Source organism: Sphingobium sp. (assembly GCF_032153725.1).
GTDB lineage: Bacteria > Pseudomonadota > Alphaproteobacteria > Sphingomonadales > Sphingomonadaceae > Sphingobium.
The window spans coordinates 1-42,377 of record NZ_JALDYQ010000044.1; the positions used below are offsets into that span (position 1 = coordinate 1).

The following is a 42,377-nucleotide window of genomic DNA, read 5'->3' on the forward strand; positions in this document are numbered from 1 at the left end:
CCCCCCCCCACCCCTCACAGACCCGGACGTGCAGATTTCCCGCATCCGGTTCTTCAAAGTAGAGATTAGCTTACAGTGGCAAAGGAATGAACAACTCTGGCTGACGGCAGCGGATGGTGTCGGATTATCTCGTTGAGGCGATCCCAGTGGAACCAACTCTGACGATCTCGCCGCGACAACCATTTCTGCCATATCTTCACGACCTGTTGGGCATACCACCGCAGCCGCCGACTATTTCCACCCACACCGTAATAGGCGAAGTGGCCCCGCATCATTGACGAGAGGTGGCGGTGCTGGTCGCGGATCGACCAATGCCGGTGTTTCCGGCACCAGTCGCTGACCGCAGCCAGCGCACGTGCAAAGCGACCTTTGGCGGTCACCTGCAACACCATGTCCTTCCCTCTGCGCGACCGTCCCCACACGTGGGTCAGGCCGAGAAAGTCGAAGTTGGTGCCATCCGTCTCCGGATGCCGTGTGCTCTCCGTCCTTCGCGGGCGAAAGTCGACGAGACGTGTCTTGTCCGGGTGGAGTGTGAGCCCGTACCGCCCAAGACGCTTGCCCAGCACCGTCAAGACCCGGTTGGCATCGACGATGTTGTCGAACGCCATGACCGCGTCGTCAGCGTAGCGGGCAAGGGTACATTCCCCGCGGAGACGTGGCCGCACCTCGGTCTCGAACCATTCATCCAGCACATGATGCAGGAAGATGTTTGAGAGGCAAGGCGAGATCACGCCCCCTTGTGGGGAGCCCAGTGCCGATCGGCGCAGGAGGCCATCTTCGACAGCTCCTGCGTTCAACCATTTGTCGATCATCCGTCGGATGACGCCATCCGTAACTCGCTGATCGAGAAATGTCCGAAGATGAGAGTGCGGTATCGAGTCGAAATACTTCTGTATGTCGAGATCGATCACCCAGTGGAGACGCTTTTCCCATAGGACGTTCTGCATATTGCGGAGCGCCTGATGAGCCGAGCGGCCCGGTCGGAAACCGTATGAGCAGGGATAGAAGTCCTCCTCATAGATGGCCTCCAGCACCATCGTAATGGCGCGTTGCGCCACCTTGTCCTCGAAGGTTGGAATGCCGAGCATCCGTTGCGACCCATCCGCCTTGGGTATGTACGCCCGTCGGACCGGCGGCGCACGATATCGGCCGGACTTGATGCGTTCCAAAAGGTCCAGAAGCCTGACCTCCAGATCCACTTCGTAGTCCGCCGCCGTGACGCCGTCGATGCCCGGGGCACCATCCTTGCGGGTCAGCCGGTAGGCCTCCTTCATCCAGTCCAGATCGATGACATGGTGGAGCGAGCACAGCACCACTCCCCGTTTGCTTCTCGCCAGATTGGCTATCCGTTGTCGGTTCGTAGACAGGTTTGTGGGGTTCAGAGTCCCCTCCCATGTTTCAGGTCAACGGTTCTCTACAATGACGCCTCCCTTCGCTCCGTCGGGTCCCGGTGAGCCCAGTTCCCCGACATCGTCGCTACTATGAAGGCGCTACGACTTCCCGTTCACGCATTCCTGCTCCCTTATGGTTTCGGTCGCAGGCTCCACACACGCCTCCCGTTTTCGTGCTCGCCAAGGCGCTCCCGGAGAGCGCGGAAGACGCTCATCGGGCCTGGAACCGTGGTCAGCCGGCGGTTCCGTTTCCGGCGTTCATCGCGTGTGGGCGTAAACGGGATCTCACAGGTTCCCTGGCGGTCCATCCCATGCCTTTGCCCTGCTCCAAGACCCCGGCCGAGCCGTCTGGACCTCGCCCAAGCGGTCCCGACGATGCTGCCCCCGGGCTACCCACGCCGAAGGCCTCCGCACGCACATAATATCGAGGCTAACACACGGCTTCAGCATCTGCTGTCTACGCTTCACGAACGACGTTGCCGGCGCCCATGCAAGACTCGCTTCCGGCTGGCGGGCTGCGCCTTTGCCGGGAGGGTGTCGAACCCTCTGGATCGCTTTGAAAGGTTTCAGGATCTACATTCCATTCTCCTTCCCAGAGCTTGCCCTGTCGCAAGGATCGTCTATGCCAAGCCGCCGTTCGGATCGCCCGAACATGTCCTTGCCTATCTCGGCCGCTACACACACCGGGTCGCCATCGCCAACAGTCGCTTGGTCAGCGCTGACGAGACCAGCGTGACCTTCCGTTGGCGTGATTACCGTCATGGCAACGCGCCCAGGCTGATGTCGCTTCATCCGCACGAGTTCATTCGCCGCTTCCTCATCCACAGCCTGCCGGACGGCTTTCATCGCATTCGCCACTATGGTTTCCTCGCCAACGGCTGCCGCCGGGCACGGCTCGCCACCATCCGGCAGTTCTTGATCCCGACGGAGCCGATTGCGACCGTCGCGGCCGAGGTCGGCGATGCCTCCAAGCGGCTCCCGCACTTTGATCCAACTCAGTGCCCATGCTGTGGCGGCATTCTGCGCGTCACCGCCACGCTGCCGCGATGGCGCACCGGGCAACCCCGACCTTGGTCCGATACGTCATGATCACAGAATCTCGATCGAACATAAGACGTGGCAGCGACGCGGCATCTGCGCCGACGATCCCTCATGTATGCCATCTTGCAAATCCACTCGCAGGACAGCAGTGCCACCCCGCAGCCGCCGCAAATATCCGTTTGGCGCGTCGATTACCTCGACCTATGCCGCCAATACGACATCGTCCTCACCAGCGTGGCGGCATGGATCATCCAAGACCGGTCGCCAGCAACCAGCGGCGCCGCACTAATCCCATAGGTCGCGAGCGCGTCAGCGGGCTCGTTCAATCCGGCTTCAATGAGGTCGCGCCGCACCACGACGCCAGCGTTGCGCCGCGCGACCTCACAGAACCCTCCAGATTCCGAGGGCTTCAAATGACGACACCAATGATACCGGACTTCCCCGTGATCAGCGACTTGCAAGCAGATTGGGAAGGTAGCCAAGCTTCCGCGCGGCCTCCAGAACTTTGGCGCGCGTAACCTCGGATATGCTGGCCCCTGGCGTATATGGACGTGAAACGGCCGCCTGCGACACGCGGCAAGGCGGGCCACATCGTGCGCCAACGGCGGTGCCTTAGTTCTGCCCATAGACCGGCGCGTTCAAGTTGTCATCCCCGGGCCATCAATGGCGCCTGGCGCCCAAATTGCAACCGTTCCCAAGGCCCTCCGCAAGCCGACATCCCACTCCGCGCGAGATGAGGCTCGGCGGATCGCTCCGCCGCGCTTCATCTCATGCATCATCAGCGAGAGCCAAACGCAAAGGGCAGGTTCATCCCGGATTCTTCCCTCCGACCCACGCAAATCGCCAGCATGCTGGCGCCCCGGATGAAGACTCTCTTACCTTCATAGAATTCTCACTCCCTTCCAACAGGGGCGCAGTCATTGGCGACACGCCTCCAATTTTGTGCTCACCGAATAAGTATGTTACGGAACGGCTGTGGCTCATCTCAGCCAAGCACCGCACCGCCATCCGCGACGAGGGTGTGGCCCAGCACGAAGGACGCCTTGGACGAAGATAGCCAGACAACGGCTTCAGCAACCTCTTCCGGTTCGGCGATCCGCTTCATCGGCGAAAGCGCGGAGAGCTTCTCGATGTGTTCGGGCATGATCTTTGCGGTTTCGCGAAACGCCAGAGTCCACATCGATCCCGGACCGACGGCATTGATGTGGATATTCTGCGCGCCATAATCGATTGCCGCGCACTTGGTCATGCCGTAGACCGCCTGCTTGGCACCCAGATACCAAGCGGGGCCGGGCTGCGAGCTGTGTTCGTTACCGGAATCGATGTTGACGATTGCCCCCCCACCGCGCCGCTGCATGGCCTGAATTTCGTACTTCATGCAAAGAAACACGCCGGTGTTGTTGACAGCGATGCCGCGATTCCAGGCGTCTTCGGGGATATCGGCAAGCGGCGCCCGGCCAACATTGTAAACCGCGTTGTTCACGGCGCAGTCGAGCCCGCCGAACTTGTCCTCGGCCGTTTCCACCATGCGCTGGATATCCGCCGATACACCCACATTGGCCTCGACGAACATCGCCTCGCCACCGGCATCCCTGATCAGCCGGACCTATTCCTCGCCGCCGTCACGGTCAAGATCGACAATGACCACCTTCGCACCTTCACGCGCGAAGCCCTGCGCACACGTCCTGCCGAGCCCCCGGCCCGAACCCGTGACCAGCGCCACCTTTCCTTCGATCAGACCCATACAGATGGACTCCTTCCCAATCGGACCAGAATATAGCCGCCGTCCGTCGCGAGCGTGTGGCCGGTAACGAACGCAACCTTTCCGTCGAGCGATCTCACGATCGAGAACCCTTCTCTCAAACCGACGGTTTGGTATTCGTATGCAAGCGAGCGATCAAGCGGCCCACATCCTCTATCGGACGGGCGATCCACGTGCGGTCGCCGCTTCGCACCCATGCCTGCGGGGCGCTTCATCCGCTATGTCACAGATACTGATCTGCGTTGCTTTCCTGGCTGCGCAGCGCAAGTTGGGACAGATCAGGATAACCGAGATACTGCAGCGGCGAGTCAGCTTGCCGAGGAAGCGGACGCGGCCAGGGCAGCGAGCCGGTCCCGCCGGTCGGCGGCCATGCGGAATGACACGGTGCTGTCTTCGCCGCCCGCCAGGGCCTCGGCTATCGCGGCATACTCCTCTGCGACGTTAAGGACGACGGCCGGTAATGTGCGTCCCGACCTGTAATAGGCATCGGGAATGCTCACCTCGGTGAGGACATCGTCGCCCTTGCGTGCAACGCGGACGCACAATTCCCCCATTACCATCGCAAAAGGTCCATCGCCTTCGACCGTCACGACACCGTCTTCACCCACCGCTTCAAGGCGAAAGGCGGTTCCCGGATGCGGCCCGCCGCGCAAATGGATGCTGGCGATTGCTCCTCCGTCCAGGCGCGCATTGATCAGGACATTGTCGGGCGTTTCGATAGCGAACCTGTCCCCCCTCCCTAGCGCCTCGCTGAAACGCCGCTGACGGCCTGTCATGACCGAAGCCTCGGTGAAATCGCCAAGGCAATGCCACAGCATGTCCAGCGTATGCCCGCCCCAGATGCGCAGCAGCGTTGCGCCGTTGCGATCGTCCAGCGTATAGGCATCGTCGGGATGAACGACCGGTCCCCAGCTCGCAGCGGTGGACAACAGATTGATCGACAGCAGCCTTCCGACCTCCCCCGCATTGATTAGATCCCGGAGATAGCGGAATGCCGGAATGAACCGGCTCTGCAGGCCCACAAAGGTGGGTATACCGCGCTTCTGCGCAGCATCGGCGAGTTGCCGCGTCACCGCGTCTTCATTGCCGACCGGCCATTCGCAAAGCACCGGCTTCCCCGTTTCGAAAACCTGCGAAAGAACCTGCTGGTGGCCCGGCGCCTTCACCGTGACGGTGATGAAATCGATGTCGGGATGGGCCGCCATCTCTGCCGGGTCGTCAAATGCCAGCGGGACACCGGCGAAGGCTGCTGCCTTGCTGGCGCTCTCCAGGCTGCGCGTGCACACGGCGGCGAGCCGGAAGTGTTCCGGCAGCGATTGAATGGCTGGAATATGCGCCATGGACGCCCAGCCGCGATCGGGGCTGACGCCAACGATCCCGACACGAAGTGGACGTCTCGTCATCGCGGTACCTCCCCGATCAGGGTCACATGATCTGTCATTTTCCCTCCCGGCCTCGCCGGTGCCCGGTTCCTGTAACGATTGCGGTTCCGATGGGGAAACCTCGCCAGCCGCGCGTCAGCTTGTTCAAATCCATGGCCGTTCGCTCTTGCCTCAATGCCGCGACCGGTACGATCCGGCGGACTTGCGTGTCACTGAACTTTCGCAGCATTCCCTATTTGTCGACCAGCATATGCCCGAGCTTGTGCCCCCACAACTCGTTCCGGCCGCGCCAGATCAGGGGCGTCCAGTTATCGTCGTCGATCACCAAGCTTTGCCAGCCATATTCGAAACCGAAGGAGGATGGCGATACGCAATAATAGGATATGACCGGATCGTTGATGTGCTGGCCGAGTGTCGCCAGCACCGGTGCCGCGCCATCCTGTATCTTGTCCCAGCACTGGCCGACCAAGGTGATGGAATCGACCTCGATATAGACGTGGTGGAGCACCGAACTCGCCGATTCCTGCGAGGAGCGGAACATCGAGGGCACAATCGCGACCAGATGGTGCCGTGCCGTTCCCCGTACGAAGGGCATCGTAAATCTCTCGGACACGAATGTGTCCGAGTGGCGCATGCCCATAATGTCCTGGAAGAATGTCTGCACGGCATCCACATCGTCGGCGTAATAGCCAATGTGACCCAGCCCATATTCGCCCGTGAGGAATCGCGCGCCAGTCGGAGACACGAAAGGTTGCGCGTTGACGGCAAGCTGGGTGCACAGTTCGAACCTCACCCCCCCGGGCGCGATGAAATGCGCGAGGCGCCCCACCTGCCGCTGGAAGGCGAGCCCGGGGTCTTCTGCAATGTCGTATCCCGCGTTGCGTACCCGTTCGATAGCCCGGCCGAGAGCTTCCGACGTTTCCCACTCGAAGCCGATATGGGTGCAGCCGGGAGGCCCATCGGGACTGATATCGAAGCGGTATGCCTTGTCATCTATCCGCAACCGGAGGTTGCCGCCTTCCATGAAGGCCTGCATGCCGTGCAGTTCCGAGCCGAAGCGACGCCACTCGTCGATGTCGCCGTTGGCGCCGATATATGCCAGCTTGATCTGTTCTTGCATTTCACCCAGCCTCTCGGTCTCCGAACCCCCACGCCACCATACCAGAAACCCGCTGGCGCTTTCACAAGTCTTGCAACTGGGATCAGAATATCAATCAGGATATCGAAAATTCGACTCCGCGCGCACGGGTACGCTTAAGAGTCCGCCACCGTCACATGAAGCCGAGTTCATAAGCAGGTTGGCACCGATCGCACCTGCCCTCTGTCCCCACAGGTGGGGACTTCGTCTCGCTTTCCCGCAAGCCATTTTGTTGGCTGAACAAACGTCGCAATCGCACCGGTGCCGGCGGAAGCGGCGTGCGCGCCAGCCGGCGGAATACCGGGAATAACCGTACCGAATATCGAAAGGTTTGCTGTAATGAAGTTGCTACACATCGATTCCAGCATCACGGGCGATCACTCCGTCAGCCGTGCGGTGAGCGGTGCCGTCGTCAATCAGATCAAGTCCGCCAATCCCGGAGTGGACGTCAGCTATCTGGATCTTGCCAGCAACCCGCTGCCGCATGTCACGTTGCCGGATATCGGTGATCCCACATCGAACACCGCATTAAACGCATTCCTTGCCGCCGACATCATCGTCATCGGCGCGGGCATGTACAACTTCACCGTTCCAAGCCAGCTCAAGGCGTGGATCGATCGCATTCTGATCGCCGGCCAGACATTCAAGTACACCGAAACTGGGCCGCAAAGCCTGGTTGCCGGCAAACGCGCGATCGCAGTGCTTTCGCGGGGCGGCCTTTACGGGCCCGGCGCTCCGGCCGAAGCCCACGAGCATGCCGAATCCTATCTTCGTTCGGTCTTCGCATTCCTCGCCATCCCCCTGGAGTTGATCGTGGCGGAAGGCGTCGCCATGGGAGACGATGTCCGAAAGGCGGCTATGGCCGCCGCGTTCGCACGGGCCCAAGCCATAGCAGCCTGACGCGTCTGGAAGGGAAACCGAACGTGAAATTCGTGAGATTTGATGACGGAAGGACCGGCGTAGTCGTCGGCGCCGACGAAGACAAGGTTCTGGATCTGACCGCAAGCTTTCCCGCTCTGCGGCAGAACGATCAGGCAGGCGCGGACCTTCTGGGGACGCTCCTGCCCGGCAACGGCTCCGGCACCTGGAAAGCCCTGATCGAGTCCTGGGATAGCGCGCGTCCCGTCATCGAAAAGATGATTCGGCTTTGCGAGGGCAGCGCGAGCGGCTTCCGCCTCGTGCCGCTTGACGGGCTCAAGCTCCTGCCTCCGGTCTCCAATCCGGATCGCCCGATGTTCGCCATAGGCGCCAATCACATCGAACATATCGTCAAAGGCGTGGGGGGGCTGAAAGGCATCGATGTCGATCCCGAAAAGATCCTCGGCGAAAAGCGGAACGGCCTGCCGCCATGGGGCTTTACCGTTCAGCCGTCATCGCTGGCGGCTCATGAGGACAACGTCGGGCCGCCCGTCCAGGCCCGTCTTTTCGACTATGAGTCGGAAGTGGGCGTCGCATTGCGTGCCAGCGGCCGGAACATCGAATACGACCGATCATCGATCTGGGGCTACACCGCGGTGAACGACCTTAGCCTGCGCGATCCGCACATCGGCATGGGCCCTCTGACGGAGCGGGGCGACCATAGCTGGGCGCTCGACAAGAACTTCGAACGGAGCAAGCCCTGCGGCCCGTTCATGGTGGTGGACGAGGGCATTGATATTGAAAATCTCCGGGTCACGACCAGGATCAACGGCGAACTGCGGCAGGATTGGTCGACATCGCAAATGGTCTGGAAATTCGCCGATGCTATCGAATGGCTGTCAAAATACATACCGATGACTTCGGGCGATATGATCGTCTCGGGCACCGGCTCCGGCTGCGCCTGTGATGATGGCATCGACGGCCCGAACTGGCCAAAGCCCGGCGATGTGATCGAGATCGAGGTCGAGGGCGTGGGAGTACTCAGAAATCATGTCGTTGCATCGTGGGCCTGAGCTGCCGGCCGGGCCGCGATCGTTCCCTGCCGATGGAAAGGACATTCAAATGAGCACCGAGTCCGAGCAAGATTCTCGATACGAACGCGGATTGCGGATAGCCCGGGAAATTCATGGCGATTCCGTTGAAAGGGTTCGAGAAACTTTCGAGAGCATTGCTCCGGATTTCGCTCGAACCGTAATCGAATTCCCTTTTGGGGACATCGGTTCCCGTCCCGGGCTGGACCAGCGTAGCCGGGAAATTGCGATTATCGGCGCGCTGGCCGCGATGGCTACTGCGGCGCCCGAATTGGCGGTGCATATCCGGGCGGGCTTGCGAGTTGGGCTCACTCGGGAGGAGATCGTCGAGATATTGATCCAGACGACGGTATATGCCGGTTTCCCTGCGGCGATCGGGGCACTCAAGGTCGCCAAGGCCGTGTTCGCGGAAGTCGATGGCTGAGGCGCATTAGAAAAGGACTGAAACGAGAGGGACAGGGATGGGACAGCGCCTGAAGGACAAAGTTGCGGTCATAACCGGCGGGGTGTCGGGCATGGCGCTGGGAACCGTCGAGATGTTCGTTGCCGAGGGCGCGAAAGTCGTGGTCGCAGACATACAGGCCGACAAGGGCCCCGCAATCGAGAAGCGCTTCCCCGGCAACGTCTTCTTCAGCCAGTGCGACATCCGCAGCGAAGACGACATCGCCAGGACCGTGGCCCTGGCGGAAGAAAAGTTCGGCGGACTCGACATCCTCTTTCATGCCGCCGCCCGAAACGAGCATCCCCAAGGTGTAACGGACATCACAACCGAGGCCTGGGATGACGGGCAGGCAAACCTCCTGCGCAGCCATGTCATGTGCGTCAAGCACGCGGTTCCGGCGATGAAGAAGCGCGGGAAGGGATCGATCATTCTCACCTCCTCGGTGTCTTGCAACAACCTTTCGCCCGCGTCCGCCGTCACATATGTCGTGTGCAAAGGCGCCGTGCTGTACCTTGGCCGCTGGGCCGCCTTCGAACTCGCGAAGGACAGGATCCGGGTAAACGTGATCGTCCCCGGCGCCTTTCCAACTTCGATATGGGGCAATTCGGTCGATGCCGCGCCCGAAGTGGCGGATCTGATGCCGAAATATCTCGACGAGATGATGGCCGCCTGGCAGCCTTTTCCGAAGAATGGCGAATGGTCGGACATCGCCTATGCGGCAACCTATCTGGCATCAGATGAGTCCGCGTTTGTCACCGGGACCAACCTGCCGGTGGATGGCGGTCTGTCGCTCTATCGCCCCCCGGCATCGAAGGATTATATCCTCGGCCATCTCCAGACAGCCAAGGAAAAGGCGGAGGCGGAACTGGAGGCGGCGCGGACCCGGCCCTGAACCATTCGCACAGCTTCAGGCGCGCGCCGAATTACCGCGGCGAACGCACGTAGCGGATCTGACGTTATTTTCCCGTAACCTGTGAGAACATGTCGTGGCCGTTCGCGCTCTCATCGGGAATCGGCTGCAGCACGTCCCAATGCTCGACGATCTTGCCTTCGTCATTGAAGAGCAGCACGTCCGCGTTGGCCATGTTCCAGGTGGCGTTGGATGAGTGAACGAAGACCCAGTTCCCTTCGCCGAAGATCCGGTGCACGGTCAGATCCATCGGCCCCACTTCCTTGAAGAACTTCTTGGCCACTTCGCGTCCGTCCGGCACTTGCGGATTGTGCTGCACGTAGTCGTCGACCACGTACTTGTCGAACACGCTCACATCGCCCGTCCTGAAGCCCTCGAACAGCTTCGCCGCGGTTTCCTTGTTTTCCTGTACGCCCATATCGAGTTCCTCTCTTCTTTCGAATTGGTTATGCGCCGATCAAGTCGCCGCGACGGTGCGCGGCATTTCCATCTGCCTTGTCGCCGCCATGCCGCCATCGACGACAATTTCCTGGCCTGTGATCGTCAGGCACTCATCCGTCGCAAGAAACAGGGCGGCATTGGCCATCTCTTCGACGGACGTGGCTCCCAGCGGAATCCGTTCCAGGCACGCCTTGAATTCCTCGGTTTCAACGAAGCTCCCGTAGCGTTCGACCGGGGTAACGCCGGGAATGACCGTGTTCGCCCTGATCTTGTGCGGTGCATATTCATAGGCCAGTGCACGAGTCAACGCGCTGACGCCGCCCTTTGCCGCGGTGTAGGTATCACGGCCATAGCTTCCGAAAATCGCCAGCACCGACGACACGTTGATGATCGAACCGCGGCCGTTGGCGATCATGTGCGGCAAGGCCATACGGCATGAGCTCCAGACCCCGTAGAGGTTGAGCTTGATGCCGTGCCAGAATTCCTCGTCGGAAGTTTCGGTGATGGTTGTGCCGCTGCCAGGAGAGCCGCCGGCCGCATTTACGAGCACGTCGAGCCTGCCATATTCGGCGACGGTGCGATCGATGGCGGCCTTGAGCTGGTCCGGCTCCGTGACATCGGCCTGAATGAACAACCCCTTCCCGCCAGCTTCCCGCATCATGGCCAGGGTTTCGGCGCCTTCGTTCTCTCGGCGCCCGATGAATACGACCGACGCCCCTTCCCTGGCGAAGGTTACGGCAATGCCGCGCCCGATGCCGGATGTAGCGCCTGTTATGAAGGCGACTTTGTCTTTGAGGCGGTCAGTCATCGCAATCTCCTCGGAACTGATCATTTCGTGGTGGTTCGGACAAGCGCGCCAATTGTCCCGTCTGTCACGAGACGCGCAATTTCGCGAGCGGTTCTGGCAGACCCTTTGCATCCAGTCCCTCGATCACATAGACGTAGCCGCTGTGTTCATCCGGAGCGAAGCCGATCCTTTCGGGATCGAAGGACGTGACGAAAAGCCGGTCAAGATCGGGGCCGCCGAACTGCAGGCTGCTGGGCCATCTGGCTTCGAGCGTCAGCACGTCATGCAATGTTCCGTCGGGATTGTAGCAGGCGATCCTGCCCTCGCCGCAAAAGGCCCACCAGATGCGCCCGGCGGCATCCACCGTGGCGCCATCCGCCAGGCCGCCGATGGCATCGCCGTCCGCGAACAGGCGCTTGCCCGAGATTTGCCCGGTGTCGGTGTCGTAATCATATGCGTAGATCTCGTTCGGGACGGTGTCGGCAAGATAGAAGGTCCGCCCGTCCGGGCTCCAGCAGGGACCGTTGCACAGCCTGTACCCGCCCTCGATCGTCCACACGCCAATGCCGTCGAAGCTGCAGACCGGTGCAACTGGCGGCAGAGACTTAAGGGGCTGGTCCGGCGAGATATGGGCCTTCAGGCCGGCCACCATGCGCCCCTGCCGGTCCACCTTGGCATCGTTGATCTCGGCCAGGGCAGCCGCCTCGCCTATGTCGGCCAGCTTGTCGAACCGCCCCTCCTGGGGATCGAAGGAATAGAAGCCGTCCGCCAGCACGGCGATGAAGCCTCCGTCCTCGGTCCGGGTCAGCGCGGAGGGCTGCTTTGGCGCCTTCCACCGCATCACGTAGTTGCCGCTTATGTCGGTGCGGAGGATCATTTGAGCGATCATGTCCACGAAGAACAGGGCCTGGCTGGCGATATCCCAATAGGGGCCTTCGCCAAGCGCCGTCCGGAAACTGCCCAGACGCCGAACGTTCATTTCCCACCTCCCTGGCCGAGATCCTGCCGCGGAAGATCAAACGGGGTCGGCTCCAGCAGATAAGTATCGGTGCGCCCCAACAGGGCCCGTCCGAACTTCGCCCTCTGCGCAGCAAGCGCCCGATAGAGGTCGTCATTCGCCTGAAGCTGCCGCCAACCGGCCTGCCTCGCCGCCGCGTCGGCCCAGTCTACCAGCAGCGCGACGCGCGGCAGGTTCGCGCCCGAGACGAAATCGGCGGCCAGCATGGCCGTGCCGCCGGCCTCACGGATAGCGGGCAAATAGGTCTCCGTGATGTAGCGGCAGGCGTCGCCCTGCCGGCCGAGAGCGACTTCCGCGAAGATCAGTTCCTGCAGGCCGCCCACAGTAGCGTCCGGCAATGCGGCGAACGTCCAGCCCGGCATGGTCCTGAGGAAGAAGAGGTCGAAGCGTTCGGTGGCTTCCTCTGTACCCTGCGTCGCGGCGCGAACTTCATGCCAATCGGCATCCCCGTAGAATGCCTGCCATTGGCGTTCACGTTCGCCGAGATCGCGATAGGCCATCATGTAGACATACATCGGGCCGTTCGGCCCCGCGCTCGCGGTCCAGCGGCCGACGTTGCGGACGCCATGGCGTTCGAACAGGGCTGGCAGGTGATGCTGGAAACGCCTGTAGGCGACGTCCAGGCGGCCCGGCACTACAGTGTAGAGTCTGATCTCGTAGATCATTGCGCCAAAGCTCCATCGTTAGAGAGCCCTTCAGCCATCGTCCGTCCGGCCACGTAGCCGAAGGTCAAGGCCGGTCCGATCATCGAGCCGCCCCCGGGATAATGCCCTCGCAGCACCGAATTCATGTCGAGCCCCGCAGCAAAAAGGGCCGGTATCGGCTGCCCGATTTCGTCCAGAACCCGCGCGTCCGGATCTACCCGCAGGCCCAGCGTCGTGCCCGCGTCGGTCACGTAAAGCGCCAGCGCATAGAAGGGCGCGCTGCGGATCGGACCCAGGCTGGGACTGGGCTTGTGCTCAGCATCACCCAGGAACCTGCTGTAAGCGTCCGCGCCCTTGCCGAAGTCCTCGTCCACGCCGGCCTCGGCGAAACGATTCATTCGCGTCACTTCCTCTTCCAGACCGGCGGGATCGACGCCGATCTTCGCGGCCAGCCCGGCAATCGTATCGGCCTTGATCAGATAACCTTCCCGGACGCGCGGGCCGACCGGATAGGGCGCGGGCCGGGCCATTCCCATGCCGTATTTCCGCAGAAATCTGTGATCCGCGATCAGCCACCCCGGCACCGCCCCGCGTTCATGCATGACATTGCCGATCGTGTGGTAGGACGATCCTTCGTTGACGAAGCGCCGGCCCGAACGGTCGACCATGATCGCACCCGGCTTGCAGCGATCGAGCAGGAAGTGGGGATAGGTGCTGAGTGCACCATTCTTCAGCCGGCGCTGCGAGCCGGGCGACCAGATGGCGTTCTGGGCATTATCAGGGCCGAGCGCGGCCCCGATCTCCCGGGCGAGCCTGATCCCGTCGCCGATATTGGCGCTTAGCAGAATATCGATGTGCTCATCGGGATAAGGGATGTTTGCCTTGCGCATCTCGGGATCGCCGATGAAACCGCCGGTGGCGATCACCACCCCCCGCGCGGCATGCACGGTGACCTCGCTTCCTTCATGCCAAACCACCGCGCCGACTGCCCGCCGCTCCCGCGCGATCAGCCTTTGCACTTTCGCTTCCGTCCAGAATTCCACGCCCGCATCGAGGCAGGAGCGAAGAAGCCGCCCCGCCAGCGCCGTGCCGCGGATCGTGCGCGTGCCGCGGCCGAAACGAAGGCGGTCGGCCAAATAGCGCGCGACGAGAGGCGCGGCGATCCGGAAGGACGACCAGGACCGCCAGCTGCTCTGCAGGTGAGAGAGTTCCGCAAGCTCGGCCTGCATGCCGCCGAACACCGTCATCTCCGGCTTGGGATGGCGCAGCCGCTGCAGCCACGGGCCAAGCTTTCGCGCATCGTAGGGCAGCGGTATGACCGAGCGGCCGCCAAGCGTGGAACCGGCAAGATCTTGATGATAGTCGGGCAGAGGAATGTGCTGGAAACGGACGCTGCTGCTCCCGGTCTGGAAGCAATCGATCATCCGCGAGGCGTTGGCGATGAAGGAATCGATCATCGCGGGGTCGTAGAAGTTGCCAATGAGTTCGCGGATGTAAGTCCGCCCGGCCTCGGCCGTATCGCCATCCAGCAGCGGATTGGCCGGCAGCCATGCGGCGCCGCCGGACCAGGCGGTCGTTCCTCCGATGAATTCCGTCTTCTCGACCACCAGCACTTTCAGGCCGTGGAGCGCGGCACTTAGCGCAGCGCTCAGCCCGGCCGCTCCGGAACCGATCACCAGAGTGTCATAACGGGCTTCCTGTGGAGCCTTCATGTCTCTCCGCTTGCCTGCATGCTCGATACCCAGTGGTCCATGATATCCCGGCCGATGAAGCAGCTTGAGGTCGCGCCGCCATCCACCGCGATCGTCTGGCCTGTGATGTAGCCGGCATCATCGCTGCACAGAAATACGACCGTCCCGGCAACCTCTTCCGCCGTGCCCGGCCGGCCCAGCGGGCTTGTGCCCACGACCTGAGAGCGAAAGGCCCTCATCTTCATGCGCTCCGCCGTCGATGGCGTCAGGATGATTCCCGGAGCCACGGCGTTCACCCGAATGCCATCGCCCGCATAATCGACCGCCATTTGCCGCGTCAGGCCGATCACGCCGGCCTTGGCGGCGGAATAGGCTGCATTTCCCCGATAACCGCTGAGACCGAGCGTGGAGGCCATGTTGACGATCGTGCCGCGCGTCTCGCGCAGCGCGGGCAGGGCGTCGCGCGACAGGCGAAAGGTGCTGCGCAGGTTGACTGCTTGCCATTCATCCCAGTCGACATCGCTCGTCTCATGCGCCGAAGGTGAACTGCCGCGCCCCGCGACATTAACGAGAATGTCCAGTTTTCCGAAGCGTTCGAGCGCTGCACCGACAATCGCGGCCGGCGCGTCGTCGCTAGTGACATCGCACTGAAACGGCAGAACATCGCCTAGCGAGGCGAGCGCCGAGAGCTTGTCGCCATCGCGATCCACGGCGCACACCCTTGCGCCTTGCTCGATAAAACGCTCCACAACCGCCAGGCCTATACCGGACGCGCCACCGGTTACGATCGCAACCCTGTCCTTCAGACCTCTCATGCCGATACTTCTCGCAGCATTGCGCGCATGCAGATGCGCTCGAATATCCGCAACAAGAGCGCACCGCGGCGCCCAATCCAATCCCTAGGCAAGGGGACAGCGCCCGCGACCCCGGTTTTCTAGCATGCGTCCTGATGGAATGGGCCGGGACAAAATTCCCGACTTGAGAGGCCTGATCACGGAGGGGATGATGCGCGATATCAAGTGGTCGCAACAGACGATCGTCGCCGCGCTGTCCGTGGCCCTGTTCATCGGCCTGTCGGTGACCCTGCCCGGCTTCCTGACCGGTCCCAACCTGCTGGCGCTGCTGCAGTCTGTCGCCGTGCTTGGCCTTCTTGCGGTGGGCATGGGCATTATCGTCATCGGCAGGGGCATCGATCTTTCGATGATCGCCACCCTGGCGATCCCGCCGGCCTTGATGCTGCAGATGGTGCAGGATGGCCACGATCCGGCTGCCGCCTTCGCCGCTGCGCTTGTCCTCACGCTGATATTCGGATTGATCAACGGCTGGCTGATTACCTACGCTGACGTGCCCGCGCTGTTCGTCACGCTGGCCTCCGGCATATTCCTGTCAGGCCTTGGGCAGGTTGCGTTCTTCAGCATCGACATTGTGCTGTGGCCCGCGCGCCTCGATGCCCTGAATTGGCTCGGCCAGTCCAGCCTTCTGGGCATGCCGGTGCCTGTGATCGTCTTCGCCGCCGCCGTCGCGTTGATGGGGCTGATACTGAACCGCACGAAGCTGGGGCGGTTCGTCTACGCCTCGGGCGATAACCCCGCCACGGCTCGCATTTCCGGCATTCCGACGCGACCGATGACCGTTCTGATATATGTCTTCGGCGCCATGATCGGCGCATTCGCCGGTCTCGTAATGGCGGCAACGCTGAACACGATGCCCACGCGCGTGTTCAACTCGACGCTGATCTACGACGTCATCCTGGTGGTAGTTCTGGGCGGCATCGGACTTTCCGGCGGGAGAGGCGGCACCAGCAGCGTGCTCATCGGCACGCTGCTGATCGGCATGCTGCTCAACGCCATGACGCTGATGAACGCCTCGTTCTCGGTCCAGAACCTGGTGAAGGGCTTCATCCTTCTGACCGCCGTAATCGCGGATTCGATCATCAATCCGCGCAACGAGGAAACCGCCCAGCAGGGCGACATCTGATGAGCCTTTTCGAAAGGGTGAGGATCGTGAAGCCGTTGAAGTTCTCCATCGCGATTGCCCTGGCAATGACACCGCTGCTCGCGAGCTGCGGCAATCCCAAACCGCTCGAGGACAAGTCCCGCGACACGGCCTATTCCAGTTTCAAGGGCAGGACGGTCGCCTTCCTTCCCATCCTGTTTGCGAACGATCTTGCGCAAGGCTGGTACGCCGGCATGAAATCCGAACTCGAACCGCTAGGCGTCAGGCTCGAGGTGCGCGACGCCAATCTCAGCACCAGCGTGGGCGCGCAGGCCTTCACCCGGCTGATCATCGAGAAGCCGGACGTGATCGTTGTCCAGAACCCCGACCTTTCGGCCTATGTCCGGCTGATCCAGCGCGCCGAGCGCGAAGGAATCCACGTGATCCAGGTCAACATGCAGTCGAGCGCCGGCAGCGCCGGCTTCGTTGGCCCGGACTGGGTGGAGATCGGCCGCAGACAGGCCAATGCCGCAATCGACGCCTGCAAGGCGCGTAGCGGCAAGATCGCAATCGTACAGGGCAGCCTGACTTCGGCTGCCAACGCCTATTCGATGCAAGGTATCCGCGCGGTTCTGCAGGGCCACCCGGGGATCAAGATCGTTTCCAACCAGGCCGCCGAATGGGACACATCGAAAGCCAAGTCGATCACGCAGGCCGTACTGAGGCAAAACCCCGATCTCTGCGCGGTTCTGGGCTCCTACGACGGCATGGACCTGGGCGAGGCTGCCGCGATCAAGGAAGCCGGACTGACGGGAAAAGTGGCGCTCATCACATCGGGCGGCGGCAGCCGACAGGGCGCCTGCGACCAAGTCAAAAACGGCACCTTCACGACCTATTTCGCTTACGACGTGCCGACCCAGGCCCAGCAGATCAACACGATCGTGAAGCTGCTGCTCAGTTCCGGAGCCAAGCCCGGCACTTTGAAGAGCGTCACCTACACTCCGCTTAGGCGCATCACCGCGAGCAGTGCGGACCAGCCGGGAATGTGCTGGTCCCAGATCTATTGATCTTTCGGCCGGAACCAATGCCATGACATGACGGGACGGATGACATGATTAGAAAAGCCTATGTCGATACCGGCGATGGACAGCTCCACTACCGCTACACCAGCGGTGGAAGCGGATTGCCGATCGTCCTGATGCACCTGAACGGATCGACTTCGGAAGCCTATGAAGCGGTCATGCGCGAACTCGACGGCACCGTGCCGACATTTGCGTTCGACTCCCCTAACAACGGCGAGAGTTTCCGGACCGACAAAACGCCAAGCATCGGCTATATGGCGCAGGTCATCCTCGAAGCGATGAGCAATCTCGGCGTGCCGCGCTTTCATGCGCTGGGCCATCACACCGGTGCGCACATAGCACTGGAGCTGGCTTGCTCGGCGCCTCAGGCCGTCGCCAGTGCAGTCCTGAGCGGCACGAGCGGCGTAACGCCGGAGGAAGGGCAGAATTACATCAAGGCAATGGCGATTCCCAACCCGCCGACCATTTACGGGACGCAGATCATGACTGCCTGGACCCGGACGCTGGTTCTGGAGCAGCAGGTCATACCCGGTCTGGAGGAATGGCGGCACCGAGAATGCCTGGCGATGCTGAAGGCTGGCAATTACTTCCGATGGGGCTATCAGGCTGTCTTTACCGACACGATGGAAGAAAAGCTGAATCGCGTTACGCGGCCGGTCTTCTTCATCGTGGGCCGGCGCGATCCGGTGTGGCCGGAGCACAACCGCGAAGTCGAACGACATCCCGAATTCCCCTCCCACGTCGCCGAGCATTGCGGCCTCTTCTACGCGGATGAGGACCCTGCGGACTTCGCCCGACACGTGCTCGAATTCATTCGGCAACACGACGCATGAATATCCAGGACAACCGCGGCTCGATGAGGCGGGCGTCACCGACACGCCAGTCCGATTCGCTGCCGCTTCCCACGCAAATTGCGCCAGGCCGCCCCTTCTCGGCCAAGTATTGGACGTCGGCTTCCCTGGACAAGACGATGAGCGAGACCCTCGTAAAGCTGCGCTACCGCTACTGGCCGGACCACATCGTCGGCGAAATCCTGTCGAAGAGATGGACCGAAACGGCGATCCCGGTGGCGGTGCTGATCGCCGTCATCTGGTTTCTGGCGCAGGCGATTCCCGGCTATTTCAGCGGCGGGCAGATAATCGAGACGCTGCGCGAAGGCGGCGAGATCGGCCTGATCGTCCTGGGGCTTTCGCTGGTGATCATGGTGGGCGGCATAGACCTGTCGGTAGGGTCCATGTTTGCGATATGCAATTTCGTCGCGCTCCTGCTGATCCAGTTGCTGGACCTGCCGATGGGGCTCGTCATCGTCGGCACCATGGCGGTCGGTGCGCTGCTGGGCGGGTTTAACGGTGTCCTGATCGGCTACCTCAAGCTGCGCGCCTTCCTGACGACGCTGATCACGCTGATCATTTTCCGCGCGATCTACGACATCCTGATCCTGCGATATTCCACGGACATCGCCGCCGAACTCCCCCATTCGGCAGTGTGGGACTTCATTGGCGCGGGCGATGCTTTCGGCCTCCCCTTCGCGGCGATCCTGCTTGGATTCCTCGCGGTCGGCGGGCACTTCTTTCTCAGCCGGCTGCGTCATGGTTGGCACGTCATGGCCATCGGCGGATCACGCCGCGCCGCGCACAACGCGGGCATAGCCGTCCGCCGCACGGTGGCGCTCACCTATGTGGCCTCCGGCGTCCTGACGGCGATGAGCGCATCGCTCTTCGCCTCCCGGCTCGGCACGCTCGGCGGAGACGTCGGACAGGGCCTTGAAGTCACCGTGCTGACGGCGGCCATCCTGGGCGGCATCAGCCTCGGCGGCGGCAAGGGATCCGTGACCAAGGCACTTGTCGGCACTTTCGTGGTGCTGCTTGTCACCAACGGCCTTACCGCGCTTTCCGCGCCGGGCGGATTGACCAAGATGGTGCTGGCCGGCACGCTGCTGGTCGCCGCGACATTCGACATCCGCTGGAACCGCAACCGCCAGCGCTTCATCAATTCGGTCTACGTCAGCCCAACTTACCTGGCCCTGCCCCCCTCCCCCGCCTGCGGGCCGGACACCGGCACCGTCTGGCAGCTCAACGACAAGCTGCGCGACGTTGAAGTCATCGGCCTCGGCCAGGTCGAGGGGCCCGAGGACATCATTCTCGACAGCAAGGACAATCTCTATTGCGGCTCCCGCTTCGGCGACATCATGCGGTTCCGTGCGCCGGACTACAAGGAAGTGGAAGTCTTCGCCCACATCGGCGGCACTCCGCTCGGCATGGCGTTCGACAAGGATGAGAACCTCTATGTCTGCGTCGCCGGCATGGGCCTCTACCGCGTGACGCCCTCGCGCGAGGTGCAGAAGGTCACCGACGAGACCAATCGCCGCTGGAACTCGATCGTAGACGATAGCCGTCTGCGGCTCGCCGACGACCTGGACATCGCGCCAGACGGCCGGGTCTTCTTCTCCGAGGCTTCGATCCGCTATGAGATGAGTTCACACATGCTCGACGTTCTCGAAGCGCGCGGCAACGGCCGCATCGTCTGCTGGGATCCGGCCACCAACAAGACAAAAACGATGCTGTCGGGCCTGCACTTCCCCAACGGCATCAGTATCGCGCCGGATGGCCAGTCGCTGTTCTTCGCGCTGACCACGGGCTGCTCGGTGATGCGCTACTGGTTCGATGGTCCGCGCAAGGGGCAGGTGGCGCCGGTGCTGGAAAACCTGCCGGGCTATCCCGACAACATCAATCTTGCCTCGGACGGCAACTATTGGCTCGCGCTCGTCGGACTGCGCTCTCCCACCCTTGATCTTGCCAACCGCATGCCGGGCTTCCGCAAGCGGATGACACGGCGGCTTCCGGTCGACGAATGGATGTTCCCGCAGATCAACAATGGCTGCGTGCTGAAGTTCACCCCCGAAGGCGAGATCCTCGAAACCCTGTGGGACGAGCACAAGCTCAATCACCCCATGATCACCTCCATGCGCGAGCACAAGGGATCGCTGTTCCTGGGCGGCCTCGTGAACAATCGCATCGGCCGCTACACCCTGCCGAAGGAACAGGCCGACCCCGGATTCGTCCAATATCAGCACCGTTGGGGGACCAAGGCATGAACATCCTCGCCCGAACGCGCGACCGTCTGCTGGGACGGGGCGACCATGCGATCACCGTGCCGGTCTTCGACGGCGCGCTCAAACCCAACCAGCACCTGCAGACGGCAGAAGTGGTGATCGACGATCTCGTCGATCCCAATGACCTTGCCACTGATGACATCGGCCTTCTCCTGGCTTCCGGCAGCACGGTCGTTCGCATCGCAGCCAACGGTGCGCAGTCGGAGGTCCTCCGGGCGACGGGAAGAGTGACCGCGCTCGCAACGATTGAAGGCGGTCTGGCCGTGGCCATCGACGGGCGCGAAGTGAGAGTCTTCGGCGGCAGGCATGACGGTTTTCGCGTTTGCGACGTAGCGGGAAAACCGCTGCACTGCGTCAATGCGTTGGCCGTGCGCGGCGACGTCCTGCTATTGTGCGATGGCAGCCGGAACCGTGCCCCGGATGAATGGCGACACGATCTGATGGAATTGGGTCGCAGCGGCCGCGTCTGTGAAATTGATCTTTCCAAAGGACTTGCGCGGGAGATCGCGACCGGCCTCGGCTACGCCTTCGGCGTCTTCGCCAATGATGACGAGGTCTGGATCAGCGAGAGCTGGCGGCATCGCGTGCGCATGAGTGGCGAGGTCGGCCGGAAGGTGCTGAGCGAATTGCCCGGCTACCCATCGCGCATGGCGCCGGCCATGGGCGGTGGGGCTTGGCTGACGGTCTTCGCGTGCCGCACGCAATTGGTCGAATTCGTCCTTCGCGAACCGGCCTATCGCAAACGCATGATCGCGACCATCGAGCCGGACCTCTGGATTTCGCCCCAGATCGCATCGGACCTGCACCTGCAAGAACCCCTGCAGCACGCGCGGGTCAAGACGTTGGGGATGATCAAGCCTTGGGCTCCTCCTCGCTCCTACGGCCTTGTCATCCGGCTCGGCGTGGACGGGTCGCCGCAATACTCGCTGCATTCGCGCGTGGACGGCAATCACCATGGCGTCGTCGCCTGTGCGCAACTGGGCGACTGGCTTTACGTTCTCAGCAAGGGCGCGCGGCGGCTGCTGCGCCTGCCCATCCCGCAAATCGAACAGGAGTTGGGCCGATGACCGTCGATCCGGCCGACAAGGTCCTGGAGCTTCGCGGCGCCACCAAGCTCTACGGCGGCGTGCCCGCGATCGAGGAAGTGAACTTCACGCTGCGCCGGGGTGAAGTTCATGCCCTCCTTGGCGAAAACGGCGCCGGCAAGTCCACGCTGACCAAGGCGATGGCCGGTGTTATCCGGCTCAGTGCAGGGGAAATTCTCGTCGCCGGAAAGCAGGTTTCGCCCTCCTCCCCGCGCGATGCGCTGAATCTGGGCATCGCCATGGTGTTTCAGGAAACCAGCCTGGTCCCGACCATGAACGTGGCGCAGAACCTGTTTCTGGGCGCGGAAAGATTCTACAACCGCTTGCGGGGGGTCCACATTGCCGCCCAGCAGTTCCTTCAAAGCCTCAATTTCGACATCGATCCCGCCGAGGTCGTCGCGAATCTGGGCGCCGCGAAGAAGCAGATGGTCGAGATCGCCCGGGCTGTGATCCTCGATGCCAGGGTCATCATTTTCGACGAGCCCACCGCCACGCTCACGCCCGAGGAGAAGATCTATTTCTTCAATCTGGTCGAAAGCCTCAAGAAACGCGGCGTTTCGATCATCTTCATCTCGCACGCGCTCGAAGAGGCCTTGCAGATCAGCGACCGGATCACGATCCTGCGCGACGGCCGTCATGTCGTGACGGATGACACCTCGGCATTCGATCGGGACAGCATCATCAAGGCCATGATCGGCCGCGACCTGTCCAACAGCTTCTATGAAAACCGCAAGACCGGCGCACGCCCCCCCGGCAGGCGCGTCCTGTCGGTTCAGAACCTGCGTGTCGGCGTCGCCGTCAGGAACAACTCGCTTTCAGTTTTCGCCGGGCAGGTCACTGGCGTCTTCGGCCTTGTCGGCGCAGGCCGGACCGAGACGTTCAAGGTCGTGGCGGGCGTGATCAAGCGTGACCTTTTCCACGGCGGCGAAATCCTGCTCAACGGCAAGGCGGTTCGCTATTCGGTTCCCGCGCCGGCGGTGAGCGACGGCGTCGCCTATGTCACCGAAGACCGCAAGGCCGAGGGTTTCTTTGAAACCATGTCGATCGCGCGCAACATCCAGATCGGCGCGCTTGCCAAGCTGCGCAGCGTCAATCCCTTCGTGCGCGGCGGCGATGAACAGCGGATCGGCTCGCAATGGCGCGAGCGCCTCAACATCAGGGCCGTCAGTTCGGACGCAAAGGTGGTCGAGCTTTCCGGCGGCAACCAGCAGAAAGTGGTTATCGCCAAGTCTCTTGCCCAGGACCCCGACGTCATCATCTTCGACGAACCGACACGCGGCGTCGATGTGGGCGCGATCGCGGAAATCCACCGGTTGGTCAACGAACTGGCGGATGCCGGCAAGGCGGTGGTCGTGGTCAGCTCCTACCTGCCGGAAGTGATGGCCCTGTCGGACCGGATTCTGGTGGCGCGCTCAGGCAAGGTCGTCGAAGAGTTCTCGGCGCTGGAAGCCACCGAGGAAGGCATCATGTACGCGGCCGTGCACTGATGCCCGCCCGGCCATAGGGTAGCGGCGCAGTCGATGCGATCGGCGATCGTCCGCCCGATTGAGCGCGGTGCTTATGCCGACCGGCGCGATCGCAGCTCATGAATCCCCTCCCCGCTCAGGGGAGGGGAGATCTCATACCGTCTGGTCGGCTTCCTGGAGGCCCAGAATGAATTGCCCGTGCACTTCCATGGAGATGTCGCCGCAAACGTAGTGGGTGTCGGCGGTGTGCACGTCGCGCACCGCCTGTTCCAGGAATCCGCCCTGGCGGATGCCGTCGCCGCCAGCATGGCGAACCGCGTCGCTGACGACTTCCATCATCTGCCGCATGACATAGGCGCCCGCCGCGCGCGCCTCGCCTTCCACCGCGGCTATCTTGCTGCTGTCGCGCTTCGCTTCCTCGAAGAGACGCAGGCCGTTTTCGAGCATGAGCGCCCTGCCGCTGCGAATCTTCATGTCGGCTTCGGCGAGGAAAGCCTGGAACACGCCGCGCTGCGCCAGCGAGATCTTCTTGCTGTACCCGCGCATCTTGGCCTTCGCGATGCCGGCAAGTTCGTCCACCGCCCGCTGGGCGATGCCCATTGCTACGGCGGGCACGGTATGCGCGATATAGCCGATAAGGCTGAGGTCATAGAGAATGCCTCCGCGCGGATGCGTACCGTCGAGCGGATAGGTCAGTTCGACGGGCACGAAGATATTCTCGACGTAGAAATCGCAGCTGCCGCTGCCGCGCATGCCCAGCACGTGCCAGTTGTCGACGAGCTTTACCTCGGACGCCGGGAACACGAGATAGCGGGGCGGCAGTTCAGGGTTCGACTTGTCGATCGCGCCGCACGCCACCCAGTCGCAACCCTCGATGCCGCTGCCGTAAATCCAGCGGCCGCTCAGGCGGTAGCCGCCCTCCACGGGAACCATCTCACCCATGACGCCGGCGCTGCCCCCGCACGCCAACGGGATATCCTCGCTGAACAGCTTCTGACGGCCCTCTTCGGGCAAATGGGCGGCCAGCATGCCGATCATGTCCATGTAGATGAACATGCACCACGAAGCGGCCCCGTTATAATAGCCCAGCCGCTCGATGACTTCCCACTGCAGCGCGTTGTCCGCCTCCGCGCCGCCCAGGACCGCAGGGTACTTCAGATAGCGCAGGCTCGACTTGCGGAGCAGCTCCAGAACGCGCGGCGAGAGGTGGCGCAATTCCTCGCATGCAGCAATTTCCTCGCTCAAGGCCGGGCCGATCTGCTCGATCTCGGTCAAAAACAGTGTCCGCCATTCCTCACGAGTTCGAACGACGCCCGGTCCCTCAACCCGTTCACTGATCGCGGTGACAGAAGACTTCATCGAGAATACCTCTCACGATTTCCGGCGGGATACCGAAATGCTCTACACTGTAACTCCGGAACCTCACGCTCCGCGAACGACCCCGCGCCGCCCGGACATCGTGACTCCACCGGCTTGCCATTTCCACCAAGATAGCCCTTCAGGCTCCTGTTTCTCAGTCCCCGCCCCGGGTGACATCATGCGAGAAGAAGCGCTGTGCGAGCGGGCGTTGCTCAATTGAGCCCGATTACGAGTTTCCCGAAGTGCATTCCGTTCGCCAGTTCCTCCAGCGCGGCAGACGTCTCCTCCATCGGGAAAATGCGGTCGATCGCAGGCCTTATCCCATGTTTGCAGAAGAAATCGTTCATGGCTTCGAATTGCTCGCGAGAGCCGACGTTGATGCCATCGATGGTCCCGTTGATCTGCTGCAGCCGGAACAGGTTCGATTGTACCCCGAAGCCGGTGATCACGCCGATCTGGGCAATGTGCCCGCCGGCGCGAAGCGCGCGCAGCGAACGGTCGAACGTTGCCGGACCGACAAGCTCGAGGATGTGCGATGCGCCCAGGCCATCGGTAAGCCGGCGCACCTCGATATCCCATTCCGGCACGGTGCGATAATTGACGGTGGCGGACGCGCCCATTTCGATGGCTCGCCTGCACTTCTCGTCCGAAGAGGAAATCACGATCGTCCGTGCCCCGACTGCATTTGCGATTTGCAATCCAAAGAGCGCCACGCCGCCGGTCCCCTGAACGAGCAGCGTATCCCCTTCCGCCAGTCCCCCCCGCACGATGAGCGACTGCCAGGCCGTCACGGCCGCGCAGGGCAAAGTGGCCCCCTCGGCGAAATCATATGCATCGGGCAGACGCACGAGCGCATCTTCGTGCACAGCGATGACATCCGCCAGAACACCGTCCGCCGTCCCGGCGCCGAGGCCCGATGCGATGTAGTCCGTGTAGAACCGGCCCGTGTGCCAGGCGCTGTAGAAAATCGGCGCGACCCTGTCTCCCGGGCGCCAGCGCGTGGTTCCCTGACCGGTCGCCATCACCTCCCCCGCACCGTCGGACAGAGGAATCAATCCCTCCTTGACGCCTTTGACCTGCCCGCGCGCAACAAGAAGGTCCCGGTAATTGAGGCTTGCGGCCTTGATGCGGACAAGCACATGGTTCGGGGCGAGAGCCGGCAATCCTTCGTTCTTCAACTCGAAACGAAGCGCCTCGCCTTCCGGGAACAGGCGAAATACACGGCGGCTTTCCGGCAGAGCCTCGGCGGACGTCGTCATTTGAAAAGCTCCTCGCAGAATAACGGCGATGAAAAAGTTCGTCGCGCTTCGACCCTTAGGCATCGCGGCGAGTTGCACTTATCTCCCCGTCAGGTGACTGGCTGCTCCGAAACAGCCAGCGGCAAGATCGCGCCTCGGGTACGCGTGCCTTGCACTCCCTGCCGTCCCTGTCTCAAGGGACAGAGAATACGGGCCATCCCGGGCAATAGCACAATCCTCGGGTGCGGTTTCGCGCACCACCTCGTGCAAGCGGCACAATGACATCGGGACAGACACAATGGACGCGGTAATCGTCGGCACCGGGCACACGCGGTTTGGCAAGCTCGATGCGCTGAGCCTCGAAGATCTCATCCAGGAGGCGGCCCGAGAAGCGCTTGCGGACGCGGGCGTCGGCGGCAGCGATGTCGACGGCGTGTGGCTGGGACACTTCAATTCGGGCCTGGTCCCGGACGGCTTCTGCTCCTCGATGATCCTGCATGCCGACGAGGGCTTGCGCTTCAAGCCCGCGATGCGTTGCGAGAATGCCTGCGCATCTGGCAGCGCCGCGCTCTATGCCGCGCTTGACGCTGTAAACAGCGGTCGCTGCCGCATTGCGCTGGTGGTCGGCGTGGAAAAGATGACGGGGCTCGATACGGCGGGCGTAACCAGGGCGCTGGGCGGCGCGGCCTACCAGGCGGAAGAAGCGGACATGTCGTTTCCGCAGATCTTCGCCCATTTCGCGCAGGCCTATGCGGAAGCCTACGAAGACCCTGGAGAGGCAATGGCCAGGATCTCGGTGAAGAACCACGCCAATGCCATGCGCAATCCGCTGGCGCATATGCGTCGGCTGGTCGAGTTCGATTACTGCATGGCGGTCAGCGACAAGAATCCGATGATCGCGCCGCCGCTCAAGCTCAGCGACTGCTCGCTGATTACCGACGGCGCGGCCGCCGTGGTGGTCGCGCACCGTTCCGTTCTCGGACAATTCAAGCGCGCGGTCGGCTTCCGCGCGGCCGAGATGGTCAGCGATTTCCTGCCGCTTTCCGCCAAGCGTCCCGAGAAATTCGAAGGGCCGACCATGGCCGTCCGCCGCGCCTATGCGCAAGCGGGCGTCGGCGTCGACGACATTGATCTTGCCGAAGTTCACGATTGCTTCACGATCGCGGAACTGCTGTCGGTCGAGGCGCTGGGGCTCGCGGCCCCGGGCCAGGGCTCAGCCATTGTCCGCGAAGGCCAGACCGAGCGGGAGGGACGCCTCCCGATCAACCTTTCCGGCGGCCTGAAGGCCAAGGGCCATCCCGTCGGCGCCACCGGCGTCTCGATGCACGTGCTGATCGCCCGCCAATTATTGGGCGAGGCCGGGGAGATGCAGCTCGAGCGCACGCCCGAACTGGGGCTCTGCCTCAACATGGGCGGCGGCGCGGTCAACAGCGCCGTGTCCATTCTCGAACCCGTCAAGGCGTGAGGTAACGATGCGACGAATCTATGCCAATGCGACCGAAGCGCTGGAGGGCCTGCTGCGCGACGGCATAACGCTGTGTGTCGGCGGTTTCGGTCTATGCGGCATTCCCGAACGGCTGATCGACGCTGTGCGCGATTCAGGCGTGAAATCGCTGACTGTCGTGTCCAACAACGCCGGCATCGACGGCGTGGGGCTCGGTCAACTACTCAACACGCGGCAGGTCCGGAAGATGCTCTCGTCCTACGTGGGCGAAAACAAGGAATTCGAGCGCCAGTATCTGAGCGGCGAGCTGGAGCTGGAATTCAACCCGCAAGGGACGCTTGCCGAACGCTGCCGCGCCGGCGGCGCCGGCATTCCCGCCTTCTACACCAAGACCGGCGTGGGAACGATCGTCGCCGAAGGCAAGGAACACAAGGAATTCGATGGCGAGACCTACATCATGGAGCGCGCGATCCGGGGCGACCTCTCGCTGGTCAAGGGCTGGAAGGCCGATGAGGCCGGCAACATCGTCTTCCGCAAGACGGCGCGCAACTTCAACCCGGTGATGGCGACGGCTTCCCCGATCTGCGTGGCCGAAGTCGAGGAAATCGTGCCGACAGGAACTCTGGAACCTGATGCAATCCATCTTCCGGGCATTTACGTCAAGCGCCTCATCTGCGGCAGTCCCTACGACAAGAAGATCGAGTTCCGCACCGTGCGGACAGTGGAGGCCTGAACATGGCTTGGACGCGAGAAGAAATCGCCCGGCGCGCGGCGCGCGAGTTGCAGGAAGGATACTACGTCAACCTCGGCATCGGCATCCCCACACTGGTTGCGAACAACATTCCCGACGGCATCACCGTCTCGCTGCAATCGGAAAACGGCATGTTGGGCATCGGCCCCTATCCCCTTGCGGGAGAGGAGGACGCGGACCTCATCAACGCCGGCAAGCAGACGATCTCCGAACTGCCTTCGAGCGCCTATTTCAGTTCAGCCGACAGCTTCGCGATGATCCGGGGCGGGCACATAGACCTGACCATCCTGGGCGCGATGGAAGTCTCCGAAGACGGCGACGTCGCCAACTGGATCATTCCGGGCAAGATGATCAAGGGCATGGGCGGCGCCATGGACCTGGTCGCGGGGGCGAAAAAGATCATCGTGCTGATGGAGCATGTCAGCAAGAATGGCAGCCCAAAGTTCCTCCCGAACTGCAACCTGCCGCTGACCGGCAAGGGTGTCGTCGACATGCTGATAACCGACCTTGCCGCCTTCGCCCGGCCGACCCGGCAGGGCCCTTACCGGCTGGTCGAGCTGGCGCCCGGCGTAACGGCGGACGAGGTCGCCGCGAAAACTCTGGCCCGCTATCTGATCTGACCTTTGCACCAGTTCAATCGGGAAACGCTGCCGCAAGAAGCTGGTAGCTGCGATCATTCGGCTTGCGCCCTCCCGGCTCCGCCTTCACGCCCATGAAGCCTGCGCTCCAATCGGCTGAGTCCGGGAAGATTCTGAACCAGTCGGGCACGACGACGCGCCTGAGGATGCGCCATTCGTCGTCCCTGAGTTCCATGTTATCGAGGTAACGGCAGTTCACCACGACATCGTAGGCCGCATCGTCCGACCGGCGAACGCGGTGAATGGATTGATAGTATGTCTCGATGTCGGCGAAATTGCCGTGGATATCGATGAGCATGTTGCCCAGGAAATGCTGCGTCTGGTCCATTTTCTTCAATATCGGCACTATGAAATCGATGAATTCATAGGCGTTCCCGACGAAGAGGCCTTCCATGTGATCGTCCGTGGCGTCCGGCCAGTAGGCGCCGCGGAGCAGTTCGACATCACAACGGTCCAGACCGCGCGCGCATCGGGCGAGACAGTCGCGAATGGCTTCGCGATGAGCAAGCTCCGTCTGTATCATTGAAACTGTCGCCGCCATTTTCCGCTCCTGTCCATAAAGCTGACACCATTCAGAACCCCGGCAAGCTGGGTTGTTCCCCCAAAGCTGGTTCGTCTAAGGCGCGCCCAGCAGGTTGGCTCAAAACGGCCGTTCGAACAGCTTTCGGTCCTCCAGCCAGTCGAGGATAAGATTGCTTGCCTGGTCGAGCAATTCCGGTTGCCCCATGTAATAGTGCGTCGCGCCCTCTATGCGTTCGAAACGCTTGTCGGCGCTGCCGGCGGCATCAAAGATGCTCAGCGGGTGCGTTCGGGGAACGGCATCATCCGCCGTATTTTCAATCACAAGCAGCGGCGCGGTCATACGGCCAGCGCAGAGCAGGCCATCGGCGTTGCTGTCCTCGATCGACCACTGCGAGAGCCAGGCGCGCAGCGTCGAGAAGCGGGCGAGGCCGACCGGGCCCGAATTCACTGTTTCGGGATTGCCGAGATAGCACCAGCCCGTGCGGCGATCGTTGGGATCGATCGTACCGTCGAGAAACCGGGGATCGGCCAGCGTGCGGTGCGTGACAAAGCCACGCTCCACCTCGCCGGTGTTGCGAGCCTTCAGCGTCGCCAGCGTCTCCTTCACCCACGCCGTGATCCGGTGCATCCGGGCGATCTGCGCTTCGCGATAGCCGAGCAAGAACCCCGACGAATAGGGAGGCTGGTTGGGATTGGCCGGATTGTAGATGTCCAGCATCGGATCCCGGCCATCGGGATCGGATTCGTCACGCACGGAAGGATCAATGATGTCCAGCAGCAGACGCGCGCGCGAGATGTGCGCCGCCTGGAATATGACCGCGTCTGCCGGGATCAGGCCGGCCCCGACGATATTCACGGGATCGCCGGCGGGCGTGTGCGTGATGGTGGGATTCTCCGCCTGGGACTGGTAGAACAGCGAGAGCGATCCTCCTCCGCTCCATCCGGTCAGCACGACCTTCCGGTACCCCCAGACCGCTTTGGCATGACGGATATAAGCGCCCAGATCGAGCAGCACTTTTTCCAGGATCGCGGCGGAGTCGTTCCGGGCATAACGGCTGCCCGCGCATAGCACGTGCGCGCCCATGGCCGCGGCCGCGCGCGGTACGGGAAGAAGCTGCAAGGTCGATGCCGGATGCATGAAGATGAGCAGGGTGTCCGAGGGCAGATCCCTGGGCCGGATACGGACGCCTTCCAGGTTGACCGCGCCCTGGTTGCCCGCGAATCCGTAGGTTTCCACGAAGCTGGAACTATCATCATAGGCAATGTGCACCCACTCGAATTCGAGCGGCATATCGGGAATCCCGGCGGATTTGATCATCGTCATTGTGTCTTTCGGGCTCCGGGCCTTGAACAGATCGCGTGTCGGGCGAAAGTACGGACCGCGCCGCTTCGCACCAATCCCTTCGACGGGGGACATTGCCTTGCCCGCCGGGCCGCACGCGCCTTGATGACGTGCACAGGGCTCCGGAGGCGCGCCGCGCATCCTTCGTCACCGTGGGCGGGGACAGGCATGAGGCGCGGCTTGGCTTATCGATTGTGACAAGATTGCAGCGAGTTCGAGATTCGGAGAATGGAAGATGGCAGATCTTGCTCTGCAAACGGCTACATCGAGAAAGAAGAACCCCGGACTCACTCCGATGATGCTCAATCATGCGGCCTGGGTAACGCACGACGTCGAAGCGACAGCCGACTTCTACACGCGCATCATGGGGATGGAACTGGCCAGCACGGTCTATGACGACGTTGTGCCCTCCACCGGCGACGCGTTTCCCTATTTCCATATCTTCTTTCGCATGCAGGATGGTTCGACCATAGCCTTCTTCGAGGCCATCGGCTTGCCTGAACGCCCCGAACCGGCCCACGAGGCCTACAAGGTGTTCGATCATATCGCGCTGGAGGCCAAGGACCGCGACGAAGTGGATCGGTGGCATGCCTGGCTCGTGGAAAACGACATCGACGTGGTGGGGCCCGTCGATCACAAGGGCCTCATCTACAGCGTCTACTTCCATGATCCCAACGGCATCCGCATGGAAATCACCACGCCGCTCGATCGCAACTGGAACCGCCATGGCGAGCAGGGCAAGACGGACCTCAAGATGTGGTGCGACGCCAAGAAGCGCGCGCAAGAGGAAAAACTTGACCCCACCGATCTGCTGGTCTCGTTGATCCATGAGCAGCGAAAGCGCTACAACACGTAGCGGCAATATTGTGCAATTCACGTTTCTGAAGCGTGCAGGGTTACGGACGAAACCAAAAACAGAACAAGCGCGAGAGCGAAAACGGGAGAAGACCGATGCCAGGCGCCATTGTGGAACAGGTGGGATCAATCGAGACGCGGCCTGATCCAAGGCGCGAGCATAATCTGCCGAACACCATTTCCGCGATCGGACAACCAAGTTTCGAAGTCACGCTGCTCGGTTTCCTCAACCGGCTTTGCGGCGCCGGGCACATCCAGATATTCCGGATCACCGATGACGCGCCGGATATCATTGCCGCCGCCAGCGTCGATGAAAGCGAGGCAGCCGATGACCAGGCGCGCCTCTACATCCGCAACCAGCTTTGGCATGGCGATCCGTGGTATCTTGAAGCGAAGGCCGATCCCCTGGCGCGGCCGTTGTTTTCCCATCTTGACGCAAAGCACGCGGATCAGCGCGAATTGCGAGATTTTCTCTACTATCGCATGCACTTGCGCGAGCGCGTGATCATCTGCGGACGGGGGCCGGACGGCATCCTTGGCCTGAGCATGCTGCGATCGGACGAACGCGGGGCCTTCACCAGCAACGAACTTGCCGGGCTTCGCGCCACATCCGACATCGCTTTCAGCATGATCCAGCGCCACTTTGACCTGCTGTCCCAAACCGCACGCATTTCCGGCATCCTCAACCGGCTGCCCGAAATAGCACGGACCATTGAAAGCGCGCGGGAAGCGCTGCCCAAGCGGGAAGCGCAAGTTGCCTCGCGCATCCTCTATGGTTTGACGACCGAGGGTATCGCCCTCGATCTCGACATCGGACGCGAAACGGTGATGACTTATCGCAAGCGCGTCTACGACCGGCTTTGCATCAGCAGCAATCGCGAACTGATCATCTGGTATCTCTCTCTGATCGCGCCTCATGGGGATCGGTCGGGCGCGAAACTGGGGTTGTGAGGCCGGATCAAGAAATGCGACCGCAGTTCCCACGCGACGGGATTTTCCGATGAACCAAGCCAATCCGACGGCTTTTGCCCGTTTTGCCGATCAGCTCGAAATCCAGAATTGCCTCTACAGGTTTGCTCGGGGCGTAGACCGGCGCGATTATGAAGTCGTGCGCGGAACATACCATGCGGACGCGATCGATAATCATGGCGACTATAATGGCGGCGTCGACGGGATGATCACCTGGCTGCGGGAGCGCCACCGGGACATTGCAATCTCCTTTCACCACATTGGCAACATCCATGTCGAGTTCACGGGGCCCGACGATGCCTTGTGCGAAGCCTATGTGCTGACCTGGCAGAGCCTTGCCGGCGCCGATCCCGAAAACTCCGATCAGAACCAACCGGTCGAAGCCTTTTTTGCCGGTCGTTACGTTGACCATTTCAAACGGAAGAACGGCATCTGGCGCTGCCAACATCGCACCGCCGTTCCCGAATCCGCAACCTTGCTTTCCGCGGGGGCGCGGATGTCTCTGGGACCGAACTGGACGAAGGGTTCGCGCGACCTGTCCGATCCGTCATATCTCCTGAAAGCTAGGCTTGAGACATAAGTCCGGGCTACCCGCCCCGCGAAATGGACGATAGGCCGTGCGGTACGCCGGCACCGCACTGCGACGTCACGCTCGAATAAGCGATCAGAACATGGCGGAAATGCTGTGCGTGTTGATCATAGGCTCGTCGAGCCGAGCTTGCCTTTGCGCCAGTTTCAACCGCCCGTCTATCATCGCGAACCTGTCCGTACGCTGCGTCGAAAATCCGTGAGGCGCGCCCTGCCCGACCCGCAGACGGTGGAGCAGGACGTTCGAATGAGCAAGCAATTGGCCCTCGTGGCGCTCGACCAGTATATTGGTGACGAAGCGACGAGAGATCGACCGCGGGTTTTCGGCCAAAGTCAGCGAAGGCGTCGTCAGCTGTTTCACGCGGGCTTCGAGCGATCCCATGTCTTCGTTCATCAGACAGACCGAAGGCTCTCCCTGCCGCATGGTGGCCTGAACCATTTCGAAACGCGGCGTTTCAAGAGTATATCTGATTTGCGGCGCAAGCAGTTCCAACCACTCCACCAACCGCCCTGCGTCGAGAAGCATCGCCTCCCTGAACAGAAATTCCATCACCATGCGGTATTCGGCGTCGGACACGTGATCATGCCATGTCGAACGCGCTTCTTCCGTTACCGTCGCCATCACGCAACCTCCTCGGCCTTGCCCATCAGCTCCCGCCAGCGCGTGAGGAATCCAAGCTGCGCCCGGTCGATCAGCAATGACGGATAAGCGGTGCCCGGACCGGAGAAATTCTCAATGGGCGCCATTCCTCGCCCTGCATTGAAATGCACCGGCACGCGCCTGGAGATCGGATTGCGGATGCTGCGGCTAATCCCGGCCCATGCCTCCATATCATCTTCATCAAAAACACCACCGACCCCGAAAGATTGCGCAGCGACCAGGTGAGACGCATGTCGCCATTCTTCCGAGGCTTCCTTGTCGGCGAAATACCAGCTAGTGACTTCGATCTGGTTCGCACCACGCGGCTGCCACAGACGCAGCAGGAGAAAATGAATGGGCGGGGTTCTGGTGCTGACCGTCAGCAAGGGTTCCGCCCAGGAAAGGTTGGGGAATATCGTGCCGACCTGAGGCGGGCAGTCTCTGAAATGCGCGAATTGTGCCGGGGAAAGCGTCTGCTCGAACAGCGGCACGAGCGCCTCGTCCCAGCCCGCGAATGGAGGCGCATCGCCCCTCAGGGCGGATACGATCCCGTGACCTTGAGGAAAAGTAATTTGCGGCGACCGGTCGACCAGCTTGGCCAGTTCCTGCGGGGGCGGACCGCCGGCCTTGTAGACGGCATCGAGTGGCCCCGCATGCGTGCGAAGGGCATGCTGAGAATCGAGGAAATTGAGACCGGCAATTTTCCAGTTCGTATCGACAACCCATCGCTGCGGCGGTCCCAACGGTGTAACTCCGCAGGGCGTGCGGGCGAAAAGTATATCGAGATACCAGCGCAGGTCCCCCAGATGTTCGTCGAGCGGGCAGACCTGATCGTTCCAGCTTGCGAATATTAATCCTTTGTAACTGTCGATCCTGCCCACCGGCGTCAAGCCGAGCTCGTCGAACCAGGCCTTGTCGTAGTGCTGGTCATAAGATGTTGTGACCAGCTTGCCCTCACTGTCGAACGTCCAAGCGTGATAGGGGCACACAAGCCGCGAAGAACGGCCTGCATCCGCGCGACAAAGTTGCATGCCGCGATGCCGGCAGGAATTCAGGAAGCCGCGAATGACCCCATCCTTGCCCCGGATGATGATGGCCTCGTCTCCACCCATCGGGCGGACGACATAACTGCCCGGATCCGGCAATTCCGCTGCGTGAGCCACATAGAGCCACGTACTGTTGAAGATCGTCTCGATCTCGGCCGCGTGAACGCCTTCGCTGGAAAAGATCGACCGACTGAAGGTCGTCTCGTCGTTGCGCAATTCCTGCCCAAACATGGCATTCATGCGGCCTCTCCTCAATCGCGCGGTGATTTTATCGATCGATAAAATATGCTGGCAGTGCCTGTCAAGGGTCATCACTCCCGACAGATCGCCGGTGCCGCGGACGTCAATGCTGTGAGTCGGCGAGATTGAGGATTTCGGCCGTGATCAGCCTTGTCACCACATCAGCATGGTACTGGACAAATGACGGCGACCGGACATCAAGGCGGGAGAGTTGCAGGATCGATTCGCGCTGCGCAAAGATTGAGGTCGCTCCGGTCACGATCGCCAGAACGCTCTGGGCAAAACGTATTCCCGCCTCGTCCCGCGGCCAGTCAAGCCCGGCCAGAATTCGCAGCATTGCCCGAGCCTGGGGAAGCAGCCAGCGCTCGACCATGTACTTGCTGCGCTCTTCGACCGTCCGACCCTCGTGGATGATGAAAGCAAACCAAGCAGGATGTTGCGCGACGTACTGGAATAGCATCGTAATAAAGGCGCGAATGCGGTCTTCCCGAGAAGCCTGCCGATCGCACGGGCCGTCCAAAATTGCCTGGAAACCTTCAAAAACATGGTCGATCGCGGCTTTCCACAAATCCTCCTTAGCGCGAAAATGGTAGGCCAGGGCCGGCTGATGAACATTCGCCCGACGCGCGATCTCCCTTGTCGAGGCGCCGGAAAACCCAGTCTCGGCAAAGACCTCCAACGCGGCGGTCAAAATGCGAACTTTCGTTTCACCTTCGATTTGCGCCATTCAACCCGATGCCTCGAAACCTTGCGACGGCGTGATGCCGGCGAAGCTATCAGCCATTTCGGGCCGCGTGGAAAGACCGCACGCTATTTCCGTGGATTATCCAGTGACAGAAAAACGCCGCGCCCGCTGGGGCGCGGCATTCCCATCAATGTTGGCCGATCAGAACTTCACGCCGACGGTCAAGCCATATGTCCGCGGCTCTCCGGGCCCGGCGACATCGTTCAGACCGGGTGCGGGGGAGATCTGAGTGTAGTAATATTCGTTAGCCAGGTTTTTGCCCCAAACCCTGACGCTGAAGCGGTCCGAGCTATCGGCCCACGCGATCGAACCATTGAGCAACGTATGGCTCGGCTGCCGAACCCGGTTGCCCACCTCAGCCGACGTACTGGCCACGTAATAGGCATTCCCCGAGAAGGTGAATTCGCCGACCGACGAAGGCTGGCGGTAGGTGAAGCCGATATTGCCTGTCACATCAGGCGCGAGGACGACAGGGAGGCCCTTGCCGTTGAACGGCGTGGTGGTCGCGAAGTGCGTGACCGGATCGCATATAAAGCCGCCGTTGTCGTTACTTCCCGATGGGGTTAGGCAGGTATTTACTATGACATTGTTGCCCGCACTGGCCGGGAAGTCTCCATACTCGGTATGCAAGAGACCGAGATTGGCGTTCAGGGTCAAGTGGTCGGTTGGATGGGCCTCCAACTCCACCTCGCCGCCATAGAACTGAGCTGATGGAGCATTGATAACGAAGGACGCGCCTCCAACATATTTCTGGATCTGCAGGTTCTTGAAATCGTAATAGAACCCAGAGACATTGAACCGCACGCGCCGGTCGAACAGTTCCGTCTTCAACCCGACTTCAAAGGCATCGATCTTCTCGGGCTGATAAGGGGTAGCTATGCCCATCGCACCGGCTGCCAAGCCAAAATTGCCGGACTTCATGCCTCGGTTATAGGATGCATAGGCCATGATATCGGGCGTGAATTTATGATCGAGCGTAATGCGCCAAGTCGGCCTGCTGTATGAGAAAGTGTTATGGGCGGGCAGCCCGTCAGGGGTATCGATTATGACGGGAACGCCGACGGGAGTTGTATAGGCCGTGGCCTTAATGTCCTCCCACGCATAACGGAAGCCGCCGGTGATCGAGGTGTCTGGCCCGATCGATACAGTCGCCTGGGCGAAAAGCGATTTCGACCGTACCTTGGTGATACCGTATTGGTCAATTCCCGCGTTGGGGTCGGTAAAGTTGGGATCGAATACAATGCCATATATACTGTTCGGGTCCCAGCCGGATTCCCGGAAGTAATAATAGCCTCCAACGAGCCATTGGATCTTTGAATCGGATGGTGACAGGAGGTGTACTTCCTGGCTCCACATCTTGCTCGTTTCGCTGCCGTGCGTCCCGATGACATTGATCGGGGTTTCATCGAAATCGAGCTGCCAAATGCCCTTCACCCTCTGATAACCGGTGATGCTCACGAACTGGGCTGCGCCGAAATCATGATCTACATGCAACGAGCCGCCATAGGACTTGACGTCGCTCGTATTCGGCCAGTTGTTATTGGTGTTGAACTTGCCCGGAAACGGTATGGCGGTGGTCGTATTCGGGATGTCGGGCTGCTGCGCTTCAAGGCCGCCGTTAATGGACCTCGAGTAATAGCCGGCCAAGGTGATCTTGGTCGCGTCACCGGGCTTCAGCACCAGTTTCGAGCGTGCCGAGAAATCCTTGGCTCCAGGGTTCTCTTTGCCCAGGAACAAGTTCCTGCCATAGCCGTCATCACGATGGCTCCAGTAGGCGGATGTGCTGAGACCAACTCCTTCGGCGATCGGAACGGAGACATAGCCGTTCAATGTCGCCGTATCGTAATTGCCATAGCCCGCGTAAGCGCTGCCTTCCAGCTTTTCGGTGGGATCCTTGGTGATGACCTGGATGACGCCGCCGGTGGCGTTGCGGCCGAACAGCGTACCCTGAGGGCCCTTGAGCACTTCGATGCGTTCTACGTCATTGAATTCCATGTAGTTCGCAAGGTAGGTCGGCTGATAGACTCCATCGATGTACACGGCCACCGAGGATTCGGCGTTGATGTCGCCGAGCGAAGACCCAACGCCGCGCAGAAACGGAAGGGCGCCATTCGCATTACGCGTGATGTTCAACGAGGGCACGGCAACTTGCAGATTGGCCATACCGGTTGCACCGGCGCCTTGAAGTCCGGCAGATGTCACCGCCGAGACCGCGATGGGCACGTCCTGCAGCTTTTGCTCCCTGCGCTGCGCCGTCACGATGATTTCCTCGACCTGCCTCGAACTGTCGGCGTTCTGGTCCGGGTTTTCCGATTGTGCCAACGCGGGAGCCGCTGAACCAAGCACCCAAATCGCGCAGCAGCCAGCGAGATACGGCTTTACATACCCCTTCATATTTTCCTCCCCATCATCGGGAATTAATTTCCCCGTTATCTTTCACATTATATGATCACATGGTGGCGATCCGCCCCCTTATAGGGGGACAACCCCCCAGGCAGCCCGGCTTCTGCGGTGAAGGCCCGACCCTGAATATACAATTCATGCGTTCGATATGCGCAGCCTCGAGAACGGACCGCGCACCAGCTTTCAAGAACTTGGGTCAAGCCCCAGTCCGATGAAGCGCGCAATCAATGTCGTGCACTATGCGTTTAGAGCGTTTTTCGATCATTCCGGGTCATAGCCGCACGAAGTGAAGTAGTTGGCGCATTCGTTGGGCTGGAAGATATCGACGAGCTTGCCGATGAGGTCCCAAAGGCCGCTCACAGTGCGCTCGCCGATCTTTCGAAGCATGGCTTTGAGGCGCGAGAAGGCGTTCTCGATCGTGTGTTCATGATGACTCTCCAGTTCAGATTCCAGTTGAGGTATTTGCGGCATTGACGAGCCAGATGCGTTGGGAACCGACCTTGGCCAGTCGTCCCTTGATCCGGCCGCGGCGAAGCCATCCGTAGACGGTTTGGCGGTGGGCACCGACGCGATCGGCATATTCCTGGAGGGTGACCTCGCCATCGTGCTGACGCGGGACGTTTCCCGACCAGATCGGGCGTGTCGTGCCGAGGCCGCGCCGCTGGAGCAGGCGGTGGATCATCGGAGCGTTGAAGTTGTCCTTCTTGGGCGGCGTCCAGCCTTCGGCATTGAGCATTTCTGCGATACTCTGTGCAGTTGCGCCCTGGCTTCGAAGGTCCATAATCCGGGCGAGCAGCTTGTCGAAGTGCTCCAGCTGTTCGAACCGCCGTACCGGTCGGGTGAACGCGTGTCTGGTTGTGGTGCCGCCCGACCAGTGACAGGTAAGTTCGGCGCGCTCGGTTTCCCCGGCCACGAGGATTTCGACCCGCTCAAGCATCATGCGCGCAATCGTCTGGCGATCTCGTGCCGTCGTCGATGCCGCACGCGAGAGCGCCGGGATATCCTGCGCCAACTGCCGTATGGCGTCGCGGTCGTTCTCGGTGAGATGCTCGGGTTCTTCAGCCAGGGCGCGTTGCTGCTCGCCCCGAAGCGACTGCTCGGCGGCGAGCGCCTGTTCCCAGTCCCGTTCCAGCGTCCGGGCAACCAGGCGATTATCCGGGTCAACCGCCTCGTAACGACGGCGCACGAGCGCGGTCTCGTATCCGGCGCCAGTCGAAGCTTCCATTGACCATGAAGCTGCTGCCGTTCGAGTTCGATATCCTCAGCGGCCTGCAGGCTCACATCGATGGCGGCCGGCAAGAGCGCCTCGAGGATCAGCGTCGTGATCAAGCCGTCAACCGGCCGCGCACTAATCGATTGGCAGCGCGATTCGCCATAAGTTGTCGCGAGCTGATGGCAGACATAGCGCGCGTCGCGGCCATCATCTGTATAGGTGGTGAACATCCGCCGTCCGCACACCGCGCAGGTGATCAGGCCTCCCAGCAGAGCTGCCCCACCGCGAGGGATGCCGGCGTGCCGAGAGCGGTTTATGGCCATCTGCTGCTGGTTCCTCTCGAAGCTGCCCCAGTCGATATAGGCCGGTAATGCATCCTGGTGGAGCACCATCCATTTCTGTGGGTCACGCAGATAATGGCGCCCGCTGTGCGGCTTGCCGGGAAGCCGGCGGCGACCATCATATTGTCGCCGGCCAAAGACATAGGCGCCGGCATAAGCGGGGTGCCGCAACATGTCCGACAGCGTCGCACGATTCGGCCGATTCCAACAGACGTCGCCTTTGCTTGGGCCACTCCAGACGCGGTCGGGCAGTCGCAGATCATGATCGGCAAGATAACACAGCACGCCGCTGATCGATCGCCGCCGTTCGAAGACGGCAAAGACCTGTCGGATCGCGCGCTGAACCCCTTCATCAGGGTCAAGCGCAACGTCGCCTGACGGCTTCAGCACATAGCCGCGCGGAAGGCCCATGATGAGTTCGCCGCGACGCGCCTTGGCCCCTCATGCATGCGGGCTTTCAGGATGTGCAGTTCAGCTTCGCTCATCGTGCCCTTGAGTCCGAGCAGAAGCCGGTCATTGTATGTCCCGGGATCGTAGATGCCGTCAGCATCACCGATCAGGGTGTCGAACAGCGCACACATTTCGAGAAGCTGATGCCAGTCACGGCAGGATCGCGCCAGGCGCGACACTTCGATCCCCAGCACCAACCCGACATGCCCGAGCCCCACCTCCGCGACGAGGCGCTGGAAGCCTGGTCGATCGAGCGTCGAGGCGCCTGAACGACCAAGGTCATCGTCGATGACGGTTATCTGTTCGCGTGCCCAGCCGAGGCCGCAGGCTCGATCCGCGAGGCCATATTGCAGCCGAGTCGACTCCTTGTTCTGGTTGACCTGCCGTACCGTCGATTGGCGAACATAGACGATCGCCTGCCGCTCCTGATGTCGTTGCCGGATCTTTTCAGGCAGCGCCGCGACGAGTTCCATCTTCATCGTCTGTCTCCCGGTCCGCTGACATCCGCCGCTGGATCAACTCTCCCAGAATCACGACAAGCCGGCGGCGCCGTTCGATCGGCAGATCCGCCCACCGGACATGTTTGCGACACGACATCGTCACGCCTCCCGACCCAACGGGCCAGGCTGAGAAGCGCACGATGGCCCGCATATGGCGCTAAATGAACCTGTGACTCAGAGGTTCCAAGGCTGCACTTTCTCGATCGGGTTAAGGTCAGGGCTGTAGGGCGGGAGGAAGCGCAATGTCGTGCCAGCCGCTTCGATATGTTCGCGGACCGAGGCTCGCTTGTGGCTCGACAGATTGTCCATGATGACGACGTCGCCGGGCTGCAGTTCGGGGACGAGCACCTGGGTGACATAGGGCTTCGAACCAGTCGCCATTCATCGGACCATCGAGCACCATCGGCGCGACCCTGCCACTCATGCGCAGACCAGCGACTAGCGTAGTGGTTTTGCGGTGGCCGTGCGGAAAGCCCATCCGCAGCCGCTCGCCTTTCGGGCAGCGGGCATGGCTGCGGGTCATGTTGGTGGCGGTCCAGGTCTCGTCGATGAACACGAGCCGTTCTGGCTCCAGATCGAGCTGGCCGTCGAACCACTCGCGGCGCTGCTTCAGGATATCGGGGCGGTCCTGCTCGATTGCATGGCCAGTCTTTTTTTGCGCGTCATGCCTCGGCGCACGAAGAAGCGGTGAAGTCCGGCAACCGAGCCGGTCAGACCGATCCCGGCCAGGCCCGCGCGCAGTTCCTCAAGCGAGATGTCCTTGCGCGCTTCCCAAAAGGCCAGAATGTCGGCCGCTCGCTCTTCGATCCGGTGCGAGCGCATGTCGCCACCTTGGGGCTTCGGGGCGAAGTCACCCGTCTCGCGCCGCTGCGCCTGCCAGCGGATCGCAGTCGACGGCGCAACTCCAAAGCGAGCCGACGCAGCCCGGCAACTCAGCCCACCGTCGATCGCCGCCAGAAGCCGGGTGCGCAAATCCATCGAAAGGGTGTGAGCCATCCATGCCAGCCTCCTTCACCAGCACGGATTCTAAAAATCTGGAGGCTTCTGTGAGGTCGCGCGGCGCTGAGGGTCGGGCTTGGCGCTGTGCGCGACCTCATTGAAGCGGGATTGATCGAACCCGCTGACGCGCGCGCGGGGCTATGGGTTTTGTGGTTCGCGGGTGTGTCCAGGGATGCCCCCGAGACGGTGCACGTGTTCGCCGGCATGCTCACCGCAGGGAATAATCCGGCCTGTGTATCGACCCGGAAGCGTCGATTTGCGTGGTTGCGGCGGGTTTGGCGAGGGCCGACACCGTGCGCAAAATTGGCGTGGGCGCGCGCCATCGTTGCATTGAACCGGCAATGTCGCCGCGATGCCGAAGTGGCCGATCGGGGCTGCGAAGTTCTCTCATGATGTGTTGGGCCATCGCCGCGCTCGGGCTGTTAGCACCGGATTTAAAGTGAGCCGGGTCACCGGTTGAGAAGTGAGCCACCTACTGGAACGCTGGTCCTCTCTGGAGGACCTAATGCTGACAGCGGAGGAGGCTATGGAGATCAGAGTCTTGGCAAAGCACGGCCACAGTGCCCGCGCGATTGCGCGTGAGACGGGGCTGTCGCGCAACACGGTGGCGAAGTATCGGCAAACGACGGCCCACCGGTGCTGCGGCCGCGGCCGCAGCGATCAGCAGGGTCGCGGAGGCCCCGGTGCAGTGCATCGATGAGTCGCTCGCGCGCCGGTTCGAAGCGCTGACGCCTCGGGAGCGCGACGTGCTGATCGCCGGGTTGCGGGCCTGCGGCTGGGAAGTCGATGCGCCCAAAGCATCGATGTTTGCCTGGGCG

38 protein-coding genes and 5 pseudogenes are annotated in these 42,377 nt (G+C 61.7%); 18 read left to right on the plus strand and 25 right to left on the minus strand.

Annotation, left to right across the window (positions count from 1 at the left end):
• Positions 1-65: 65 nt before the first annotated feature.
• Positions 66-1,316: a group II intron reverse transcriptase/maturase gene (ltrA, locus tag RUH75_RS14575; protein ID WP_313807208.1), complete on the minus strand. Its 1,251-nt coding sequence runs from the start codon at positions 1,314-1,316 to the stop codon at positions 66-68.
• A 609-nt stretch (positions 1,317-1,925) separates the two neighbouring features.
• Between ltrA and RUH75_RS23685 the strand changes: the two genes are divergently transcribed.
• Positions 1,926-2,480: a transposase gene (locus RUH75_RS23685; RefSeq protein WP_409592368.1), complete on the plus strand. Its 555-nt coding sequence runs from the start codon at positions 1,926-1,928 to the stop codon at positions 2,478-2,480.
• Positions 2,481-2,879: 399 nt separating this feature from the next.
• On the opposite strand, the gene RUH75_RS23690 is transcribed toward RUH75_RS23685, so the two are convergent.
• The 4 genes and pseudogenes from RUH75_RS23690 to RUH75_RS14595 all read right to left on the minus strand — a co-directional run bounded on the left by RUH75_RS23690 (position 2,880) and on the right by RUH75_RS14595 (position 6,696).
• The gene (locus RUH75_RS23690) at positions 2,880-3,005 is read right to left on the minus strand and encodes a hypothetical protein (RefSeq protein ID WP_409592369.1); all 126 of its coding nucleotides are present in this window, start codon (positions 3,003-3,005) and stop codon (positions 2,880-2,882) included.
• Positions 3,006-3,417: 412 nt separating this feature from the next.
• A pseudogene (locus RUH75_RS14585) lies at positions 3,418-4,176 on the minus strand (SDR family NAD(P)-dependent oxidoreductase).
• Positions 4,177-4,502: 326 nt separating this feature from the next.
• Positions 4,503-5,597: a Gfo/Idh/MocA family oxidoreductase gene (locus RUH75_RS14590; RefSeq protein ID WP_313807210.1), complete on the minus strand. Its 1,095-nt coding sequence runs from the start codon at positions 5,595-5,597 to the stop codon at positions 4,503-4,505.
• A gap of 211 nt (positions 5,598-5,808) precedes the next feature.
• Positions 5,809-6,696 (minus strand): VOC family protein, encoded by an 888-nt coding sequence (locus RUH75_RS14595; RefSeq protein WP_313807212.1) that lies wholly within the window; start codon positions 6,694-6,696, stop codon positions 5,809-5,811.
• Positions 6,697-6,975: 279 nt separating this feature from the next.
• On the opposite strand from RUH75_RS14595, the gene RUH75_RS14600 reads away from it, so the two are divergent.
• The 4 genes from RUH75_RS14600 to RUH75_RS14615 are packed head-to-tail and all read left to right on the plus strand — an operon-like array spanning position 6,976 to position 9,997.
• Positions 6,976-7,614, plus strand: coding sequence for an FMN-dependent NADH-azoreductase (locus RUH75_RS14600; RefSeq protein WP_313807214.1), 639 nt, complete (start codon positions 6,976-6,978; stop codon positions 7,612-7,614).
• 23 nt (positions 7,615-7,637) lie between these two features.
• Positions 7,638-8,645 carry a fumarylacetoacetate hydrolase family protein gene (locus tag RUH75_RS14605; protein WP_313807216.1) on the plus strand — a complete coding sequence of 336 codons (1,008 nt, stop codon included), beginning with the start codon at positions 7,638-7,640 and terminating at the stop codon, positions 8,643-8,645.
• Positions 8,646-8,694: 49 nt separating this feature from the next.
• On the plus strand, positions 8,695-9,087 hold the full coding sequence (locus tag RUH75_RS14610; protein WP_313807220.1) for a carboxymuconolactone decarboxylase family protein: 393 nt from the start codon (positions 8,695-8,697) through the stop codon (positions 9,085-9,087).
• A gap of 37 nt (positions 9,088-9,124) precedes the next feature.
• On the plus strand, positions 9,125-9,997 hold the full coding sequence (locus RUH75_RS14615; RefSeq protein WP_313807222.1) for an SDR family oxidoreductase: 873 nt from the start codon (positions 9,125-9,127) through the stop codon (positions 9,995-9,997).
• 64 nt (positions 9,998-10,061) lie between these two features.
• Here the strand turns inward: RUH75_RS14615 and RUH75_RS14620 are convergent, their stop codons facing one another.
• From RUH75_RS14620 to RUH75_RS14645, 6 genes are read right to left on the minus strand one after another with little or no spacing between them, the layout of a single operon-like run.
• On the minus strand, positions 10,062-10,433 hold the full coding sequence (locus tag RUH75_RS14620) for a nuclear transport factor 2 family protein (RefSeq protein WP_313807224.1): 372 nt from the start codon (positions 10,431-10,433) through the stop codon (positions 10,062-10,064).
• Between the two features lie 39 nt (positions 10,434-10,472).
• The gene (locus RUH75_RS14625) at positions 10,473-11,288 is read right to left on the minus strand and encodes an SDR family NAD(P)-dependent oxidoreductase (RefSeq protein WP_313807226.1); all 816 of its coding nucleotides are present in this window, start codon (positions 11,286-11,288) and stop codon (positions 10,473-10,475) included.
• 40 nt (positions 11,289-11,328) lie between these two features.
• Positions 11,329-12,222 (minus strand): SMP-30/gluconolactonase/LRE family protein, encoded by an 894-nt coding sequence (locus tag RUH75_RS14630; RefSeq protein ID WP_313807228.1) that lies wholly within the window; start codon positions 12,220-12,222, stop codon positions 11,329-11,331.
• Positions 12,219-12,926, minus strand: coding sequence for an NIPSNAP family protein (locus RUH75_RS14635; RefSeq protein WP_313807230.1), 708 nt, complete (start codon positions 12,924-12,926; stop codon positions 12,219-12,221). The genes RUH75_RS14630 and RUH75_RS14635 overlap by 4 nt, the downstream gene beginning before the upstream one ends.
• Positions 12,923-14,617: an FAD-dependent oxidoreductase gene (locus RUH75_RS14640; protein ID WP_313807232.1), complete on the minus strand. Its 1,695-nt coding sequence runs from the start codon at positions 14,615-14,617 to the stop codon at positions 12,923-12,925. The genes RUH75_RS14635 and RUH75_RS14640 overlap by 4 nt, the downstream gene beginning before the upstream one ends.
• Positions 14,614-15,411: an SDR family oxidoreductase gene (locus RUH75_RS14645; protein WP_313807234.1), complete on the minus strand. Its 798-nt coding sequence runs from the start codon at positions 15,409-15,411 to the stop codon at positions 14,614-14,616. The genes RUH75_RS14640 and RUH75_RS14645 overlap by 4 nt, the downstream gene beginning before the upstream one ends.
• 187 nt (positions 15,412-15,598) lie before the next feature.
• Between RUH75_RS14645 and RUH75_RS14650 the strand changes: the two genes are divergently transcribed.
• From RUH75_RS14650 to RUH75_RS14675, 6 genes are read left to right on the plus strand one after another with little or no spacing between them, the layout of a single operon-like run.
• Positions 15,599-16,573 carry an ABC transporter permease gene (locus RUH75_RS14650; RefSeq protein WP_313807236.1) on the plus strand — a complete coding sequence of 325 codons (975 nt, stop codon included), beginning with the start codon at positions 15,599-15,601 and terminating at the stop codon, positions 16,571-16,573.
• Entirely contained in the window at positions 16,573-17,598 is a 1,026-nt protein-coding gene (locus RUH75_RS14655; protein WP_313807238.1) for a sugar ABC transporter substrate-binding protein, read from the plus strand. Before RUH75_RS14650 ends, RUH75_RS14655 begins: the two co-directional genes overlap by 1 nt.
• Before the next feature lie 44 nt (positions 17,599-17,642).
• On the plus strand, positions 17,643-18,446 hold the full coding sequence (locus RUH75_RS14660; protein WP_313807240.1) for an alpha/beta hydrolase: 804 nt from the start codon (positions 17,643-17,645) through the stop codon (positions 18,444-18,446).
• Positions 18,443-20,707, plus strand: a complete 2,265-nt coding sequence (locus RUH75_RS14665) for an ABC transporter permease (RefSeq protein WP_313807242.1) — start codon at positions 18,443-18,445, stop codon at positions 20,705-20,707. Before RUH75_RS14660 ends, RUH75_RS14665 begins: the two co-directional genes overlap by 4 nt.
• A complete protein-coding gene (locus tag RUH75_RS14670) occupies positions 20,704-21,792 on the plus strand; it encodes a hypothetical protein (RefSeq protein ID WP_313807244.1) in 1,089 nt (362 codons plus the stop codon). The genes RUH75_RS14665 and RUH75_RS14670 overlap by 4 nt, the downstream gene beginning before the upstream one ends.
• Positions 21,789-23,297, plus strand: a complete 1,509-nt coding sequence (locus RUH75_RS14675) for a sugar ABC transporter ATP-binding protein (RefSeq protein WP_313807246.1) — start codon at positions 21,789-21,791, stop codon at positions 23,295-23,297. The genes RUH75_RS14670 and RUH75_RS14675 overlap by 4 nt, the downstream gene beginning before the upstream one ends.
• 132 nt (positions 23,298-23,429) lie before the next feature.
• Here the strand turns inward: RUH75_RS14675 and RUH75_RS14680 are convergent, their stop codons facing one another.
• Together RUH75_RS14680 and RUH75_RS14685 are read right to left on the minus strand one after the other, a co-directional pair.
• Positions 23,430-24,551: an acyl-CoA dehydrogenase family protein gene (locus RUH75_RS14680; RefSeq protein WP_313807249.1), complete on the minus strand. Its 1,122-nt coding sequence runs from the start codon at positions 24,549-24,551 to the stop codon at positions 23,430-23,432.
• A gap of 296 nt (positions 24,552-24,847) precedes the next feature.
• Positions 24,848-25,972 (minus strand): NAD(P)-dependent alcohol dehydrogenase, encoded by a 1,125-nt coding sequence (locus RUH75_RS14685; protein ID WP_313807250.1) that lies wholly within the window; start codon positions 25,970-25,972, stop codon positions 24,848-24,850.
• A gap of 199 nt (positions 25,973-26,171) precedes the next feature.
• On the opposite strand from RUH75_RS14685, the gene RUH75_RS14690 reads away from it, so the two are divergent.
• The 3 genes from RUH75_RS14690 to RUH75_RS14700 are packed head-to-tail and all read left to right on the plus strand — an operon-like array spanning position 26,172 to position 28,688.
• On the plus strand, positions 26,172-27,338 hold the full coding sequence (locus RUH75_RS14690) for a thiolase domain-containing protein (protein WP_313807252.1): 1,167 nt from the start codon (positions 26,172-26,174) through the stop codon (positions 27,336-27,338).
• Between the two features lie 7 nt (positions 27,339-27,345).
• Positions 27,346-28,050 carry a CoA transferase subunit A gene (locus RUH75_RS14695; RefSeq protein WP_313807254.1) on the plus strand — a complete coding sequence of 235 codons (705 nt, stop codon included), beginning with the start codon at positions 27,346-27,348 and terminating at the stop codon, positions 28,048-28,050.
• 2 nt (positions 28,051-28,052) lie between these two features.
• Positions 28,053-28,688: a 3-oxoacid CoA-transferase subunit B gene (locus tag RUH75_RS14700; protein WP_313807256.1), complete on the plus strand. Its 636-nt coding sequence runs from the start codon at positions 28,053-28,055 to the stop codon at positions 28,686-28,688.
• A gap of 13 nt (positions 28,689-28,701) precedes the next feature.
• Here the strand turns inward: RUH75_RS14700 and RUH75_RS14705 are convergent, their stop codons facing one another.
• Positions 28,702-29,247, minus strand: a complete 546-nt coding sequence (locus RUH75_RS14705; protein WP_313807258.1) for a nuclear transport factor 2 family protein — start codon at positions 29,245-29,247, stop codon at positions 28,702-28,704.
• Between the two features lie 99 nt (positions 29,248-29,346).
• The gene (locus RUH75_RS14710) at positions 29,347-30,711 is read right to left on the minus strand and encodes an alpha/beta hydrolase (RefSeq protein WP_313807260.1); all 1,365 of its coding nucleotides are present in this window, start codon (positions 30,709-30,711) and stop codon (positions 29,347-29,349) included.
• A 94-nt stretch (positions 30,712-30,805) separates the two neighbouring features.
• On the opposite strand from RUH75_RS14710, the gene RUH75_RS14715 reads away from it, so the two are divergent.
• The 3 genes from RUH75_RS14715 to RUH75_RS14725 all read left to right on the plus strand — a co-directional run bounded on the left by RUH75_RS14715 (position 30,806) and on the right by RUH75_RS14725 (position 32,974).
• On the plus strand, positions 30,806-31,426 hold the full coding sequence (locus RUH75_RS14715; protein WP_313807262.1) for a VOC family protein: 621 nt from the start codon (positions 30,806-30,808) through the stop codon (positions 31,424-31,426).
• Positions 31,427-31,521: 95 nt separating this feature from the next.
• A complete protein-coding gene (locus tag RUH75_RS14720; protein ID WP_313807264.1) occupies positions 31,522-32,376 on the plus strand; it encodes a helix-turn-helix transcriptional regulator in 855 nt (284 codons plus the stop codon).
• 49 nt (positions 32,377-32,425) lie between these two features.
• The gene (locus tag RUH75_RS14725; RefSeq protein WP_313807266.1) at positions 32,426-32,974 is read left to right on the plus strand and encodes a nuclear transport factor 2 family protein; all 549 of its coding nucleotides are present in this window, start codon (positions 32,426-32,428) and stop codon (positions 32,972-32,974) included.
• Positions 32,975-33,058: 84 nt separating this feature from the next.
• Here RUH75_RS14725 and RUH75_RS14730 read toward each other — a convergent pair whose 3' ends face one another.
• The 10 genes and pseudogenes from RUH75_RS14730 to RUH75_RS23700 all read right to left on the minus strand — a co-directional run bounded on the left by RUH75_RS14730 (position 33,059) and on the right by RUH75_RS23700 (position 41,556).
• A complete protein-coding gene (locus RUH75_RS14730; protein WP_313807268.1) occupies positions 33,059-33,604 on the minus strand; it encodes an aromatic-ring-hydroxylating dioxygenase subunit beta in 546 nt (181 codons plus the stop codon).
• Positions 33,604-34,980, minus strand: coding sequence for an aromatic ring-hydroxylating dioxygenase subunit alpha (locus tag RUH75_RS14735; RefSeq protein WP_313807273.1), 1,377 nt, complete (start codon positions 34,978-34,980; stop codon positions 33,604-33,606). The genes RUH75_RS14730 and RUH75_RS14735 overlap by 1 nt, the downstream gene beginning before the upstream one ends.
• Positions 34,981-35,011: 31 nt before the next feature.
• Positions 35,012-35,635 carry a helix-turn-helix domain-containing protein gene (locus RUH75_RS14740; protein WP_313807275.1) on the minus strand — a complete coding sequence of 208 codons (624 nt, stop codon included), beginning with the start codon at positions 35,633-35,635 and terminating at the stop codon, positions 35,012-35,014.
• 159 nt (positions 35,636-35,794) lie between these two features.
• Positions 35,795-38,047 carry a TonB-dependent receptor gene (locus RUH75_RS14745; protein ID WP_313807277.1) on the minus strand — a complete coding sequence of 751 codons (2,253 nt, stop codon included), beginning with the start codon at positions 38,045-38,047 and terminating at the stop codon, positions 35,795-35,797.
• A gap of 270 nt (positions 38,048-38,317) precedes the next feature.
• Positions 38,318-38,473, minus strand: a pseudogene (locus RUH75_RS14750) (IS630 family transposase); the annotation flags it as partial.
• Positions 38,474-38,498: 25 nt separating this feature from the next.
• Complete coding sequence (locus RUH75_RS14755; protein ID WP_313807281.1) at positions 38,499-39,281, minus strand: recombinase family protein; 783 nt, start codon at positions 39,279-39,281, stop codon at positions 38,499-38,501.
• A 155-nt stretch (positions 39,282-39,436) separates the two neighbouring features.
• A pseudogene (locus RUH75_RS14760) lies at positions 39,437-40,021 on the minus strand (recombinase family protein); the annotation flags it as partial.
• Complete coding sequence (locus RUH75_RS14765; RefSeq protein ID WP_313807279.1) at positions 39,994-40,539, minus strand: recombinase family protein; 546 nt, start codon at positions 40,537-40,539, stop codon at positions 39,994-39,996. The gene RUH75_RS14765 and the pseudogene RUH75_RS14760, both read right to left, overlap by 28 nt.
• Positions 40,540-40,758: 219 nt before the next feature.
• A pseudogene (locus RUH75_RS23695) lies at positions 40,759-41,134 on the minus strand (IS630 family transposase); the annotation flags it as partial.
• A gap of 35 nt (positions 41,135-41,169) precedes the next feature.
• Entirely contained in the window at positions 41,170-41,556 is a 387-nt protein-coding gene (locus RUH75_RS23700) for a hypothetical protein (protein WP_409592370.1), read from the minus strand.
• Positions 41,557-42,064: 508 nt separating this feature from the next.
• Here RUH75_RS23700 and RUH75_RS14775 point away from each other — a divergent pair.
• A pseudogene (locus RUH75_RS14775) lies at positions 42,065-42,175 on the plus strand (helix-turn-helix domain-containing protein); the annotation flags it as partial.
• Positions 42,176-42,377 lie beyond the last annotated feature (202 nt).

Coding starts and splice junctions, on each gene's coding strand:
- RUH75_RS14590 (WP_313807210.1), bottom strand. CDS start 5,597: ATGACGAGACGTCCACTTCGTGTCGGGATCGTTGGCGTCAGCCCCGAT.
- RUH75_RS14595 (WP_313807212.1), bottom strand. CDS start 6,696: ATGCAAGAACAGATCAAGCTGGCATATATCGGCGCCAACGGCGACATC.
- RUH75_RS14610 (WP_313807220.1), top strand. CDS start 8,695: ATGAGCACCGAGTCCGAGCAAGATTCTCGATACGAACGCGGATTGCGG.
- RUH75_RS14615 (WP_313807222.1), top strand. CDS start 9,125: ATGGGACAGCGCCTGAAGGACAAAGTTGCGGTCATAACCGGCGGGGTG.
- RUH75_RS14620 (WP_313807224.1), bottom strand. CDS start 10,433: ATGGGCGTACAGGAAAACAAGGAAACCGCGGCGAAGCTGTTCGAGGGC.
- RUH75_RS14625 (WP_313807226.1), bottom strand. CDS start 11,288: ATGATCAGTTCCGAGGAGATTGCGATGACTGACCGCCTCAAAGACAAA.
- RUH75_RS14630 (WP_313807228.1), bottom strand. CDS start 12,222: ATGAACGTTCGGCGTCTGGGCAGTTTCCGGACGGCGCTTGGCGAAGGC.
- RUH75_RS14635 (WP_313807230.1), bottom strand. CDS start 12,926: ATGATCTACGAGATCAGACTCTACACTGTAGTGCCGGGCCGCCTGGAC.
- RUH75_RS14640 (WP_313807232.1), bottom strand. CDS start 14,617: ATGAAGGCTCCACAGGAAGCCCGTTATGACACTCTGGTGATCGGTTCC.
- RUH75_RS14645 (WP_313807234.1), bottom strand. CDS start 15,411: ATGAGAGGTCTGAAGGACAGGGTTGCGATCGTAACCGGTGGCGCGTCC.
- RUH75_RS14650 (WP_313807236.1), top strand. CDS start 15,599: ATGATGCGCGATATCAAGTGGTCGCAACAGACGATCGTCGCCGCGCTG.
- RUH75_RS14655 (WP_313807238.1), top strand. CDS start 16,573: ATGAGCCTTTTCGAAAGGGTGAGGATCGTGAAGCCGTTGAAGTTCTCC.
- RUH75_RS14660 (WP_313807240.1), top strand. CDS start 17,643: ATGATTAGAAAAGCCTATGTCGATACCGGCGATGGACAGCTCCACTAC.
- RUH75_RS14665 (WP_313807242.1), top strand. CDS start 18,443: ATGAATATCCAGGACAACCGCGGCTCGATGAGGCGGGCGTCACCGACA.
- RUH75_RS14670 (WP_313807244.1), top strand. CDS start 20,704: ATGAACATCCTCGCCCGAACGCGCGACCGTCTGCTGGGACGGGGCGAC.
- RUH75_RS14675 (WP_313807246.1), top strand. CDS start 21,789: ATGACCGTCGATCCGGCCGACAAGGTCCTGGAGCTTCGCGGCGCCACC.
- RUH75_RS14690 (WP_313807252.1), top strand. CDS start 26,172: ATGGACGCGGTAATCGTCGGCACCGGGCACACGCGGTTTGGCAAGCTC.
- RUH75_RS14695 (WP_313807254.1), top strand. CDS start 27,346: ATGCGACGAATCTATGCCAATGCGACCGAAGCGCTGGAGGGCCTGCTG.
- RUH75_RS14700 (WP_313807256.1), top strand. CDS start 28,053: ATGGCTTGGACGCGAGAAGAAATCGCCCGGCGCGCGGCGCGCGAGTTG.
- RUH75_RS14705 (WP_313807258.1), bottom strand. CDS start 29,247: ATGGCGGCGACAGTTTCAATGATACAGACGGAGCTTGCTCATCGCGAA.
- RUH75_RS14710 (WP_313807260.1), bottom strand. CDS start 30,711: ATGCGCGGCGCGCCTCCGGAGCCCTGTGCACGTCATCAAGGCGCGTGC.
- RUH75_RS14715 (WP_313807262.1), top strand. CDS start 30,806: ATGGCAGATCTTGCTCTGCAAACGGCTACATCGAGAAAGAAGAACCCC.
- RUH75_RS14720 (WP_313807264.1), top strand. CDS start 31,522: ATGCCAGGCGCCATTGTGGAACAGGTGGGATCAATCGAGACGCGGCCT.
- RUH75_RS14725 (WP_313807266.1), top strand. CDS start 32,426: ATGAACCAAGCCAATCCGACGGCTTTTGCCCGTTTTGCCGATCAGCTC.
- RUH75_RS14730 (WP_313807268.1), bottom strand. CDS start 33,604: ATGGCGACGGTAACGGAAGAAGCGCGTTCGACATGGCATGATCACGTG.
- RUH75_RS14735 (WP_313807273.1), bottom strand. CDS start 34,980: ATGACCCTTGACAGGCACTGCCAGCATATTTTATCGATCGATAAAATC.
- RUH75_RS14740 (WP_313807275.1), bottom strand. CDS start 35,635: ATGGCGCAAATCGAAGGTGAAACGAAAGTTCGCATTTTGACCGCCGCG.
- RUH75_RS14745 (WP_313807277.1), bottom strand. CDS start 38,047: ATGAAGGGGTATGTAAAGCCGTATCTCGCTGGCTGCTGCGCGATTTGG.
- RUH75_RS14755 (WP_313807281.1), bottom strand. CDS start 39,281: ATGGAAGCTTCGACTGGCGCCGGATACGAGACCGCGCTCGTGCGCCGT.
- RUH75_RS14765 (WP_313807279.1), bottom strand. CDS start 40,539: ATGAAGATGGAACTCGTCGCGGCGCTGCCTGAAAAGATCCGGCAACGA.
- RUH75_RS23700 (WP_409592370.1), bottom strand. CDS start 41,556: ATGGCTCACACCCTTTCGATGGATTTGCGCACCCGGCTTCTGGCGGCG.